Genomic DNA, 57,671 nt, shown 5'->3' with positions numbered 1-57,671 from the left:
GAGTTAAAGAACCTTTTTTTAGAATTTATACATTGCCTTCAGAAGATATAAGATGAATATAAAAATATGCTTATAAAAAAAGATGATTCTTCACATTGTACATAATTTATTAGTGAATATGTGGCCTATAAATAGAGAATAATATGTAAATAGAAAATAATCTGTACAAATATAAAAATATGTAAATAGAGAATAATCTGTACAAATATAAAAATATGTATAATGAGACTAATATGTATTATGTATTAAGTGAAAAATATATAAAAAGTAAAAATCCTGAATTCGAAACGTGAAGAGGTTCTTACTTTTTAAAGTTGGGGTGCAGGCTTATCTATAGAGGATAAAAAGCCCTGCCACATAAACCAGATATGCCCCGAGAATTACGCCTCCTTCCCATCTTTCCAGCTTTTTTCCAGTGATCCCGAAGATTATAAGGGCGAGAGATATCAGGAACATGAACGGGAAATCGTATCCTGCAAGCTGTTCCGATACAGGGAGCACGCGAATCTGGGATGATGCCCCGAGGATCATGGCAATATCCATTGTATTTGCCCCGAGAATGTTTCCTATGGAGAGGTCCTGGTGCCCTTTCTTAAGGGAGGTAATTGCAGTTGCAAGTTCGGGAAGGGATGTTCCTATAGCGACCGCCGTCAGGGCTATTATTACTTCAGGGATGCCCATCCATTCGGCTATTTTTATTCCTGAATCTACCAGGATCCTGCTTCCTATAACTACGGAAAGGGAGCCGAGAACGAAGAAAGCTATATCTTTCCGGATATCTTTGATTTTTAGTTTTTGTCTACCTGTTTCATTATCTTCAAACAACACGCGCTGGGTCTTTGAAGCATGGAAGAGGAAAGCAAAAAACACCAGCAGAAGTATAATCCCATCAAGCCGGTTCACACTTCCGTCGCGACTGATTATGATAAGGACAATTCCTGAAAGGAGCATAAGCCCACTTTTAATGGGAAACGTATCATCCTTCATAGGGATTGCTTTTACAGCTATAATCGAACCCAGTACAAGCCCGGTGTTGCATATGACCGAACCCACTGCATTTCCTATTGTTACATCTGTATGCCCGATATAAGCTGCCGTTGCAGAAACTGCAAACTCCGGAGCTGTGGTTGCAAAACTCACAATCGTAGCCCCTATAAGCATTTTTGGGATCCCGCTTTTGTTTGATATTACAATCGCAGCTTCAATGAACCAGTCCGAACCTTTGCTTATCATAGCAAGGCTGAGCAGAAAAAGAAAGATCAAAAGCAAGTCCATGGCGTCCTTTAAAGAGTACAAAGAATATAACTCATACGCTCCTGTTTTTGCAGTTTTTAGGGTTTTTGTCTAATGGTCTTTTGATTATGCAGCCTTTTAAGAATTTTTGTATCCGGACCTCAAAGTAACAGGCTTTCAAATTGAAAAGATTCCGGGAATACTTTCCTGAAATTGATTTGCAGGTGTTGTGAAAAACTGTTCTTTCTTTGGGAACTGCCTTTCTCATTTAGATATAAATGAGAGTTATCGAGAAGAAAGTGTTCAGGGGTTAACAATCAGGAGTCAAATTTATATATCACAATTGTATGATTATGTATACAGTACCAAACATTTTGTGCTTTTTTGGCAATACAACCTTGACATATCTTTCCTTTCAATTTCTCTCGGATGTTTACGAATCATTTTTAGCAAGTTAACTCATCATTACAGGGAATCTCATGCTTGATCCGATACTTCTACTTGGACTGGTAGTTGCCGTACTTATTATGTCCCTTGTCGCACAGGCCCTCAGCTGCTATTTCCGGATTCCTTTTATCGTTTTCCTGTTGATCGAAGGAATCATCGTAGGGCCTGAGGTCCTTAACCTGCTGGACCCTGCCCTCTATATCGAGGGGCTAAGTGCTATCGTGGCAATCTCGGTATCCGTGATTGTTTTTGACGGGGGGCTTCATATTGACCTGAAGCATATAAGGATGGTTCAGGAAAGTGTCCTTAAGCTGACAACAATAGGGGTCTTTGTGACCTTCCTGGGAGCCACGGTTCTGACCAGCCTCCTGATAGACATCCCTCTCGAACTCGCTGCCCTTTTCGGAGCCCTTGTCACGGCAACAGGGCCGACTGTGATAACTCCCATTGTAAGGAATATCCAGATTAGCCACAAGCTTGGCAAGATCCTGGAACTTGAGGGGGTCCTGAATGACGCTGCTAGTGTGATCCTTGCAGCCATGGTCTTCGAATGGGTCGCAGCAGAGCTTTCCGGGACTGATGCTGTGATCTTTATCCTTTACAGATTGGGGATAGGAATTGCACTGGGGTCTTTGAGCGGGTTTGCCCTCCGCTGGTTCTTCACTCGGGGAACGGTGATCAGCAATCGGACCGCAAGGCTGGTTTCCCTGACCGCCGTATTTGCTTGCTTCGTTCTTTCAGAATACCTGGGCAACGAGTCCGGGATTCTGGCGGTGGCCGTCTTCGGGATCATCCTCGGGACTTCTGAATTCCCTTACAAGGATACTATCAAGGAATTCAAGAGTGACATTGTAATTGTGATGCTTTCCCTGATTTTCATCCTGCTTGCTGCAATGCTTAAATTTGAAGATATCCAGAGAATAGGGGTAAGCGGGATAGTCCTTGTACTGCTTCTCATATTCCTCATCCGCCCTGTGGCGGTCTTCGTTTCGATGTGGAACTCGCAGATCGGCACGAATGAGAAACTTTTCATCTCCTTTGTTGGGCCCAGGGGCGTTGTGCCGACTTCAGTTGCGACCTATTTTGCAATCAAGCTCGATTCGATGGGCATTCCGGGAGGGCAGGCCCTTGTGGGGCTTGTCTTCCTTACAGTTATCATCACGGTCTTCATGAGTGGCAGCCTGTCAAAAAAAGTGGCAGAGATGCTGGAGGTAATCCCTATGGAAATTCTTATTATTGGTGGCGGAAAGGTAGGCAGGATTCTTGCCGAACGTTTTGACAAAAGAGGAGAAAATGTAGTTGTTGTGGACATTTCCGAAAGCAACTGCAAAAAATGCATGGAACTCGGGATCCGGGTTGTCCAGGGTGATGCAGGGGATGTAAATGTCCTGAAAAAGGCAGGGATAGGGAATGCCAAATATGTGGTTGCTACAACCAATCAAGATAACACAAACCTTCTCTTCTGCCAGATTGCTAAAGTTTCTTTCGGATTCAGGGGTGACCAGCTGGTGGCCAGGGTAAACGAGATCGAAAACCTTCAGGCTTTCTGGAATCTGGGCATCCGCGCCATGAGCCCGGCCACGACTACTGCAGTGGTGCTTGACAACATGATCGGAAGGCCTCATCTCTTTTCCATGTGCGAGGTAGGGGGCGAAGGGGACATGATGGAAGTCAAGGTCACGAACCCCGGGGTAGTCGGGAAAGCCATCAAGGACATCCAGTTCCCTGAAAAGAGTCTCCTGGTTATGGTTCAGCGGGGCAGTGATTCGATTATCGCGCATGGGAGCCTTGTGCTTGAATATGAAGATATCGTAACCGTTATTGGGGAAGGGGATGCAGCCAAGCGGACCGCAGGCATACTTCACAAATAATTTTAAGTACTTTGTGGGGTATACTTTTCGATAATACACTTACTGGGAATACAAAAACAGAGAAAGTAATTTTGCATCATGGATTCAGGTTTAGAAAGGAAGATGAAGCTCTCCCTTGCTGTGATAAACATACACGGAAGGGGTAGCCACTCTGATTCTCTTTTCCCGGGTTTTTCCCTGCGGGGAAGGGCGGACTGTATAATAACTGAATACTTTCACCCCGCTTCACTCAGCTTTATATTCTCTGCCGCGGTACTTTAGAGTGCCTCCCAAAATATGAAACTAACCATGAGGCTTGAGGTAGAATTAAAATGAAACAGACTGCAGAATCCATTAGAGACCGGTTTATGAAACTTGGCATCGATGTGCCTGTCGAGGACATCGAAAGCAGACTCGACGAGTTGATTACGAAGTTCAAAGTGCCTTCAAACGAGGCGCAACGCAGCGTAACAAACTATTTTTTGAAGAAATATTCCATTCCTAAAAATGAGTTTTATGTCAGGCAGGCTGAACCCCAGCTCACCAAAATTGCGGATGTTACGGAGAATGGGCAGTGGGCAAACCTTAAGGCAAAGGTTGTTCAGCTCTGGGAAAATACTCATGAATCCATATCTCAGGTTGGGCTCCTTGGAGATGAAACTGGAATCATAAAGTTTACCACCTGGAAAAATGCCGAACTTCCTCCCCTTGAGCAGGGAGAGAGCTACCTTCTCAGAAGTGTCGTTGTCGGAGAATACAACGAAAGGTTTCAGGTCCAGGTTAACAAAAACAGTTCCATAGAGAAGCTTTCCGAGCCTGTTGAAGTAGGAGGCGGCGATTTCATTCCTTCAGCAAGAGAGGCCGAACTCCAAAATATTGTTGATCTTGTGGGAAACCAGTGGGCTACCGTAAGAGGGAAAGTGGTCCAGCTCTGGGAAAACTCCCATGAGTCGATAGAACAGGCAGGGCTTATAGGAGATGAGACCGGTGTCATTAAATTCACTAACTGGGCAAGTTCCGAACTTCCTGATATGGAAGAAGGCAAAAGTTACATGCTGAAAAACGTGGTCATTAACGAGTGGAACGGCAAGGTCCAGATTCAGCTTAACAGGTCAAGCTCCATAGAAACACTCGATGAAGATATCGAAGTTGGGACTTCTGCTTTTACATATTTCGGGGCAATGATTGACATTCAGACAGGCTCAGGACTTATAAAGCGGTGTCCTGAATGCAAAAGGGCCCTGGTTAAAGGCGCCTGTGCAGAGCACGGGAAGGTCAAAGGAGAATATGACCTCCGGATAAAGGCAGTCCTTGACTCGGGGACTTCCACCCAGGACGCCCTGATTAACCGGGAGCTTACTGAAGAGATTGCCGGGATCTCTCTTGACAGCGCCATTGCAATGGCTGCAGATGCCCTTGATCCCGGAGTAGTACTGGATAAATTAAAACACGAGCTTGTCGGCAGGTATTATACTATTAGCGGACACAAGCTTGACCGCTATATCCTTGTGGATTCCTTTACTCCAACGAGTTCCCTGGACAGGGAACTCCTTGATAAATTGCTTTCTGAACTGGAGGTGGCTTAAATGGCAGGCTTCTTTAGAGAAGTATCGCGCAGGGTTTTTTCCCAGGAACTGAAAGACTCAAACCTCACATCCAGGGACGAAAGTGACCAGTATGCCCCTCAGTATCTCCTTACTCCAACAGGGGCGAAGGTGAACCGTATCTTCATTGTGGGGACTCTTATAGAAAAGGAGGATATTGGTACTGACTCCGAATACTGGAGAGGCAGGGTTTCAGACCCGACAGGTTCCTTCCTTGTCTATGCAGGACAGTACCAGCCCGAAGCCGCTCAGTTCCTTGCTGAGTGCGAACTGCCTGCTTTCGTAGCGGTCATCGGTAAAACCAGCACCTATACCACCGATGATGGAAACGTCCTGACCTCTATCCGTCCGGAATCTATCCAGCAGGTAGATGAGCTGACAAGAAATCTGTGGGTACTCGATACTGCAAAGCAGACTCTTGAGAGGATAAGGGCAGTTGAGGCACAGGAAGACCCGAACTCAAAGCTTGCAAAGGAGCACTATTCCACTGATACTGAGATTTATCGTGAAATGGTTAAAAAAGCCCTTGAGTCCCTTAAAGACAATGCCTGAGAATTGCAAAAAGTAGCCGTAATTGGTAGTCGTCAAAAGTGACGGGCATCCTACCTTAGGGGTCGTGAAATTCAGGGACATTTTACTCTGAATTCACACTTTTAAATTAGGAAGCTCTTTGCTTCTTTATTTTTTCTAAATCCTTTTTTCTCTTGCTTTTGTTTTGTTTTTTCCTATTTCTTTTCAGATAGTTCACTTCTAAATTTTAATGTGTTGAATAAGTTTTTCCTTTTTTCATGGTATTAGGGCATAAGAGGCAAAATATAGATAAATAAACGAAACATGATATAAAATGAGCAATGAGTAATTGAATAAGAGTCAACGCTAAAATAAGTTAATGAATTGGCATATGGGATGATCCTGTGAAAACCTATCTTGTGGTCTGGTTTAGTAGTGAAGGAGTTCGCCCGTCTGAGGTCAATCAGAGACTGTTGTCCCTGGGTTTTGAGCCCACGCAGGGCAGCTACGATTTTGTATATAACTGGAACAGCAATGTTGGTGTCGAGAAGATTCTCGAGTTTGGAGATAAAGTCTACCTGAGCCTTCAGGGAACAGGTGTAATGTTCAAACTGGAGACCATGTGAACTGACAGGAGTTCGCCAAATATATAGTTCCAGAGACCTCGCCTAGCGAGGCATGTGCCTGAGTTCTTACAATAAAAACCCTTAGCAGGTTCCTGCGTATTACTTTTTCAGGATTTGCTGGTCGGCTTCAGGCGCTCAGGCTTCTTTTTATTTATTATTTATGATTCTCTTCCTGTTTTTGTTTTTTCAGGTCATCCCGGAATTTGATATATTCACAGCTCTCTCCTTCAAGGGTAAGTATCCTGCCGTTAATACTTCCTTTTTCAATTATTAGTTCCACAACACCTGGATTTGACATCCGGGGTTTTGTCGGAGAACCCGGACAGACCAGCATAACATCTTTCTTTTCAATCAAGGGGCGGTGAAGGTGCCCGAAAATCAGGACATCTACTCCCATTTCTTTTGCGAGGTAACCCTGGGCAGTTGTATCCATTACTGAAAGCCCTCCTTCATGTATTACCCCTACTTTGATCCCTTCAACCTCAAATTTCAGCCTTTCGGGAAGGAGCTTCCGGAGTTCTAAGGTATCATCATTTCCATAAACGGCTTTCAGCTTGCCGCTGGCATTGAATGCCTTATATGCTTCTACAGTACTGAAATCCCCTGCATGGACAATCAGGTCACAGTCTTTGAGAATGCTTTGAAGTTGCGGGGGGATTTCTCCTTTCTTAAGGTGGGTGTCGGAAAGTGCGATCAGCTTCATGGAATACCTCCGGATTATCAGATGATTATCTAATATTAATATACTAAGATATTAAGATAAAAATGTGCAGCGTAATTAGAGAGGGTTATTACAGTTAAACCTGAAAAATTACAGTTAAACCTGAAAAACACAAAAAACCGATGCTGTTTATGGAAAAATAAAAGGTTCGAATTCCAAACCCGTGAGTCAGGAATACCTCGAACCGGAAGCTAAAACTCAGGAAAGTTATTCGATTGTCAGGTCAACAAGTTCGTACTCAAGGTTCTCGGTTTCTAACCTGTTAAGGAGTGCAGAGACCTGTTCATCCACTGAAACTACCAGGGATGAAAGTCCGTGGTATGCAGCCTCGATAACGGATTCGTTTGTCCCGAACATGACATTGGGGCTTATGCCGATCTTGCGAAGAGCGATTAACGATTCTACGCCTATTGCTGCGATATAGGGTTTTGAGTTTGCCAGCGTCTTCAGGCGCTCGAGGTCCACTTTTCTTGACCCTCCGCGCTCGACCCTGGGAACCTTGCAGATCGTGATGGTTGCGTTTTCCAGATCTATAAGGCCTTTGAGGCTGGTTACTCCCACATCATCCCCCTGGGAGGCATCAGATATGACAGTGCCTGATGCGCCTGTCTTTTCCGTGCTGCTTACATAGAGAAGCCCGTGATCCATTTTCAGGTAAACCTGCTGGCCTTCCTTGACTTCCTCTTTTGTGATGGCTGTCCAGGTTGAGACATGGCTGATTATGTCCTCCATGACAAAGCGGGCGTACCGCTTCATTTCGGCGGCGTTTTCAAGGACCCACTCTACGCCTTCTTTTGTTATCCTGTACCGGACGCGACCCTCGGTTACAATAAGCCCGTCATTTACAAGCTCTTTGATGTATTCGGAAACAGCCTGGGGGGTTATTCCTATCTTTGCGGCAATCTCCTTTTGCCTGACATTGGGCTGATGGGCGGCAATCTCGATAAGGACCTGAAATTTGGTGACTCCGCTCTTGGTCTGGAGGATTTTAATCATCAATCGTAATTCTCCTCAACATCTTCAATTATTTTTAACCTTTGCCCCATTACTGAAAGCCTTTCGGACCGGCGGGCAACGGCGCAAATATAAAATGGGTTCTTGTTAAGAGTCCGTGTAAGGTTACTCATTGAGGTGTTGCCCTCTTCTACCAGTCTTTCCAGTTCCTCCATGGCATCCTTCACCTCTTCATACGGCTTGAATGTCAGCATAATGATGTCACTGAGGTCTTCAAAGGAGCACTGAAAGTTCACCTGAACCTTTGAATAAGAACTGTGGTATTCTTTTGAGGGTTTTTGTCCCGCTTCAGGGACTCTCCACTGGCTTTCAAGGAGCCCGGCTTTTTTCAGAATATGAAGGTTTTTTGATGAATCCGAACCTATGAACTCATCGATTTCTGTTCTGGTCATCCATTTGTTAGAAAGTGCATCGAATATTTTTTTATGGGTTCTGGATCCAAAAGTCCTGAGTAATGGTACTAAATAGGAAGGATCGTTAATTATTCGAGTTCGTTTACCCATTTATGTCCTCTCCTTCTCGCCTTATGTTATCGGCTTTCAATATAATAAAGATTTGTGATGTGATTATTCGTTATAAGCGATATCAAGCCCTTCGGGCTTATCCCAGTTAAAAACAGGAGCAGCACGCTTCATATCACGTGATTTTTCATGCAGGGCATGGATAACAATTGGAAGGGCGATGGTAGCATCCACAAAAACCTGTACTTTTTTTGCCTGAGGTGCGATCTTTCCCCATGAAACTGCTTCGTCAAAAGTGCATCCTGAGAGTCCTCCCCAGTGTGGAGAATCGGAAGTATACTGGATTGCATAGTCATGCCCGCCAATATCCATTCCAAGAATCGAAGCTATTACCTCGGTCTGCTGGATGAAGTTCTTCGGGACTCCGCCTCCTACATAAACAACGCCTGTCCTTTCTGATTTTTCCACAATCTGTGTGATCTCGTCAACGTCTTTTATCTGGTCAATTTCAAGTTTCAGCCCTCTTCTCCTTGCAATGGTAAGCCCTATCCCTATGGAACTGTCCGACAGTGCAGGTACAAAAATCGGGACATTGTGCCTGTACGCGCTTACAACTATTGAGTCTTCAGCAGCTCCTTTCTTTACAAGCTCCTTTCCAAGAAGGTACATGAATTCCCTTGAGGAACAGGAAATCTCTCCAATATCCTCTGCAAAATCTGCAATCAGGTTATCTGCGGTCCTGAACTCTTCTTCCACTGCAAAGACATCATAAATCCTGTCCACACCGTGCTCAAAAAGTTTTTCATCATTAGCAAGATGTGAGCCCACATAGTGCTTCCTGCCGAGGGCTTCGTGACAGTCATGGAACAGGTTTGCCCCTGTGCTTACAAGGCAATCGATCATTCTTTCCCGGATCATATAGGAAAGAACTCTGCGCATGCCGGCAGGGACCATGGCCCCGGATAAGCCCATAAGCACTGTTGTGTTCTTCTCTTTGAGCATGTTATGCCAGGCCTGGACTGACTCTGCCAGCTTCCTGCCCTGAAAGCCGGTTTTGAGCATTCCGTCCATCAATTCACTTACAGACCTGTCTTTCACATCAATTGGAACTGTTGGGTTATTTGTAAATACATTGTGATGCATGCCATTCTCCATAATAAGCAGATCGTGATAGGTTTGCCTGTGACCCTAATATCCTGTCTGGAGGTACCCGACAATAGATGGTAAGAGACGCAAATAACGTTTAGGATTATATATTTTTTATTAAATATCAATATATGCAGACTATCTCGCCTGACGATTCCTTACAGAGACAGGCTTCTCCGAAGGAAGACTGATTTGCTGTGTATAAGAGTTATGAGTTAAGAGGGAAAGATGTGTAATAGATCGTTTATAAGACCGTTTCTAATAATGACCGGATTCAATGATGATTAGGTGCTTGATAGTTGCGGTCTGGTGAGTGGGTATTAGGGATAGTATCAGTAAACAGATGATGTAGTATCAGTAAACAGATGATGTTGTAAATAGATGTTGTAAATAGATGTTGTAAATAGATGATATCTGTAAATGAGTCTGTCTGTAAATAATACTATTATGTATATGAAGCAATAGTATTAACTGGAGTTCCTGTATGAAACTCCTCTTTTAAATAATAAAAACTGCTGCGGATATTACAGTCATCCAGTCTCCGCTTTCGTGTACGGACGATGATCTGGGGGTGCTGAAGGTTTTGAGGGGTGCTTCATTTGTCCAGGTGCTGTACATGCTTCCGGCAAGTTTTATGGCATGTTCCCCTACATCATGTGCGTTTTCTCCGTAAGCATGATACTCGGAAATATAACCGTGCTTGCTTATATCCCTGGGAAGTGCGCATCCGACGGAAGTGCTTAACGTTCTTCTTGGCTCATTGGAAGAGATTCTGGACATCACACAGAAAACTACCTCTCCAGGGCTCAGTTCTTCCAGACCTTCTTCCTTTGTCACAATTTCACATTTTGGAGGCAGAATAGAACTTACAGTTACAAGGTTAAATTTTTCAATGCCCGCATCCCGGAGTGAAACCTCAAATGATTCAAGTTGTTCGGGGTGTGTGCCAACTCCACTTGTGAAGAATACTTTTCTTGGAATTAACTTTGTGATCATCTTTGCATCCTTGAGAAGTCATCAATTTGAACTTAATTGAAATAGCAATTATCATTTTTAAGCGTTGCCCTTCAATTTTGCTGGAAAAAGTTCAATTCCCGTTTCTTCAGGCATTAGTGGACTGTATAAATTTATATCTGTACTTTTATATTTAAATGGATTTTGTCAGGAGATTTTTACATGCATTTTTTCAATATGAAGTTCTTTTACTTTTATTCAATCTGCCCTATAAATTAATTTACTCAAAATTAATATGTTACTTCTAATATTCTTTTACTTTTTCATTCTCTTACTGAGATTATCTCGCTTTTACTTTCTTTTACTGAAATTCTTCTATTTTTTCAGCCCTTTTGCAAAATCTCTCATAAGCTTTATATCATGCAGGATAATTACATCGTGTGTTACTCCTTGCAATTTTCCTGTCCACAGCCTTTTAATGATAGGAAAAATTCAGTTTTCTCCGGAAGCTTTCGGAAATGCGGACCTGATTATACGCGTTATTGTAGCAGGAGATTATGTTTTTCTGGCCTCGGGCCTGAAAACCGAACTACCATTAATTAACCCGGATGTCTATATAAAGGCAGAGAAAATGGCAGAGAAACTCAACCTTAAAGTTATGGAATTGCTTGACAGCAGGCAGCTCTCAATCAGCGGACTCTCACGGGAACTGAAAGCCGGAGGTATAGAAGAACACCGGCTGGTTCTGACCGGCTACCTCAGGGCACTCAGGGATCTTGAACTTCTGGAGGAAATCGAAGTTCCCCCTTCCAAAATCTATTCTTTGCCTGAAAACGGCAAGGAGCCTCTGCCAGAAAAGGGCAGGGAACTCAGTCCGGCAGATCCCTCTGATTCTGAAGATATTTATCTCATTTTCAGGGCACAGCTCCTTAAAATCGATCTGGATTTCCGGATTCCTGTTGGTGTTTATGTAATTTCCAGACTGTTTGAAAGGCCCTGTTTCCGCAGGGAGTTAAAACTTGTAGGAATCACCCAGAAACACCTTGACCGGTATATGGAAAAACCCGGAATGGTTTGCGAAGTCCCTGACTCATACCTGAAAAAAGCCCGGGCAGATATTACAAAAATAGAGATTCCTTTAGATGACCCTGCATACGAAATCCGGGAAAACAGGGAAGAAGTAACCAGGTTTGCAAACGATGTGCTTGCAGGGATGATTAAACACAGGATGGACCTCGAAGGGCTGGTAGCAAAAAGCAAGCAAACTACTCTGGTGTCCTGAAACACTTTTATTCCCTATCCTGAAAGCCTTTTAGCAAATCAGAATTACAATCAGGATTCAAATAGCAGACATGTTGGTCCGAATATGAAAGTTGCCTGTATCCAGATGGATGTGCTTCACTGCAGGAAGCAGGAAAACCTTGAAAAAGCCCTTTACATGGCTCTCAAAGCCGTTGAGAAAGGAGCCGAGTTAATTGTTTTTCCGGAGGTCTTTTCCACAGGTTTTTGCTATGAAAACTTCAGCCATGCAGCAGAAAGCCTTCCATCCCCTACTCTTGAGAACCTTGCGTGTTTTTCCGAAGCAAATGACTGCATTATCCTGGGTTCAATTATTCAAATGGATCGTGGAGAAGATAGTGGAGAATACGGTTTTAAGAACGGAGAAAAGGTTTCTTCCGGGAAAGATATTCCGGAAAGTAAGAATTTTGCGGAAAGTAAGAATTCTGCTCTTTACTATAACCTTGGCTTCTGTTTTGAGTCCGGAAACCTTGCCGGCACCTACCGGAAGACCCACCCCTTCAAAGCCGAAAACAGGTATTTCTCAAAAGGCAGTTCTATTGAGCCCATTTCCCTTAAAAAACAGAGTCTGAAAATCGGGTTTGAAATCTGCTATGAGCTCCGTTTTCCCGAGGTTGCAAGAAAACTTTCCCTTGCAGGCTCTGACCTGCTTGTGACCACAGCCGCCTTTCCTAACCCCCGGTCTGAGCACTGGAAAACCCTTGCAAAGGCAAGAGCAATCGAAAATCAGATTCCTCACATCGCCTGCAACAGGATAGGTTCTGCTCCCGACTGCAACTACTTTGGAAACTCAATGATAATCGACGCATGGGGTGAGGTAAAAGCCGATGCCGGCAGCAAAGAATGTGTGATTGTCTGTGACCTTGACCTTGAGGGAAAAGAAGATATTCGAAAGGCTATTCCTATTTTTGAAGACCGGAGAATGGAGCTTTATTGATAGGCTAAAGCAGAGCTGCTCTTGAAAAATGAGAGATACCCGGATGATATTCCGGGTACGGCCTGGAAAATCTGGAGATCTCCTCAGGTATCCCGCCTGCATTAAAGTAAGTAAATAAGGTTTTTCGAATTTTAGAGTTTATCGGATTTCAGCCCGGATATTTCTGTAAAACCAGGAAAACCTTAAACAGTTTACTTTATGCGAACGGATGTTTTGCTGAATCCTTTTTGGCCAGCGCCTCTTTTACTGTCGGACTGCTCTCCATTGCACGGGATATTGCAAGCTTTGTAGCTTCATAGTTATATTCGTAGACTTTATCTTTGTCTTTTGCATCCCATTCGATAAAGACAGAAACAATTATGAAAATGTCATCTGCCTGCTCTTCAGGCAGTATTCCGGCAGCTACCGAGTCCATAACCGCTTTTGCAACTGCAGCCTGTGCCGGCCCGAACATAAGGGCAGCCTGTGCCACATTCTTGATCGTTACCTTGTTTACAAGCAGGGTTGCAGGTTTTGGCTGGAGATTCGGTTCAAGGACAGCAAGGAGCGGGGTGTGGCCCTGCCTGGGCATTGCAAGGGAATTCATAAACGCTGCCTCTACAGGTCCTCCTCTTGGTCCGATGATAAGGTCGATGTGTGCAATTTCCGGGCCTGAACCAATGAGGGCTTCTCCGATCATGCTTTTTAAAACAGTTTTTATCAATTTCAACACCTCAAGTCTATTTCTACAAAGGAAAAATCGTACCTACTCCCTTTCCTGAAAGAGATATTTACTGATATTTTGATGATGTTATGATAATGGGGCAGGAGAGAGTAAGGCTGTTTCCATATGTAGAGAATAAATTAACCTTTAATACTTTTAAACATAAATAAATAATTTGTTAGTTCCCTGCCCTTGCCTATAGATATATTTTGTCCAGAATCTTTTGCTTTGAAACTTTTTCCCGGAGAAACTTTGTCCCTGTAACAGAATGGCTTTTACATAGGATCGGGAGTAGATGGAATTATTGCCCGGAGAGCCAGACTCTTCCTGCCTCATAATCGGACTATGGGGTGCATGTCTGCAAAAGAAGGGTGACATCTTGAACTTGATCGTGTGGTCAACAGCAAAAGATAAGGAATAAAAATACGATCCCGTAGGAGAGTACTCCGGGTTTCAAAAGTACTCCGGGTTTCAAAACTCATTTTGGAAACAGGAATGGAGATTTTTTCGAAAAAAGAGATTAATTTAAAACTGCTTTTCACAGGGAAATCCCTGAAAGGATCTCAAACCTTTTGTTCCAGTGGTCGAGTCCCCTTTTTGCCGCATACCAGTCGAAGAAATCACTTTCATCTCCCATGTTTCCGGCTTCGAACCTTGCTCTTAGCTCACTTGAGCTGTACCCGAACTTTGTTTCAAAATCCTCACAGATTATAGAATACCGCTTGACCTTGTATTTTGCAACATGCTTTTCATGTTCAAGAGCCGAACGGATAGCCTCACATACTTCCTGAGTTGAGAAATCAGTCTCTATATTAAGTGTGAAACTCATGTCTATCCCTATTAAGAATAGTCTCCTATTTCATATAAAGTAATTAGAAAATAAACAATTGGACAGGTTTATTACCTGAAAAATCTCTTTCTCAGACCTTCCATTTCACGAGCTTATTTTCATAACTACCTTATTTTTTTTATCGTTTTTTTATCGTTTCTTTTTATCGTTTCTTTTTCTCCGTTACAGCAATCCCTATCAGAAGTATTACCATAAACCCGACAAGAACCTTGATGGCCGTGGAAGTTCCTGACCAGTCTTTATCTTCAGCCACTGGTAAGGACCATGAAGATGTTTCAGGCATCTCCTGCCGGCTGCCTATGGAGAGCTCTAAAGGTTCCGTGGATTTTTCGGGTTCCCCTTCTTTATACTCAACAGCTTTCTTGCCTGTTATGATTGCAAACGGAGAGAAACCCGGGGTTCTGGATTCAAAATACATATAATGGTTGTCTTCTCCCGTTTTACGCGTAGGAAGGGCATTCCATTTCCCGCCTGAATACCTGTACATGAATACTGATGGGCCTTCAGTCTCGTTTTCTGTGATCTCTGCCCTGTTGACTCTGAACCCTATGACAGCGTTGGCAATGTTCTCGGGAGTTGCAAAGCCTTCATTTCCTACCCAGATGTTCAGGTACCTGTAGACAATTCCGGAGGGATCTTTTGGGGTCAGGACAGACCTGCCTTTAAGCTGTTCGATTATGGCTGTGGTCTTTCCGAAGTTTCTCTTTGAATCGAACTTCACATACATAATAGAAGTGGCATTTTTAGCGAACTCGAACCTTATGCGATCCCCATTTGTAATAAACTCCTGAGCAAGTTCCTTGACTTCAACATTACTTGCAGGTTCAGGAGAGCCGCCTCCTCCGCCTGATGATGTTCCGCTAGAGCCTCCTGATCCACTGCTGTCTGCTTCGTCCCCTACTTTAATGTAGTCAGTCCAGGTCACAGCGCTATATCCGTAAGCATTGCTGACATTGAGGGTTACGGAATAACTTCCGGATTTCGAATACTCGTGGCTCGGGTTCTGGGAGGTGGAAGCGTCGCCGTCTCCGAAGTCCCAGAGCCAGGAGGTAATGTTGCCTGTGGAAGTATCGTTAAACTGAACGGTAAGGGGGACATCCCCTGTCCGCGGTAAGGCGATAAAAGAAGCATGAAGCCCCTCTCCGACCATAATATAGTTGGATTTGGTAATATTGTCCCATGCAGTACCATTACCTGCCCGTAAAGTTACTGTATAGAACCCGTTGTCCTTAAACTTGTAAACAGGGTTTTGTTCCGTTGAATCTATGGTCCCGTCCGAGTTAAAGTCCCATTCCCAGGCCGTAGGGCCGCCGGTGGATAGGTCTTCAAACCGGACAATAAGAGGAGCTTTGCCGGAAGTTATGTTTGATTTAAAATCAGGAACTGGTGCAGAGACTGAAAATACGTTTACAGAAGAAGGGGCCTCAAGGGTGTTAGACCCAAAGGCATTTGTTACTGTTAATCTTACGGTATAAGTCCCGGAGCCGGAATAGATGTGAGTAGGGCTCTGAGATTTGGAAGTCTCGCCGTCTCCAAAGTCCCAGAGCCAGGAATTCACGTTTCCGGTAGAGGTGTCAGTAAATTGAACTGTAAGTGGGGCATTCCCTTCTTGCGGAGATGCGGTAAAAGCAGCTATCGGCGAATCTCCGACTGTAATGTAGTTGGGTTTTGCCATATTGCCCCGAGCAGTGTCGTTGACTGCATTCAGGATGACAGAATAAGTCCCCGGAGCTTTGTACACATAAACAGGGTTCTGTTCAGTTGAGTCAATTTTTCCATCACTGTTAAAGTCCCATTCCCAGGCGGTGGGATTGTTAGAACTCAGGTCCGTAAACTGAACGGCAAGAGGGGCTGCGCCTGAGGTTAAATCAGATGTGAAATCAGCTACTGGAGCGGCTATTGAATATGTGCGGATATAAGACGGAACTTCAAGAGTATGGGACCCGTAAGTATTTGTTACAGTCAGTTTCACTGTATATGTCCCTGCTGTAGTGTATGTGTGTGAAGGGGTTTTGTCTTTTGATGTGGTGCCGTCTCCGAATTCCCAGAGCCTGGAAGTAATTGACCCTGTAGAGGTGTCAGTAAACTTGACGGTAAGCGGAGCTTCTCCCTCGCGCGTAGAAGCGGTAAAACTTGCTGTCGGCCCGTTTCCGGCAGTAATGTAATTAATTTTTTTGATAGTATTCTTGACAGTGCCATTGATTGCCGTGAGGGTGACTGAATAGGTCCCGGCAGTTGCATACGAGTAAACCGGGTTCTGTACGGTTGAATCTACCTTTTCGTCCGAATTAAAGTCCCACTTCCAGGATGTCGGCCCGCCGCTTGAACTGTCCCTAAACTTGACTGTGAGAGGAGTTTTGCCTGAAGTTACGTTGGAGTTGAAACTGGCTACTACAACAGGAACTACGGTTTTTTCTTTAACAGTAATATAATTGTTCTTGACAGCACTGTTTGAGGTAGTGCCATCACCTGCTTTCAGAGTTACGGTATAGGTTCCCGGATTTTCAAATATGTAGCTCGGATTTTGTTTAGTTGAATCCGGGTTTCCGTCAGAATCAAAGTCCCATTCCCAGGCGGTCGGACTCCCGCTTGAGCGGTCTTCAAATTGTACTGTTAGTGGAGCGTCTCCTGATACCTTGGAAGCTAGAAAGTCCGCAATAATTGTTTCATTTTCACCATCGGCAGCAGAGCTCAAATCCGAACCCACAACTACCGACAATGCCGAAGATATTAAAAATAGAAATATCAATGCCGTTATTTTTTTCAATTCACACACCCTATTTACTTTTCGCGTTTCTGCTGACCGCTTTTCTACTGACATACCACTACTCCATAAGGCATATTCAGCTGGCTGTTTGGAAAAGAACTTTAAGCTAATTTTAACCGGATTTGTAACTATTTAATTTACATTACCCCGAATTTTCTATAGAGCCTCATTGGTATTTGGAACTGGTAATTTGAAGCCCTTCTGCTGTAAACTAAGTCACCCCATCACTAAATCCAGGTAGAGTTACTTTTCTTTTTTGAATTTCTTCTGGAAAAGTAAATCTCATAAACTGTTAAGCTGGCCTTAAGTCCAAAAGTCTGTAAGGTTTACTTATAAGATTGAAGTATTACTTATAAGACTGAAGTATTCTTCTCTTACAATATATTACCAAGATTATCTTATATAAATAAACTAACATTTTAAATGGAAATTACTATCCGAAATATAAGCTTTTTGATTTAAGACCATCCGGGCATCTTTTTTTCATAGCATCTAACGTCATATTTTGATAAATCCGTTTTTATATTAATAACTATGACAACGAACCGCTCTTCACCTCGGGAGTTCGCATATAATGTATTCGGTGCGCTCAGGGATGGAATATGATAGTTTCCGAGTTTTTTAAAGTAGCTTTTTACCTTTAGTACGAATTTATGGCTTAAAGAAAAGGGAAAGTGAGGGGAGGTGTCAACCGGGATTAATAAAGAGAACTGCAAAGGAAAAATTGGTGAGAAGAACCGATAAGAGAACTGATAAGAGAACTGATTAGAGAACTGATTAGAGAACCGATAAGAGAACCGATAAGAGAACCGATAAAAGAACCGATAAAAGAACCGATAAAAGAACCGATAAAAGAACCGATAAAAGAACTGATTAGAGAACCGATAAGAGAACCGATAAGAGAACTGATTAGAGAACCCTATGAAATTCAAATCTCTTTTACCTGGATTGCTTCTTTTAGCATGTGCGAGAAAAGGTCGGTACCCCACTTAAGGGCTTCAGGTTCGGAACTTATCAGGCTTTCGTGTTCAAAGAATTTCTCCCCTGGGAAAAGAGTGAGCAGAAAAAACCTATCTGTCACTGTAAGGTCTGCAATTTTAGGATCTTGCGGGAAGATAAACACCCTGACGTTTCCAAAATTCAGGAAAGTGCACAGTTCTTCCCTGTAATCCGTTTTGAACCTCTGGAACACTGGCTCTGTAAACATCAAAGAAATTTCCACTCCTTTTTTTGCAAGTTCCGGGTAGAGTGTGGTAAAAGAAGGGTGGAAATAGGAAGCAAAACCGAAAATATGCGTGGAGAGATGAAGCTTTTCTACAAATTCAGGGTTAAGTTCGAACATGTGGCTCACCTCCGGAAGGATGAGTTTGCAGTTCTTCAGTTCATAAAGTCTTTTGCGTAAAAAAGGAGGAATTCCTTCAAGGTTTCTTTTCGTCCAGTAATCAAAATTTTCTTCCAGGACTTCCAGGGTGTCCAGAAAAGGCGGCATTTTGTCCGCGATTATAATTCCCATTGGAGAAAGTTCATAGGTATGCCCCTTCTGTATAACGAGATTACATTCTTTCAATTTTTTGATCTGAGGGAGGATTGAAACAGGGCCTACGGAAAGGTTTTTCTGAATTTCAGCCATACTCCGTGGCTTATCTTTCAGAAACAAAAGAAGTTTCTTCCTTTTCTCAGAGAGAAAAACCAGCTCTATTAATTTGACTTGCTCCTTCATCAAAACACCGTAAAGAAAACACCAATGATGTTTAGATGGCAGAACAGCTATTTATACATTGTCATAAAATTTTAACCGTCTCATGGTGTGTACGAAAAAATGAAACAAGGATGGAAAATGAAAGGAGGAAGGAAAATGAAACAAGGACGGAAAATGAAACAAGGATGGAAAATGAAACAAGGATGGAAAATGAAACAAGGATGGAAAATGAAACAAGGAGAATGAAAAAAATATTCTACAGGTTCGGACAACAAAGGCTGCCGGAAAGGGTATGATTCTTGCAGCGAGTGGCATTCTGCCAGTTAGAACCTGATAGCATCAAGGACAGCCAGTTTTTGCTTCCAGTGGTCAAGCCCTCTTTTTGCGGCGTACCAGTCAAAATATTTGTCGTCGTCTATATATTCACCGGCTTCAAATTTTTGTATAAAGTCTGTGGAGATCAGGTCGTACTGGTCTTCAAATTCATCGCAGATCATGGAATAGCGATATACCTTGTATTTTGCAAGATGTTTCTCATGTTCCAGAGCTGAGCGAATAACCTCGCTTACTTCCTGTAGCGAGTAATCGGTGTCAATCTGCAATGTAAGGTCCATGTTTATCCCATAGAAGAATTGTTGATAGTTCTAAAAATGTTGCTGATACTAAAAATTGATCCTATATCTCTTTTTCTATTTATTATGAGTTGCATCCTCCGGAATCCAGGGAATATCGGAAGCATAAGGCTAAGATTCAAAAATCTAAGTATTTTATCACAATCACATAACTTGAAAATTTATCGGACAGAGTTCCTTCCGTTGTCTCAGGGTCTGTGATCTTCAGAATACGCTTTTTAGATTGGGGCAGAATTCAGGTCCACCTGCGAATTGAGACCAAAAAAGCCGGAATGAATGAGTTAGTAAAAATAAAAAGAAATAAGGGAAAATAAAAAAATAAAAAAATTCAGAACAGATAGGTGTAGAAAGTGTGGATTTGGATATTAAACCTACACCGTCATCAGTTTCGGGTTACGATACGGATTATCCCGGAGTTCTCCATGTTCTTATAAATGAATGCTGAGGAGTATGCAAGCAGCATGAACTTAAAGCCCTGGGCAAAGTCCATTTCCATGAACATTAATATCATGTACATGAAGAAGGTAAATTGTATTACACACAGGAACATTCCGGCTGCGGTGAACATTTTCTGACGACTGCTACTATCACTACTGTCTGGATCATCTGATTCTTCTGACATTTTGTTTCGGACCTCGCAAATAAAAGTGCTAAAGGTTTTTTTATATTTAGTTTGTTTTTTATTTTATTTTATTTTGGTTTGTGTTTTTTACTTGATTCTGCTTTTTACTGAAGGCAGTTTTCAACCAGCTCAAATTAAATAGTCCCCCCGGCTTTACAGCATAGCAACTAGCTTCTCTGAAGCTTTTAAAACGAGACAAAAAGCTGAAAACTTCAACAGATGCATCTGAAGGTTCAGTTACATTGATCCTCTGGTGCAACATTTATATGAAAAAACACGCTCCAATTTAGAGACTTTTATACAATCTTACTATTTGTTATGGATGGTATATATAACTTTCGAGGGGAGGGTGGGTACTGCTGAGCTTGAACCCGTTTCTCATTTTGAGGTTTTGAGATCATACGTCAATTCCCAGGATAATTTTTAGCCTTTCATCCTGGATGGCAAGGCTTCTTTTTGCCGCATACCAGTTGAAAAAGTCATCAGAATCCCCGGTTTCTCCGGGATCTAATTTGCGAAGCTGGAATCTTTTCCGGCGGCGGGAGATTTTTAGGACTTATATTTTATTTTTAGTCTCCCCCTTCAGATTCCTGCACAACCGAAGAGAAAAAGCAGAATATCACTTCCTCCGGGCGGGATTTTCAAGAAATAATTTTTATTTTTTGGCTGTGGGCGGCTGCTCAGAACTTTCCCGGAGCTGCCTTCGTTAATATTAAGCGAAAAAGCAAAACGTTGGGCGGAAATTTCATTAACTGATTTATAAAAGCAACAAAAACCCGAGATCGAAATAAAGTCCTCCGCGCAACTTCTTTACCATTTTTTCAGCAATTCAAAAAACTAAAAAACAATAAAAGCGTCTAATTATTATACGCTAAAGGCTAAATCCTATACTATAGGCGAAACCATGTCTGTTTTATCTGAAATCTTCGGGGACTGTCCCCAGGCAAAGATAATTGAAGTATTTGCAGAAACCATGACGACAAACTGTATATTGCCGATATAGTCCGGATGACGGGCGTTTCAAAAGCAACCGTCTACAAGCATCTGAATAAATTAGTTGCAGAAGGAATTGTCGAAGAGAAAGGCAGAGCAGGAAACATCCGGTTTTACCAGTTAAATCCCAGCAGCCCGAAAGCAAAAATTATCCTGATGCTCGAAAGGTTTATTGTTTCCGAAAAGCTGGACAAATTGGTGGGAGAAGGGTCAGGAGAAGAAGGCGGGAAAAACTTTAATGTGGCTGCTTACGGAGATGAAAATCCGGAGCATCCGATCTCTGGGGAGAGTGGAGGGAGCCGCGAAGAAACTGCGGCTTTTAAAGAAGAGCCGAAATATATTGATTCTTATGGTATCGAAGCGGCGTCTACAGCAGACGGTGAGACCTACCTGATTGGGAATTTTGAAAGCTTTGAAGACGCCAAAGACTTCCTCGAATGGGAGTTAAACCACTTTGAAACCACTAATGCCAGGATAATCAGACACACTGAAAGGACAAGCATGGAAGCAATATTTACAGACATCCTTGAAATGTTCTTTTACCATAAACCGTATTCTAGGGATTCTCAAATAGGAGTTACGCACTTGATAAGTAAAACCAAGCACATAAGGGCTTACCAAGAATATTGTGCTGTAGACCGTTTGGTACTTCCCAATACTGGTTTTTTGTTCATCTGCGTAAGTCCTATCAAATATAAAAGTAGAGGATGTTTGTGGAGATTCTGGCACTGTCTTGGACGTATTCAGGAAAACTGGCCACGATTTTATAAGTTGCTGCCTACGCTTCATTCATAAGAGAGAAGACTTTCAAGACTCAGTTTTTATTTTTGTCAGTATTGGGATGATACTTAAAACCGAAAAATGAATGACCTAATAGAGAGCATAAATACTCAATTCAAGCTTTCAAAAAAATCGTTATAGTCATAGATTACTTTCATCGCTTCAATTTCTTTTGAGACATTAACCTTTTCAACGAAATCAACCTTGAATAATTCTGCATCTCTTATAAGTTGACTCATTTGCTTTTCAAGTTTTGAGTATATATATGAGTACTTATCCTCCTTTTTATTAGAGCTCTTAAACACATTTCGCCTTAAATTTTGAATTGTAAGAGCAGCTGCGTATGATTTCTCCGCAATCATTGTATCAGCTGTTAAAAAAGAGGATATTTCAGATATATATTTAAAAATAATTCTCATATCTTGAGGAGTGAAGGGATGTTCTGTTCGATACAATTTATATGTTTCAGAATCAACCATAACTTCTTCATAATTTGTCCACCAACTAGAAATGTAATCAGGATTCTTTGCGGTAATTCCTGAATCTGCTAGAATCTTTGCAATTTCATCCTTTGACTTTTGGGGAGAGATACTATTCTGTTCTGCAAAAGTTTCAATTGTTCGCTCCAGAAGATCAATCCATAGAATCGAATCATTGAATAATTGTTTAAATCCCTTCCACTCAAACGGTCCTTTCTGGAATTGAAGTTTGTCTCCCCATTTCATCATGAATTTAAAAAATATAGATCTAAACGATTGATAGAAACCCAAACGATTGAGAATAACTTCCGTATTAATTAATTCTCTCTTCATCGAGGAAGTGGAAGAGTCAAGACTAAAGGATATTTCTCTGAAAGAATTTCCATCCTTAAGCATAATATCTCTATCAAGAGGAAGAAATAAACCTCTATTTTGAGAATCAATGCACAGAATAGCTGTCTCTCCACAAGTTAACTTATAATAATTATTATATTCATCTATAATATCTGAAGTTTTTCCATAAATACTCACTCCAGAATAAGGCATAGAATACTCTTCCTCGCCCAATTCAATATCATCAATATATTGTAATTTTTCATTTTCATCAAAGTTAACTTTAGACAAAAGACCTCTTAGCAGGCAAGGTGCAGGAGTGTCATCATAAATTCTGACAACAGGATAGGCGTTTATCTCAAGTAGTCTCTTGTCTATGATTTCTTTTATCCTTCCGATTGTTTTATTAGTTCCAACAAAGAAAAATTTATCAACATCAGAAGAATGCAAATTATAACTTAAAGATGGATATCCTGTAGATAGTACAAAATGTTTGAAGCCCTCTGGAACAATCCTTTCAATACTTCCTAATTTCTCCCAACTACACACAGTTAGAAAAGATGAAATTTGTTCTGGTATTGAATCCTCTTGACGAAGTAAACGTTCAGCTCCTTTGGATTCAAAGCGAGGAACAATTATCGTAATGTAACACCCATTATTTTTCTTGAATATATCCCTGACAATATCCCGCATTTTTTCTCTAAGGGGATTCCTCTGAATATATGAATCAGTATAGAAAACTTTTCTTATAGAATCATTTAAAGAAGTGAAGAGTTCTTGTTCAATTTTCTGGCTGAGATCAGTAAATAAAATATCATAAGTCAATGGGTAATTCCATTGCTTCATCACAGATAGGATTTCAGGTTTTCCGTATTCTCCGACCACATTTAAAAGTGTTGAAAAAACTCTAGAAAAATACAGCTTTACATCTTTCTTAGTTTCCTCATCGATACTCTTCAAGCATTTCCCCAATAACTCAGAAATCTCATCGTAAGAATCAATCGAAATGTATTCTGGCTTAATTTCTCTAAGCTTTTCTTTAGGCATTTGTTCCATTTTTGAAGACAAAGGATTTGGATGTCTTGAATCACTATCAGGATTCAGATCACCAAGAAAAGTGGGGGAATCCCAAGTGTGAAATAATACCCTGATAGAACCAAAAACGGTTTCATTTGCACCAATTCTATATAAGTGACGGATATCTGGATTAGTCGAAAACATCAGAACTGTGCTGATATCAGTTTTTCTCAAAAACTCCATTAACTTTTCCGTTCTAGGGCCAACGTACCTGGAATCCGAGATGATTTCATCCATATTTTCAATTATAAGAACATCAGGAGATACTATTTTTATGCTTCTAAGTACCTCCGAAATTTCAGATTCAATTGAAAAAAAGTGTAACTTGATTTTTTTATCAAGAATTTCTTCAGCAGCTTCTTCATCGTGAAAAAACGACTCAATTTCCGTTCCACAATTTTTTAATTTTGTAGAGTTAACAAGGAGTTCCCAAAGCCATATCTTCTTATAGTTAAGACTCCCTGTCCATCGAGTTTGCTTTTCAAGAGAAACATTCCATTCTCCATTTTCATTTATAACTTCAATTTTTTTTCCATCGTTTTTAGGAACAGAAATTTCTCTTAAAAAATTATCTCCAAGTTCTTTTGCTTCTCTAAGGATTGAATTTTTACACTTTCTTACAGTACCGTGACATAATTTATTTCTTGTTTCATTTTCACCAAACTTTCTATATTTAACTTCTACAACATCTTCTTTTTCGAAAATCATTTCCCTTTTAAGATTGTTGCTTTCTTGTTTTAATTTAGGTGGAAAAAAATTATCTTCACCCTCAATATAAACAGTCTTACTAAATACATCATACGAAGAATATGTAGGTACATAATATTTACTTTCATTATTTGTTGAGTAATTTCCAATGACTGCAACTTTTCTGTTAGGGAAAGTTAAAAGATATTCTGATGCGAGAAGGGGGATGAAACGAAGGTCATTCCATGGCCAAGTGACAAGGAATATTCCTTTAGGATTATCTTTTATCCAGTCAAGATAAGATTTTTCGATGTCATTTGGCACAACTTTCCATATAAGAGGCAAATGGGAAAGATAATTTTCCGATCTCTTTCCTTCCTTTTCTGTAACATACTTTACAGTTTCGGGAAATGATTCTGTGAAAATATTTACTTCAGTATAGAATAATGCATTGCAAGAAGAACATCTAAGATGTTTCTTGTCAATAAATTCAATTGGTTTCCCAGTTACGTGAGGTTCATGACAATTGGGACAAGTATAAGCAAAATGGTAATAAGTTCTCATTTCTTCTCCAACTTTTTTATTAATTTTAAAATCTGGAGCGCTATAGATGGATCCTCTACTAGAAAACCAAGCTCATAATTATTTGTCATTCCACTAAATGTAAAATTAGCCGATCCAGAAAGAACTTTTTTGCCATCAGCAACAAGAACTTTAGCATGAAGTATTTCATCTTCAACTCTGTGTATTTTTAGATAATTAAATTCTTTTTGTAGATTTAGTATATAATCTACAGCCTCGTTTCTTATCGCAAATTCATCACCGTATAAGTATATTTCAACCTTGACTCCTCTTTCTAATGCCTTTCTCAATTTATTCACAATGCTCATATCTGTGAGAACATAAGCTGTAAGAGAAAGTTCATTAGTGGAATTCGAAATCAGATCATTGATTACCGATCTAAATGATCTTATCCCGTATCCAACCCATTTTTCACCTGTAGCCACAGGAACAATTTCTTCAATCATCGTCAATCTCCAATGAGAAGATGCCTATCAAGCCAAAGGTTTCTATGTTCACATGAAGTTTCAGAAATCAAAAGACAACTATAACACGCCGCTCCATTTACACATTCTGCTGATTTAGTTACATCACAGCAAAGTGGATCATTAGAACAAAGCAAAATATTCCCAACTGCACTATTGATAATTTCGTGGAATATATCTACTGATCCTACAAGTCCCCCCATCCCTCCATCTTCTCCTGGAGATGTATTATAAATAAGAATACCCCCATTTTTTCCATCACGAGATATGTAAACTCTTTCCCTCAGTGAAACTGCTGAATAACCGGTGTGTGAGGATAAAGCTCTGATGATTGCATGAGAAAGTGTATGGAGCCAGACAAATTCGGGTTCAGCAGAAACCTCCGACCATCCTGAATCAGACTTCATACCCGACGCTGCATATTCTTTCCATAGGTTGTAAGCAGGTTTTGAGGTTAGATCAGGCACTTTTCTTTCACCAAATGTAATGAATATACCTTCACCAAATCCTTCATACCCTGGATACCAGATACTTCCATCCGAAGGCAAATACACACCTGATGAGACTAATAATTGGGGTTCACTTTCATCTGCAGTTGATACTATACGTCTGTAGCCAAGCTGAACTGTGATTGTTCTGATCTTACTAATCGGGTGAACAAGCAATTCAGGAATGAGAGGTGAGGTTGAGATTATCTTTTTTGGATGCCCCATAACAAAATTTTTGGTTGAACTTCCTGCTCCTGATAGCAGTGAATCAAATTCTTCATACATTAAACTCATGAAAGATTTGTTTTCATCGTTTAAGCGTTTATAAAGATCACAGAATTCTAATACACCTTTTTCTCTAATTTCTTTACTTATAACTTCAAGCGAATCATCAGGAATTCTTCCTTTTAAACTACTTGTAATCCAGTCTATAACAGTATTAGCATCCATCCTAAGTAAAATATCGGAAGGCATTTTCACCATTGTATCAAGAGCTATTGAAACATCATACCTTTGAAGAATTCTTGATATCTGATTATCGAATTCTGGAATTGTCAAAAGGGTCATTGTTTCAGGAACCCTGAGTGAAGTTGACTGCCTCTGCATTATTTTCATTATTTTTTCACAATTTTTTGACCTATCAGGCTTGGTATAAATGGGAAAATAATCGCTAGAAGGAGATTCTCTTTCAGGAATTCTTCCCTTACAGAAAAAATTCATTTTGTAAATTTCCTTCATATTTTTTCTAGCTCTACAAATAGGGCATTCTATGATAATATCTTCTAGAGAACTTCCGTTTGCTTTCCAGCGGAAGTAGTCTGGTTTACATGATGAGCTTTTATGGACAGCATAATTCCAGTTTACTTCATCGAGGTGACCATCTGGACATGCTGCAACAAATCTAACTGCAGAAGATTCATCGTTAGTTTCACATAGAGGACATTTAGATCCGTTATACAAAATGGGGGCATGATTTCCTCTTCTTCCATAGCAGACTTTCCACACTGGGAAAACATATGTTGAGTAAACGCGATAATTGCTTTGCTTTCCAAGTCCAGCGTTTGTAGGCAAAGCTAATATGCGAATATTCGTTTTTTCTTCCGATCTGCTTTTAATGTACTTGGAAATCCTTGTCTCTGCGATTTCAAATCTTCGAAAAGTATCCGGGTTAAAGTTCTCACCAAGTCCTTTTTCCAGAGATGGAATAATCCGAGGTCCTTTTTTAGTTTCAATTACGGAACCCGGACCATAAGTAAGAACAAACTGCGATCTGCTTATATGCTGAAATTCCCTTGTCATATTTATACCTCAAACGCAGTAGTTTCTTCTATTTCACGAAGAGATTGTGGAGCGTTTTTGTAAACAACACATAAACCAACCTTTTCATGTGCTGGATCTCCAAGTATTACATTTTTTTCAGGAGGCCTATATAGAGTATACTCATTATAAACCAAATTTTTAGTGAAACCAAGCTTTTGTGAGATTCCAAGCCATCGATCATACTGAGAACGGAAACACTGGATCGCTTTTTTGGAAACATCACGAGGTAAGCATCTACTCAAAAACCTTTCGAAGTCATTCAATGACTCCTCACTTTGAATAATATGACCTGATTCAACAAACCATCTAGAACTGGGATCAGGCATATTTCTTAGAAAAGAAACAATTGCAGGACCCGCTGCTTTCTCTAAACATCCGTCTGAAAAAGGAGAAACAGAAGCAGGTTCTACCTCGATGTTTATTCTATGATGGTACCCTGTAAATATTTCATAATGGCTAAGATCTCTTGCTCTCCCAGCTTTATAAAATGTGACAACCAGAGCTCCATGATCTCTTCCCACGCGACCAGTTGCCTGAATGTACTGAGATGTTGTTTTGGGTTGCCCGTTTACAACCATCAAGGATAAGTGAGGAATATCTACACCAGTTCCAAACATTGATGTGGTGAATATAGCATCAGGGTTTTCATTAATAGTGCGTTTCTTTCCCTGTTCCAGTTCTTCAAGTAGCTGTGGAATATCAGTAGAGTTTATCCGGCTTGAAAGTTCAACAACCTTTTCTGCATCCAAATTTCGAACTGAACCTTTGGAAATATTATTTAACCTTTCAATAATGTCTTCTCTAAAAAGTGATCTATTCCCTCCTAACTCCCTAATGGAATTAAAGTAACCTACAAGAGTCCAGAAATTTATAATGTCCTTTTCAGAGCAATTCTCTTCACCAGTCTGCAGCATCCTTGACCATATTCTTATAATTGGTGTCAACGGACCTCTTCCTGGTGCATAGATCCCCATGTAAACTCTTCCGGGTCTATTTTCATCCCATCCAGATGACCAGACAGGCATTCTTACAAAAAAACTATCTTTGAAAGTTAGACCGTATGCCGGAAACTGGAATAACGGTCTATTAAAAAGACTTTTAACTTGAATCGCTGCATCATTAACAGTTGCAGAAGATGCAATATACTTTGGAATTCCGCCTGATTCACGGATAAGACCATCAACAATACACTCATAAATACCAAACATACTACCCAAGGGCCCATCCATTAAATGAAGTTCATCCTGTACTATCATATCAGGCGGAAGGAATGGATTTACATTAGTGGAATACTTTGAAATTGCACTTTTGGTGTAATTGTTTGGTAATAATTCTTCTGAATCATCACGATAGTAACCATAAAATCCATTATATTTTTTCACGTTTCCAAATATAGAACTAGACCTGGGCTCAAAAGCCAGTCTTGCTATTTTATCTGCTGTACTTACAATAATAGTTGGACATCTATGGTATATCTGTTCATCAACTGTATATGCTGGAATAGGAATATGTGAATTTTCAGCAAATGGGGAAGAATTGTCCTTCACAAACAGACCGTCTGGTAATTTCTTTTTTGAATTTCCAGAAACATTTGAGGGCACACCTTCCTTATAATTAACATCACTGTTAAGATCACATTCAGGATTCGGGCAAAAAATTTCAAAATCAACAGGTGAGTCTTTTTTTCTTCCAACTTCATTGTATGAAGGGAAATAACCAGGTCGTGACGGTCTGAAAGAGACAACTTTAACTTTAAGCTCTTTTTCAAGTTTCGAAATAATATCATCAAACTCTTTTTCGTCAACTTTTCTGGAGCTGTCAAGTGCAATATACATTATGAAACAGTTGCTAAGGCATCTATTATCTGAAACTTGAATTTCCGTAACCAAATCAGAAACTGATATAAGCTTTGAAACGTGACTCTTCAATTCAGAGAGAGTTTTTTCATACTTAATTACGAGATATATTTTATTAACCCCAGCTGGTAAACCCGAACTGGGAACAGCAAGCCAACTGCCACATACTGGACATTTTACTATCTGAGCAGGTTCACCTTCTGACGATGAACTGTTTTGTAATGCCTTAATCGCTCCTTGTTCACCACGGAGATGGTTAGGAGATACCCCTCCTCCTACCCACATTCCCACAGAAAATCTTACCGTTCCGTATAGCCAATCTTCGGATATAGAACACTTTTGTGGCCTCCATCCAGAAAGTCCCTGCTTATTCAAAACACGTAGGTATTCTGCTGCCGTAATCATAACAAGTGTTCTTCTAAATTGTTGGACAGTTAACAGACGTAATGTATACCTGGAAATTATGGACGTTCCTGCCCCAGTTATATCTTTGTTATCTTTATCTCCATTCCGAAGTCTTGCCTGTGCATTCCTTCTTCTTAAAGCCATAACAAAGGCCATCATTGCAAGATAAGACTCTGTTTTTCCTCCTCCTGTAGGTACCCACAGTAAATCAACGTAGTCTCTGAATCCAGAGTCTTTATTGGATAGAGATTCCAGATTCATTAAGAAAAATGCAAGTTGGAATGGTCTCCAAACAAAATCAATATCACTTTCCTCCAGTTTTCCGTCCTTTTTCCAGAGATTTTGTAACCATATAACTTTATTGGCAAAGCAAAATGACAAAAGAATATCTGTATCTTTTTGAAGACATTCTATTCCTCCATTAATCCTTTTAAGGCAAATTTTTTGTTTATCTATGATTTTTTTTGCGATAATTTTATCCTTATCTGAAAAATCCTCAAGTGAAGTTTCATTCTTTTGAATCCATTTTTCATAACTTTTTAGGATAGGATTTAAATAATCTTTTATTTCTGTTTCATCCCACATTTCGGATAATTTTAAAGCTGAGAAGACTGGAGAATTCGAGATTTCAGAATTTATCCATTCAAAAAGAGGTGCTGGATTTGGATAAAGAGGAACAAACTCACTTCTTACATCACATGTTGTGAATTCATGACAATCATCAAAATGAATACCATCAGGCCATAATACTTTTATGTCAAGTTTATTTTGATAATCGACATCCTTCCATATCGAGGAACACATGTGACCTCTTGCGATAACAGGATTTTCTCTGTAAATAAAGTTAAGCTCATCATTTTCTTCGGAATCAATTGACTCTAGTTTGCAATTATTTCCAAGAATGACACGTATAGAAGGCTGATAAAGAGACGATTCAATCACTTTGTCTCCATAACAATCTCCGATCTTTAACTCATTTATAAGACTCAGAATAATATGGAGTGAATCATTGACCTTTATCCCCCGACTATTCAATACAATTTTTCCATCTATTCCCTCGTAAACAGTTATTTCTTTAGAGGATTCTCCAGACATATTGAGATTAATAATTTTACAATAAGGTTTTCGTTTCCAAAAAATTTCCGTTTCTGTAACTTTCTTTCTATCAGAATTTTCTGAAGTAAGTTCTTTTTTGAAATATCTTCCCCAAGTTACACAGACTTTCAAATAAGGATCTTTACCCTTAACTAAAAAAGATATTCCAAATGATTTGGATCTTACACGAGGATCAAGCTCAGATGGGAGGATTGAAAGCGTTTTTTCTCGTGAATCAGTGTCTTCTGCCCCCTTATCATCCCCCTCAATATTGAGAATTTCCGAATCTGGACCAAGTTCTCTTTGTTTGCAATCCTTTGGAATAATAACTCCAGTGATGTATTCTGTATAAGGATCTGCTCCAATTATTGTTTCTTCAGATCCATTTCTTGGTCCTAAAACTTCTTTTATCAACTCTTCAATATATTTTTCCCGCACATTCTCACTCCGTCCAGTCCAATAAATATTCAATCAAAATGAATTATCAAAGATCTGATCTGTTAAATATTCAAGACTATTATACTAAGTTAGTATTCTAAAATTGGTTTAAATATTTTTCGATAGAATTGTTTCTCTATATTCATATAGTCCTAAATGAATATATTACATTTATTTTTGAATAACTATATTCAAAAAAGAATTTAGATAAAAAGGAATTAAGAATCGTAATTGTAAGGGATTTACAGTTCTAAGTAATATATACAGATGTCTCTAAGACTACAAATTTCACATCTAGGTTTATCTCTAGGAATACAAACCGCATTTGAAAAATCAATTAAAGCGAAAGAAACGGTTCTGGGATCCCAGAAATTAACAAGATCATACATAATTCCATAGAAAAGTTTGCTTCTCCTTGAGGAATCTGTAATTTTCAACCCAAAAATTCTTCCTAAAACACGCACAGTATTTGTATCGAGTACTGGTTCGGGAAGGTTATATCCAAAACATAGGATGGCCGCTGAGATATAATTTCCTACTCCAGGCATTGCCATCAATTTTTTCCTTTCCAGAGGCAGTTTTCCACCATATTTTTCTACAACTTCAACGGCCATATCGTAAAGTAAATCTGCACGCCAGAAAAGTCCAAGGGATTTTAAATCATCTTTTATTGCTTCACGGCCAGCTTTAACAATTGACTCAAAATCAGGATATTTAATAATAAACTGTTCGTAAATATCTTTTACCTGATTAGCTTTCGTTCTGTGAAGCATCACTTCAGCAACGGTAATTTTATGGGGATCAGAGGTTTCTCTCCATGGAAATTTCCTGAGATTTTCCTCTCCCCATATAAGAAGTTCAGTTCTTATTATTTTTATTTTTGAGAAATATTCTTTATCTCTGGTAACTGTATTCATGAAATCTCTTCAAGCATCTTCTCTATTTCAACTGCTATCCCTTTAGCCATAAGAGGAGGCACAGCATTGCCAATCTGTGCATACTGCGCGATTCGAGGGCCTTCGAATTTATAATTATCAGGAAATGACTGTATTCTTGCCACTTCTCTAACTGTCAGAGATCTTGCCTGTTTGATATCAGGATGAATGAAATAGTGGCCATCCTTTGATATGTGAGCAAGTATGGCATGGGAGTAACCATACTGATTGACCACCTTAAATCTGTCCAGAAACGACGTTTTATTTTTATGTGTCTGGAGTTCCTGAGGTAGTTCATCATATTTCAGCCGTTTTCTTTCTTTATCCCATTTTTCAATTGCACGTCTGTATATGGTACGATCTCTGGAATTATGTATTCTTGCGTTGTGTTGAATGAGTATATCTTTCTTTTCTCTAATCTTAAATCTTTGAAGATATTCAGATGACCATGAGAATGGCTTTGTATATTTTGCAGGACTATCAGTACCTTCACCGGCTTGTAATGGGGGAAGGTCTTTCAAAAGGGATGAGACATGGAACCTGCTGAGAGGAGTTTTTAAAAAGTCCGGATATGAAAGATCATACTCATCTTTCCAGCCAATAAATATTATCCGGTTTCTTTCCTGAAGTACACTAAAATCTTTTGCATTCAGTATATGGGCTTCTGTTGTATATCCAAGTTTTTTCAATTCCTCATGCAAATTTGAGTAAATAATCCCATCTATAGCACTTTTAATTCCCGGAACGTTTTCGAATACAAAAATTTTTGGCTCAAAGCTTTTTAAGAATGAAACGTAATGCCTGTATAGATAATTACGGGGATCTTCCTTCATTTCCTTTGGCTTCCTGCCTCTCCCAGCAACAGAATAAGCCTGACATGGTGGCCCTCCTATGACTACATCAACAGAATCACTATCAATGACTTTTAAATGTTCTTGAATTTCTTTTATCATAGTAGTTTCTTTTGATTCAGCCACTTCTCCCTGTAACAATCCAGCTGGAGGGAGGTCAAGCTCTTCGAATTTTTGGATAAATTCATCTCTGTTGAGATTTCCTGAAATATAATCTCTATAAATTCCTTCATTACTGGAATCTTTCAGAGAATGGTAAATCGCTCTAGTTTCGAGAGAATTCCTTGCATGATTACTTTTCTCTATATGAGATACAAATTTAAATCCCTGCTGAAAGAAACCCTCTGAGAGTCCTCCTGCACCAGAAAACATATCAAGAACTGTGTATTTTGGTTTCATCCAGAAATTCACCGAAACTGTTTTTCTTTTTTACTTTGTTCATTCTCTAAAAAACGATTAACATCAGATGAAATTGGAATATATTAACATGTTGATGTGAATCATCTGATTTTAAAACTTTGGATTTCTCCTATCCCACTCAAACTACACCTTTAAATCCCATACCTCCCTTTCCTATTCCACAATATAACTTTCATAACTTTTACTCGGTGACATTTTTATGAAAAATAGGCTGTACAAATATTATCCTGAAGATTTCGGGGAGCTTACTGTTGACGTTTTACATATGAACCTGGTGTTTGAGGTCTATGATGACAAAACCAATGTGAAATCCCTGCTCAGGGTCAGGACAAAGGACGCTCCTATTGAGACGCTGGAATTAAACTGCAGGGACCTTGAGATCCGGGCTGTGAGCTGCATACAGTCTGAGGTTTCATACAGGTACAGGCAGGACGATGCGATTCTCGAAATCAATTTCAGGGACGTGATTCCTCCGCATACTGAGATTGCGGTTGTTACGGATACGGTTTGCAGGCCTACCAAAAATGTCCTTGAGGGGCTGTATTACGATGAAACGCCGGCAGGGGCTCCTCCGCAGCAGATCACGCAGTGCCAGCAGTGGGGGTTCCAGAGGATCGTGCCCTGCATTGACGACATGTGCGCAAAGTGCACGTACAGGACAACCATCATTGCAGATTCGAGGTACACGAACCTTATCACAAACGGGGACGTCGTTGTTGCAAGGCATACCGTAAAGCCGGGGAGGGACAAAATCGTCTATGACAACTCCGTCACTCCGATGGCGCCATATCTCTTTTTCCTCGGCGTGGGGACATATGCGACTTTTAGCAGGGAATTTGAGTACCCTGATGGAGATACTTTCATGCTGGAACTGCTTGTGCCGCCCGGCTCAAACGCAGAAGCTGCCGAAAAAGCGCTTGACATCCTGCATGATTCGGCTATGTGGGTCTATCTCTTTACAGGGGCCGAGCAGTTCGATGAAGATAAGCTGCTTATCAGGAAGGAGCTCTGGGAGCTTGTCCGCAAGCGAGAGAAAATAAAACTTGATGCAAAGTCCGAATCCCCTCTGGAAGAAGAACTCCTGAAGGTCAGGGGCGAGCTTGCAGAACTCAACGGGGCCATCACTCCGGGGTACAAATACACGGGAACTGTCTACAGGGAAATAGGGATGCAGAACTCGGACTTCGGGGGCATGGAAAACGTCGGGAACACCACGATTACCACAAACCGTATAATGCCTAGCCGGCAGATCACTGACCCGGCTTTCGAGTACATGATCAGGGTTAAGGTGCACGAATATTACCACAACCAGAACGGGTCCGAGGTTACGGGAAAAAGCCCCTTTGAGATCTGGCTGAACGAAGCTGTGACCGTGCATGTGGAAGAGCAGTACCACGCTTTCCTCTTCGGAGAGGATTACCAGAGGATCGGCAGGCTGCTTGACCTGTTTGCCCCGGCATCGGGGACTTTTGCCCTGGACTCGGGCGCTGCATCCATGCCCATCATCCCGGACGGCTTCAATGACCCAAATGACCTGATCACTGCCGTTACGTATGTAAAATCCCCCGAATACGTGCGCATGGTCGAGACTCTCATAGGCAAGGACACTTTTGTCCGGGGCCTGGACCGCTACTTCAAAAAGTTCAGTCACTCAAACGCGGCCACGCAGGACTGGATCGAAGCCATGGAAGAAGAAAGCGGGCAGCCTTTAAAGGAAATGGCCGAAACCTGGCTGAAGCAGACAAAGTTCCCTGTAGTCGAGGTCTCAGCCGAATATGACCTGCCTTCCCGGAAGTTTACTTTCTTCCTCAAACAGCAGGTCCCTGCCGGAGGAAAGCCCTGGGAGTTCCCCTTCAAGGCAGCCCTTGTGGACGAAAACGGAAATGACCTTGCCGAAGTCCTGGAAAGAATAAGTGGGGAAACTGCAGAAATTACGGTTGAAAACGTGGACATGCCTTCTTTCCTTTCCCTGAACAGAGAGTCTTCTTTCTATGGAAAACTCGTTTACAGGGCGAGCCAGGAAGAGCTCCTGCTGCAGGTCCGGAAGGACAGCGACATCACAGGCAGGTTTACCGCCTTCTATACCCTTGTGGACCGGGAAAAGCTGAGGCTCCTTAAAGTTCCGGGTGCAGCCCCCTCTGAAGACTTTATAGAACTCTACTACAGGCTCTTTAATGACCGGCAGCTTCTCGAAAGGGCTGGAGGGCAGTTCCTGGCCATTTTTGAGTCCGTAGAAGATGAGGAGTTTGCCCATCACTATCAGGCTCTTTTTGACGTAAAGAAGACACTCTTGCAAGCGGTTGCCTGGAAATACAGGAACTCCCTTATTTCTTCCTACCACTTCTTTGAGAATACTTCGGTTTCACGGGACGCTTCCCTTGAAGAATCAGCAAGGGTGATCAAGAGCAGGCAGGCTAAAAATGTCTGTCTCGGAGTACTTGCAACCCTCGATACCCCTGATATCCATGCCCTGATAAAACAGCAGTTTGAGACCGCAGCCTGTGCAACAGACAGATTGAGCGCATTTGCCGCATACCTTAACAGTTCGGCTCCGGACAAGATTGAAGTCCTGAGAGCCTTTGAAGCGGAATCAAAGCAGAACCTTGTTGCCTGGGAAACCTTCCTTGCAGTAATCGGAAATAACAGCAGTATTGATGCAGTCGAACTGGTCCGGGAAATGGAAAGGTCACCTGCCTTCAGGATCGAACAGACAAATGACCAGCGTGCCCTTTACGGAAGCTTTGCCCGCAACCGCAAGAAATCCCTCCAGACCGAAGAAGGCAGGGCTCTCTTTGCAGAAATCCTGACAAAGCTGGCTTCTGTAAACGAATTCAGCACCGTCAATATGCTCAACGCCTTTGCAAACATAGACCAGATGGAATCAAAGTATCATATCCCACTGGTAAAGATCCTGGCAGACCTCCTGGGAGAACTGGATTCCCAGAAATTCCCGAGCGTCTATAACAGGATCCGAAAACTCCTTCTCGGAGCCCCGAAAGCTGTCAAAACATACGGCATAGAGCATGGAGAAATTAAGGCTTTGAAGTCGGAAAAACCGGAAACGAAGTGAAATCTCGCAGGAGTAAACTACTCAACAAATAAGTCTGTCCGGAAGAACTGATTGCCCCGAACCTGATCCGATAATTCGGCCCGGAAGGGATCGGAAATAGCGCTATTCTTCCGGACCTTTGCTTTTTTGTACCTATTTATTGGGTTTCTGATTATTGAGCTTCAGATTTTGTTTTCCTGGAGCTCTTCTATATACTCATGTTTCTACTCATGTTTCTACTCATGTTTCATAGCTGTGCTTCCGCAAAAAAGAAGTACGAAGTTCTGCCCCACTTGAAAATATTCCCTGTAATAGAATTGAGGCCTGAAATCTTATTTGAAGGACAGATGCAGGAAGAATATTTATCCGGGGGAAAGGAAATGTTATAAACGTTATTTGGGAGCTTTTTGTCGGATTTCAATATCCGGCTTTTAAGGGGTGGTAAAAGGACATTTGAATATTTTGAAGGCTTGTTTCTGGACGCATTCTCTGCTCTGTTCAATATTGTGGGCTCTCTTCTCATTATCTACGGCGGGCTCAGGGCAATTTCAGAGATTATCCTGCTTGAAGTTTTGAAGAGACCTTATAGCTACCAGCAGGTAAGAAAAGAGCTTACAAACAAAATTGTCTTCGGGCTTGAGTTTTTCATCGCAGCAGACATCCTGGAAACCGTAAGGAACCCCTCGCAGGAAGAACTGCTTCTGCTGGGTACGGTTGTGTTGATAAGGACGGTCCTTGGCTATTTCCTCAGCAAGGAAGTTTCGGAATATCGGCTGGATTGAAACAGAGTTGAAAAACCTGATCCTGCAAGATGCCTGAACTTTCTTCATCTTTTAACACCTCTAACTTTCTCTGTCTTTTCGGTCCCGAATTCTTCCTAATAAAACAAATATAAATATAAATATAAATCTAAATATCTGTAAGTCCTTTTCAGTACCTTCCGGGGTTGATGAATTCTCGTGGGGACGAGTATGCTTTATAAGACTGCTGTTACGGAGCTATTATAAAGCCCGAATACAGTACAATTTTAAAAATAGTATAATTTAAAAGCAAGTAAAGTGTTAAGGATACAAAATATTATTAAACTCTAATATTATACTAATCCGAAATCAAGATTATGCTGACCCGAACTCCGGGTTGTATTAATAAACTAACATGAAATCGTGTAATAACATGAAATCGTGTAATAACATGAAATCGTGTAATAACATGAAATCGTGTAATAACATGAAATCGTGTAATATCATGAAATCGTGTAATATCATGAAATCGTGTAATAACATGAAATCGTGTAATAACATGAAATCATGTAATAGATACTAGCATGAAATTGGGTACTACTTGAAACCCGGTATCCGAATAATTCTAAATAATCAGACACAGGAGCAATTTAATGTATCATCTGAAATGTATCGAATGCGGTGCAGAGTATTCCAAAGATGAAGTAATCTATACCTGCAGCAAATGTAACGGGCTGCTTGATGTTATTTATGACTATTCCTCAATTAAACTTGACATGGAAAAACTGAAGACCGAATGCCCTTCGGTCTGGAAGTACGCAAAACTCCTCCCGATCGAAAGGGAGCCTGTGACCATCAGGGAAGGCGGGACTCCTTTATACAAATGCGACCGCCTGGCCGAAAAGATAGGGATTAAAGAACTCTACGTAAAACACGAGGGCATGAACCCCACCGGTTCCTTCAAGGACAGGGGTATGACTGTTGGAGTTACGAAAGCGCTTGAGCTCGGGATGAAGACCGTTGCCTGTGCATCTACAGGAAACACCTCCGCATCTCTTGCAATCTACGGGGCAAAAGCAGGAATCCCTGTTATAGTGCTGCTTCCGGCAGGGAAAGTAGCCCTTGGTAAAGTAGCCCAGGCCCTCATGCACGGAGCAAAGGTCCTCAGCATCCGTGGAAACTTTGACGATGCCCTTGCTCTTGTGCGCACGCTCTGTTCCCAGGAAAAGATCTACCTGTTAAACTCCATCAACCCGTACAGGCTTGAAGGCCAGAAAACCATCGGCTTTGAGATTGCAGACCAGCTCGGCTTCAAAGTGCCTGACAGAGTTGTCCTGCCCGTAGGAAACGCAGGAAATATTACTGCAATATATAAGGGTTTCAGGGAGTTCAAAATACTTGGAATAACCGATTCTCTCCCGAAAATGACCGGAATCCAGGCTGAAGGTTCCTGCCCCATCGTAAAAGCCATCAAAAGCGGGGCTCCTGCAATCACTCCGGAAGAGCACCCCGAGACCGTTGCAACTGCAATCAGGATTGGAAACCCTGTAAACGCTACAAAAGCCCTCAGCGCAATCCGGGAATCCCACGGGACTGCAGAGTCTGTTAATGATGACGAAATCCTTGCAGCCCAGAAGGACCTCGCAAGGCTTGAAGGCATAGGCGTCGAACCTGCAAGTGCAGCCTCTGTAGCAGGGCTTAAGAAACTTGTTGATATGGGTGTCATTGGCAGAGACGAAACCGTTGTATGCATTACTACGGGGCATCTCCTTAAAGACCCTCAGACCGTGATCGATATCTGCGAGGAGCCTACTTTAGTGGACGCAAATATCGATGCCATCCGGGAAGCAATCTTCGGAAAGGCGAAATAAAACCTGAAAACGGATCTGATTTGCGAATTTGATTCTCAGATAGTTTGATTTGCGAATTTGATTCTCAGATAGTTTGATTTGCGAATTCGATTAAAGAGAAGTCGGAAGATAAATATTTACGTGCCGGAACCGCAAACAGTTGATCTATTTATGTCGGGTGATTGACATGAGTGGATTCCGGTATCCTTTAATCAATTCAGGATTCTTGAGGCCGCAAATTGGCTTCTTGAAACTGCTTTACTGTTATTATTCATATCCTCAGGATTATTATTCATATCCCCAGGATTTCTTCAGATTCTTTTATCATACTCATCGGTGGGCGTGAACACGAATGGAGCAGGATTATAAACCTCATGAGATCGAAAATAAATGGCAGAAAAAATGGAATGAGAGCCGGATTTTCCAGCCTGAGCCAGATAAGCGGGAAAAGTATTTCATAACAATTCCTTACCCTTACCTGAACGGGAACCTGCATGCAGGGCACACTCGGACTTTTACTATAGGGGACGTCGTGGCAAGGTACAAAAGGATGCTCGGATACAATGTGCTTTACCCGATGGGCTTTCACGTAACAGGCACACCCATTGTGGGGCTTGCTGAGCTGATTGCAAGCCGTGACCCTCAGACCATGGACGTTTACGAACGCCTCCACGGGATTCCCGGAGATATCCTGCCGACCCTCGATACCCCTGAAAAAATCGTTGACTATTTCAAGCAGGAAGCCGAGAAAGCCATGCGCATGATCGGGTACTCCATTGACTGGAGGCGCAAATTCACAACAACTGACCCGACCTACAAAAAGTTCATTGAATGGCAGTATGTCCGGCTTGAAGAAAAGGGTCTGATCGGGAAAGGCTCCCACCCCGTGAAATGGTGCCCGAACGACAACAACCCTGTAGAAGACCATGATATCCTGCATGGGGAAGAAGCCACAATTGTGGAATACACCCTGATAAAATTCAGGTACAAAGACCTGGTTCTCCCCTGTGCTACCCTCCGGCCGGAAACCACCTATGGAGTGACAAACCTCTGGGTCAACCCCAAAGTGGATTACGTAAAGGCCAGAGTCGAAAAAGACGGAAACGAAGAGTTCTGGGTTGTCAGCAAGGAAGCTTTCAGAAAACTGACCTTTACGGACAGGACCGTGGAATACATCGAGGACGTGCCTGCAAAATCCGTCATAGGGATAAAACTCACAAACCCGATAACCGGAGATGAAGTAATTTCTCTTCCTGCATCCTTCGTAAGGCCTGAAAACGGAAGCGGAATAGTAATGAGCGTGCCTGCACATGCACCTTTTGACTACCTTGCCCTGCGTGACCTCTATGATGCAGACCTGAGCGAGTACGGGATTACCGAGGACCTCAAAAAAATCGAACTGATTTCCCTTATCAAGGTCCCCGAATTCGGGGAATTCCCTGCAAAAGAGATCGTAGAAAGTATGGGAATTGCAAACCAGAAAGACCCGAAAGCCGAGGAAGCCACAAAGATCGTGTACAGGAGAGAGTTCCACGGTGGAGTCCTTAAGGAGCTCACAGGGAAATATACCGGGTACCCGGTCTCCAAGGTCAAAGACATACTTACCAGGGATTTCATTGCCTCAAACGCAGGAGAATCCTTCTATGAATTCAGTGAACCCGTGGTCTGCCGCTGCGGTACTCCCTGTGTTGTGAACATGGTCAAAGGACAGTGGTTCCTTAACTATTCAGACCCCGAATGGAAAGCAAAGGTTTACAAATGCCTCAGCCAGATGCGGATTATTCCCGAAGAGTACAGGGTAGAGTTCGAAAACAAGGTCGACTGGCTCAAGGATAAGGCATGTGCCCGCAGGAAAGGCCTTGGGACCCGCCTTCCCTTTGATAAGGAATGGCTGATCGAGTCCCTCGGGGATTCGACAATCTACATGAGCTATTATATAATTGCCAGGTTCATCGAGAGAGGCGACCTTGCCCTTGAGCAGCTTACCCTTTCCTTCTTTGATTATGTCCTGCTCGGAAAAGGCGACGTTTCAGCGGTTTCAGCAGAAACAGGCCTTGCTTCCGGACTCATTGAAGAAATCCGCCGTGATTTTAACTACTGGTATCCTGTGGACCTGCGTTCTTCCGGAAAGGACCTTGTCCCTAACCACCTGCTCTTCTTCCTCTTCCATCACGTAGCCCTTTTTGAGGAAGATAAATGGCCAAGAGCTCTTGCAGTAAATGGTTTTGTCTCCCTTGAAGGGCAGAAGATGAGCAAGTCCAAAGGTCCCATCCTTACCCTGGAAAGCGCGGTCAGCGCTTACGGCGCAGACATTACAAGGATGTATATCCTCTCATCAGCCGAACAGACCCAGGACGCCGACTGGCAGAATACGGGAATAGAATCCGCCCGCAGGCAGGTGGACAGGTTCTACTCCTTTGCAAAGGATGTAATCGAGAACGGAAAACGGGCAAACCTGAGCACCGAACTAAAGCAGATCGACCGCTGGATGCTTTCAAGGATGCAGAACTATATCAGGGGAACAAACACTGCCCTTGACTCCATCCAGACGCGGGAAGCCATCCAGAATTCCTTCTTCCTGCTCCTTAACGATATCAGGTGGTATCAGAGGAGAGGCGGGGAAAATCTGCTTTACTACGTGCTGGACAACTGGGTCAAGCTTATGGCTCCTTTCACTCCTCACCTCTGTGAAGAGATCTGGGAAGCCATGGGGCACGAAGACTCAATCTCCCTTGCCCAGTACCCGCTCTACAATGAAGACCTTATAGACGAAGGAGCCGAACTTGCGGAAGAGTCTGTAAAGAGTACCCTTGACGATATTGAAGAGATCCTGAGGGTTACAAAGATAACTCCTCAAAAGGTCTACCTCTATACCTCTCCTGCCTGGAAAGCCGCAGCAATAAAGTGCGCCTGCGAACTGCAGATCGAAGCCCCTCTGGAAGTCGGTACTCTGATCAAAACCCTGATGGCAAACCCTGACCTGAAGCGTTTTGGCAAGGAGATCCCGAAGTTCGTGCAGAAATTAGTGCCCGAGTTCAAGAGCGGCGGTGCAGAACGCTACGAGACCTTTGCTTACCTCGGCCTTGATGAACAGGCCCTTCTGAAAGAATCAGCCTCCTTCCTGGAAAAAGAACTCGGCTGCCCTGTTGAAATCTACAGCGCCGATTCTCCGGAGTATGACCCGCAGAAGAAGTCCAGGTTTGCAGAACCTTTCAGGCCTGCGATTTACATTGAGGCAAAGCAGGAAGAATAAGAAGACTTTTGATTTAACTAAAAAATGGTATCCGGGCAAAATACGACAGCCCGGTACTTCTTTTTTTTATTTGTTTTTCATCCGAGTTTCGCCAGCAGAGTTTCGCTTCGGCACCCGAATTGCAACTCTCCCGAATTGCGACTTGGGATCCCGCAGTCCTTTTCGCTGCGCTCAAGAGGACTAAATTACAAAAATTTCTGACCAGTACAACAGTAATTCTCCATACCGGTTCGTTCTTGTCACGCTCGACGCAGGAGAGCGGTCTTACAATGAAAAAAGAAAAGCCCAAAAGTAAAAGTTACATAAGAAGTAGGGGGGGTTCCATGTCTATTTTTATTGTTTTTTATTGCTTTTTCAAGTCTCTATTTTCTGATTTCTTCTCTTTTGACGGACCGCCAGGCAAGCTGGCGTAAGAATCTTATAATCTGTGGATTAAATACGATTTCCGGGGTTAAGAGAGTTTATCTTACTTCTTTTTTCGGGCATGATAGTTGTCACCCTAAACCTAAATACATGGCAGGCTCATATTTTAATCAGGTGCAATCATATGACCTGGAGAGAACGTATCATTATTGATCCTGCAGTTCTTGCGGGCAAGCCTGTAATTAAAGGGACACGCCTTGCAGTCGAGTTAATAATCGATCTGCTGGCCAGAGACTGGTCAGAGTCCGAGATCCTGCGGAATTATCCGGGCCTTACCTATGAAGATATTCAGGCGTGTCTGAGCTATGCAAGTGATTTGCTCAGGGCAGAGAAGGTATATCCCTTTGAGATTTCTCAGGAAGGGGCCTGATGCGGCTGCTGACAAACGAGAATATCCCTCTTGATGCAGTGCAGGCGCTTAGAACAAGCCATCCTTTACTCTCAAGTTAAGCCAGGATTTACTCATGGATATTTTGAAATTTTAGACGGCTTTTTCCTTTTTACATGTATGTTCTTTCGTGTTCTGTTTTCCATTTTTTTAACATTTCATCTCTTACGTATTTTACTGCAAACGTCAATGCAATTAAGTATATCGTAAAGAATCTGTTGGATTCTGGGACTAATGTATACAGAATTGACAGCATGAAAACAAGAAGTCCTAATGTAAACCACTTAACTAATCTAATTATCCAGTTTGACGGATCATTGGAATAAGCGCGTTTTATTTTGTAGTATATCCACGTTCCTAGAAGAATGGACAACGCAAAGGAAAATATGGCCAGAAATAATAATGCTTTTATTAATGAACCGTCGTTAAGTAATGAACCGTCTTCATATTCGTTAAAATTGATTGTTTGGATTGCGTATACTGCGAGCCATAGTAATAAAGCAGAGAACCCGATAATTTGGATTATTCTATCTTTTATAGAACATGAAGATGGTTCGATTTTATTATAAGTCTGAATACTTTCAGTACCCAATCAATCACCTTTCTCAACACTTTACGATTAACCTTAGGCACGTCTTCCTAAATTTATCTTTTTATTTTAAACCAATTTTTACGAAGCTTTTCTGAACTCGATCATTCCATAGACCAGACTTTCCGCACGAAGCAGCCAGCAGCAAGTGAAATAATTCTTTTTCGAGTACCTATGACCTCTTCTGCCTGCATTGCGAAAACTCTCGTAAAAGTAATAGGATCGCGTGATGATTGGGAAGGGCATTTTGCTGTTGTATTAGAAGATCGGATCAGGATAAGACCATTGTAAAAAAATTTAAAGGCTTTTTTCTGCTTTTACATATCTCTTTGCTCACAGAGGGGTATGCTGGTGTAACTTTTATTTCTTTTTTGACGGACCGCCAGACGAGCTGGCGTGGGCACCTTCTACTGTTTTGAAAAAAGGTTCGGAAAAGACCCCTCCTCAGAGGGAATCCTCTCCTTTGCGAAAATTAATCTCCTTTGCAGATCCCTTAATAGGATCTTTCTTCATTTTCAAGGGACTTTAAAACCTCAAGTTTTTTCCTCGCATCCGCCATATCCGGGTAGACACGCAGGATCTCGTCAAAAGCCTTTATGGCTTCCCCGTATCTTTCCATCTTTCCGAGGATAACTCCTCTGTAGTTCATGGACTGGACGTCCTGGGGGTCTATCCTGAGCAGCTTTTCGAAGGCTTTCAGGGCTTCTTCATAATCCCCGGTTTTTGCAAGAGAGAGGCCGAGATGCCTGAGGGACTGCTCGTGCCAGGGGTTGATAACAAGGGCTTCCTTAAATGCTTTGGCTGCGGTCTCGTAGAGTTTCTGTTTGAAGCAGACCACTCCCACGTTATAAATTGCCTTGATATTATCCGGGTCTTTTCCAAGCACATCGTCAAAGGACCTCAGGGCTTCCCTGTACTTTTCAAGCATACAGAAGGCAATTCCTTTGTAGTTCATGGCATCGTAGTTTTCAGGAGAGATCTCAAGGATGCGGTCAAAGTAGCCGAGGGACTCCTGAGTCCTGTTTAACTTAATAAGGGTCGTGGCTGCGTTATAAAGGGCTTCTTCATTTTTCGGGTTGAAAAGGGCAGCTTTTTCGAAGGCTTTCAAGGCTTCTTTCGGGTTATCAAGTTCAAGGAGGCAGAGTCCCAGGTAGTTCAGGCTTTCAGGGTCGTCAGGGGACGTTTTGAGCAGCAGTTCAAAGGTCTCGGCAGCTTCTTCGTACTCTCCGAGGTTGAAGAGCACAAGAGCCATGTTAGAGCGTGCTTCCCTGTGCTCGGGCTCGCGTTCAAGGACCTGGTCAAGTGCCTGCAGGGCTTTTTCGTAGTCCTGAAGTTCGATGCTGGCAATCCCGAGCCTGTAGCAGGCTTCGGTATAGTCCGGGAAATCAGGGGCAAAGAGGAGCACCCTTTCAAGGTTTCCTGCAGCTTCTTCGAAGTTACGGAGCTTGAAACTGGCTACTGCACGGCTGTAAAGGATATCCGCGTTTTCAGGGTTCCGGACAAGGGCTGAACTGAAGGCGTTCCGGGCTTCTTCGTACCTGCACAGTGCAAGAAGTGCAAATCCTTTCTGCTCAAGGGCAGCTGTAATGTCAGGGTTGAGTTCGAGAGCTTTCTCAAAAGCTTCCACGGCTTCCTCGTTCTGGTCAAGCCCTCTCATGACAAGCCCGCTTAAGTACCACACGTCTGCAGCCATCGGCTTTTTCTCAAGGACCTTTTCAAAGGTCTCATAGGCATCCTCATATCTTTCGGTTTTGAGCTGGGAAAGCCCTATTTTGGTCCAGGCGTCTTCTGATTCCGGATCATTTATTTTCGGCCCATTTTCCTGGTTTTCAAGCACAGCCTGTTCAAAGGCTTCAAGGGCTTTTTCATAATGCTCCTGTGAAAACAGCACAAGTCCTTTCCCGTACCACGCCCTCTTAAAGTCCGGGTAAGCCTCAAGTATCTCTGAAAAGACCTCAAAGGCTTCTTCCTGCCTTCCTAGTTCCAGAAGCGTTATCCCTCTGCTGTAAAGGGCCTCTTTTGAAGCTAATCCGTCTCTTGCAAGCTTCTCAAGGGGCAGCAGGGCTTCTTCAGGTTTCCCAAGTTCTATCAGGGCGGATGCAAATTTCTCAAGGAGCTCATGATAGACCTGAGGGTTTTCTCCTGTGTCTCTGTCGTTTGTCTCTCTTCTACTTTCTCCGGTCAGGTTTTCAGCGGAAATTTCAAGAAGGGCGTTTACTGCAGATACGGCTTCTTCTGACTTTCCGAGTTCGAAAAGAGCAAGAGCCCTCTTTTGCAGGATTTCCGGGTCCCGCACTCCTGTCTTGAGGACAATATCAAAGGCTTTTACAGCTCCTGCATACTCTCCTGTTTCAAAGCAGGAAAGCCCTGTATAATAGGGAATGTCAGGTTTCCGGCACCCGAGGTCAAGGGCTTTTTCAAATTCCTGTGGGGCTTCTTTGAAGTTTCCAAGCCTGAAAATGGAAATAGCCCTTAGATATTGCAGATACGCCTTTTTCGGGCAGTACTCCAGTGCAGCTTTAAAGGCTTCAGCTGCTTCGGCATATTTTTCAAGTTCGAAAAGAGTGTATCCTCTCTGGTCGAGGGCGTATGTGCAGGCAGGCTTCAGTTTAAGGACAAGGTCAAAGGCAGCCAGAGCATCCTGTTTTTTTCCAAGGGCTTTTAAGGCAAGCCCCTTTCTGAAAAGGATAGTTTTTCTTCCCGGAGCCTGAATGAGTACCCTCTCAAAGAGATCCAGGGCTTCTTCATAATGGCCCTGCTTGAAACAGGCAGTGCTCAGGTGTGCAAGGGCTTCAGCATTTGCCGGGTCTCTGGCAAGAACTTCCTTAAAGCCCGGTTCAGCTTCTTCATATCTTCCAAGCCTGAGCAGGGAGAGGCTCTTTTTATACATAACATTCCGGACTTTGTCCGGGGTCATGTCCGAATTTTCAGGAGCTATTTTAAGGGCTGCCTCAAAAGCTGTCAGGGCATCTTCAAAGTTCCTGAGTTCAAAGCAGGAAAGGCCCAGCTGGTAGTATATATCGTGTATATCCCGGAATGCCGGGTCGATTTCAAGGACTTTTTTGAAGGCTCCGGAAGCTTCTTCATGTTTCCCAAGTTTTGAACAGGACAGCCCGATGAAGTACCAGCCTTCTGCAAACTGCGAATCCTGTTCAGTGAGCCTTGAAAAGACTTCAAGTGCCTTTTCATAAGCTTCCTGCCGGATAAACACAAGCCCTTTCCAGTAAAGTACGGAATCGTTTTTCTGAGAAATTTCTTCAAAAAGGGTAAGAGCTTCGTTGTACTGGCCGAGTTCGAAATGCTCAATCCCTAGCTTGAACTTTGCCTCTTCGAGCTTGAACTTTGCTTCTTCGAGCTTAAACTTAGTCTCTTCCCTGTCCGGGTCAAGTTCAAGCAGGTTTGAGAGGGCTTCAGCAGCTTCTTTATACCTTTTCAGTTCAAGGAAGCAAATCGCTTTGTTGTACAGGGCTGAAAGGTTTTCCGGGTCTTTTTCCAGTACAGCCTCAAAAGCTTCGAGAGCAGTTTCATACTGTCCGGTTTCAAAGAGACAGCTTGCCCTGTATTCGATGGCATCATGCAGCTCCGGATTAAGGCGGACAGCCGATTCAAAAGCCCTGGCTGCCTCTTCCTGCCTGTGCAGGCTGTAAAGGGTCAGGCCCTTATAGTACCAGGTCATGCCCGCATCAGGTCTTCTCTCAAGTGCGCTTTCAAAGGTTTCCAGGGCAGGAATGCATTTTCCGAGCTTCATCTGGGAAAAGCCCTTGAGGGTTCCGGCGTCTTCATAATCGGCGTCCCTTGTAATTACTTCGGAAAAGGCTTTTACAGCATCTTCAAAGCGTTCCAGTTTCAGCAGGGCAAGCCCTTTCCTGTACCAGGCTTCTCTTGATTCGGGTTTTTCAACCAGTACCTTTTCGAATGCCTGCAGGGCAGTTTCATGCTTCCCGAGCTCCATTGCAAGCTTTCCTTTCCTGCACTGGATTTCCATATCATCCGGGTTCTTTGCAGCAAGCTTCTCAAAGGTTTCCAGGGCTTTTTCCTGTTTTCCCAGTTCCATCAATGCAACCCCAATGCTGTAGGAAAGGTCAGGATAATCGGGACTGAGGGAAACGACTTTTTCAAGGTATTCGAGTGCCGCTTCTTTTCTTCCCAGCCTGAGCAGGGATATGCCCCTGTTGTAAAGAGAATCGATATCTTCAGGGTTTGTTTTAAGGACTTCGGCAAAGGCTTCTTCGGCTTTTTCGTACTCTTCTGAAGCAAAAAACAAGAGTCCTTTATTTTTCCAGGCATCCTCAAAGTCCGGTCTGAGTTTTATTGCTTCTTCTAAAGCTTCAAGGGCTTCTTCGGGTTTTCCTAGCTTTGCAAGCACTATTCCTTTCTTGTTCCAGCCCTTCTCAAGATAGGGGTTCAGCCGCAAGCCTTCCTTAAAGGCATCAAGAGCTTCTTCATAACGTTCCAGGGAATAGAGGACAAAGCCTTTGTTCATCCAGCAGATTTCGTCTTCAGGCTTCAGGTCTGCGGCATTTTCAAGAGCTTTCAGGGCAGGCTCGAATTTCCCGCTGTCGAGGAGAATGAGCCCTTTTTGAAGCCACATGTCATAGTTTTGTGGGTCCTTTTCAAGGCTTTTCGTAAGGGATTCCAGAGCACCGTCGAAGCGTCCGAGCCCTACAAGCACTGAGCCCCTGAACTTCTGGGCTTCGATAAAATCAGGGTCATGTTCAAGCAGGCTGTCAAGGGTTTCAAGAGCTTCTTCATATTTTCCTGCTCTGGCAAGCAGGCGCCCCTGCTGGAACCATGCATCCGTATTGGTGGGGTCAAGTTCCGTAACACGGGCAAAGGACCTGGCAGCTTCCTCAAAGTTCTGCAGTTTCAAAAGAGCAAGTGCCCTGTTGTACCAGATTTCCTTCATATCCGGATAGGCTTCAAGCACGGCATCAAAGGCTTCGAGGGCTTCTTCGTATGCCTCAAGTTTCATGAGTGCAAAGCACTTATAATTCCAGGCTTCAAAATAAGTCGGGTCCAGCCGGATGGCTTCTTCAAAAGCCTCAATGGCTTCATTAAGCCTGAGCAGTTGCACAAGAGCGAAACCTTTCCTGAACCAGGCTTCTCTGTGTCCGGGGTTGAGCTTCAATACTTTTGAAAAGGTTTTTTCTGCGTCCTCGTACCTCGAAAGTTCGTTTAAAAGGATGGCTTTATGGTAAAGGACAGCTTCACTTGCAGGAAACTTCTTTAAAAAATCCTCAAGGGACTGCAGAGCTTCTTCTTTTTTCCCGAGCTTTGCAAGGACAAGACATTTCTGTTCAAGGGCATTCGTATCTTTTGGTTTTTCCCGGATAAGGGAATCAAAACATTCGAGTGCATTTTCGTATTTTTCAAGCTTTGCAAGAATCAGGCCCTTTGCATAGCAGGCTTCTGAATTTCTGGGGTTTATTTCAAGCGCACGCCCAAAATTTCCCAGGGCTTCTTCATACCTGTCTGCTTTTCCGGCTACTGTCCCCATTGCACACCAGGCGTCTGTATACTCAGGCTTAAGTTCAAGGGCTTTTTCAAAGCAGAGGATTGAAGCTTCAGTCCTTTCTATTTCGGCAAAAGCAAGCCCCCTCATATACCAGGTTTCCGGGGTATCCGGAGAAATTTCAAGTGCACTTTCATAGGCTTCAAGCGCTTCTTCAAATCTCTCGAGAATAGCAAGAGAGGTTCCTTTTCTGTAGAGGGCTTCGGAGTTTCCAGGTTCAAGCTGCAGGACTTCATTAAATGAGTTGAGGGCTTCCTGAGTTTTTTCAGTTTCAAGGAGAGCAAGCCCTCTGTTGAAAAGGGCTCCCTTATGGCTTGGGTTTTTGTCCAGAATTTTATTGAATGTGTTAATGGCTTTCTCGTACCTTTTGCGTTTAACCAGGTCAAGGCCTCTCTGAAAGGCTTCATCGTGAATGATAACTATTCCTCCTGTCCCTCTTTTCTCGGTATAATCCTGCAGGTTCATCTGAGTATTACTTAAGTCAATCTTTTCTTTTAGCGCGGATCTTTTCTTTTCCGGCTGTGTTTGTATATCTATAAATTTTGCCCGTGAATGTATGTCGATAAATTTTCATTGATTAAATTTGCATTGATAAATGTACGCTGATAAGTGTTGAAATACTGATAAATTTCAATACTGATATACTTTGAATACTGATTTAGTTAAAATACTGATTTAATTTTAATACTGATTTAGTTAAAATACTGATTTAATTTTAATACTGATTTAATTTTAATACTGATTTAATTTTAATACTGATTTAATTTTAATACTGATTTAATTTTAATACTGACAAATTTGCATTACATTTAATATTTTTATATTTTATCTGTCTTTTTAAGCCCGGCTTTCTTTGTTCAGACGGGCTGTTATTGGATATCCGGAATTTTCTGTCATTCTAATTTTTATTTCAAACCTATTTTTCTAACATACTATATAAACAATCTCCCATAAGTGAGAGTGGGAGAAAACTTTCAAAATCTGCTTTTTGTAAATTGTTTATTAAGCGTTTAAGTTGTCTCTTCGAAGAAGGTTTACATTATAAAAGAAGATATTATAAGAAGATATAAAAAGAATTCTAAATCTAAATTATATTTTAAAGATTCCCATCAAGGGCTTTTTTGATGCTTTCGCAGGTTTCTTCATTATGGCAGACAAGCAAAACTATGTCAGGCAGCTCATTTTTCTGAAGAAACTTCCTTACCTGGGAAACTGCAATCCCAGCTGCTCTTTCGGAGGGAAAGCTGTATGCTCCTGTACTTATGGCTGGAAATGCAATCGTTTTTATTTTATGCTCTCTTGCAAGCTCAAGACTCTTCCTGTAGCAGGAAGCAAGAAGTTCATCTTCTCCTCCTCTGCCACCCTGCCATACGGGGCCAACAGTATGTATAACATATTTTGCAGGCAGAAGGTGTCCTGATGTAATTTTTGCTTCTCCTGTGGGGCAGCCGTTAAGGGTTCTACACTCTTCCAGTAGCGCGGGACCTGCAGCCCTGTGGATAGCCCCATCTACTCCACCGCCTCCGAGAAGTGTATTGTTTGCAGCATTGACAATGGCATCAACTTTCATTTTCACGATATCCCCTTCGAATATCCTTATTCTATCCGGATTTAGTTTCATACTCGGTTCCTGACTCGATTCTTTTCTTTTTATTCTTCTTTACAGAGCTTTCCCGGTATTTTGCTCGGGATTTATCTAGCTTATTTTTCTGGCTTATTTGACTGGTTTATTTGACTGGTTTATTTGACTGGTTTATTTATCTGGCTTATTTTTCTGGCTTATTTGACTGGTTTATTTATCTGGCTTATTTTTCTGGCTTATTTTTCTGGCTTATCCTGCTCGCCCTTTTTCCATGATAAATTTATTACATATAGGATGGTTTTTTTTTCTTAAAGGTCAAAGTTTTTTGATTCGTAAGCTCCCAAACAATGATATAGCATAAAACATAGATTATATTAGTCAACCGAAAAAGGGGATTTCGGTAGCATGCAGGCTTAATTGCCCGCTTAAATAACTCTAAAACTCTTATGTGCCTCTGGGGGTAACCGAGGCAATCCTGTTAAAAATTTAATCTAAAGATCCTACAATCTGAAAGATCAAATGTATAAATAGCTAAAATAAACCAGTGACTAAAATAAACCGAGCCAGAAAATTTCTTAGACATATTTCTTAACTCTGGCTAATTTCTTAACCCTTGCTAATTTTTAACCCTGGTTATATACAGCAAGTGGTGTAAATCTCTGAATAATTTTCAATGGGGAGATAAACCATGAGTAACATGACACTTAAGGAGAGACTTTTAAACACATTAGAAGGAAAGCAAGTTGACAAAGTACCTGTTTGTTCCGTAACCCAGACAGGGATTGTGGAATTAATGGATGAAGTGGGAGCTCCCTGGCCGGAATCTCACTCTGACCCCGAGCTTATGGCAAAGCTGGCACTCGCCAACCACGAGCTCAGCGGGCTTGAAGCTGTAAGGGTTCCCTACTGCCTTACTGTCCTGGTCGAAGCCATGGGCTGTGAGATCAATATGGGTACCAAGAACAGGCAGCCCTCCGTTACCGGTCACCCCTACCCCAAAGACCTCGAAGGCGCAGCAATCCCTGCAGACCTCCTTCAGAAAGGCAGAATTCCAGCAGTACTTGAAGCAATCAAGATCATCAGGGAAAAAGTAGGCCCTGACGTGCCAATCGTTGGCGGTATGGAAGGTCCTATCACAATCGCTTCCGACCTTGTAAGTGTAAAATCCTTCATGAAATGGTCCATCAAAAAAATTGAACTCTTCGAACAGACTCTGGACCTCTCAACCGAAGCCGCAATCATCTATGCAAATGCAATGGTAGAAGCTGGTGCAGACATTATTGCCATTGCAGACCCTGTCGCATCCCCTGACCTCATGAGCCCCGACTCCTTCAAGCAGTATCTCCAGCCAAGGCTGCAGAAGTTCTCCGCCAGCGTGAACTCGGTTACAGTCCTGCATATCTGCGGCAATGTGAACTCTATTCTGGACTATATGGCAGACTGCGGCTTCGAGGGGCTGAGCGTTGAAGAAAAGATTGGCAGCGTAAAGAAGGCAAAGGAAATCATCGGAACCAGAGCAAGGCTCGTAGGAAACATTTCAAGCCCGTTCACTTTGCTTCCTGGCCCGGTTGACAAAATAAAAACCGAATCCAAACAGGCTCTTGCAGACGGCGTTGATGTGCTTGCCCCTGGTTGCGGAATTGCACCCATGACCCCTCTCGAGAACATAAAAGCCATGGTCGCAGCAAGAGACGAATATTACGCTTGAAGAAAAGTACGCTTGAAGAAAAGTACGCTTGAAGAAAATGCTGAAAAATGGAAATCTTTTCTTCCAATTTTTAAACAAGTTTCTGCTTTTCACTTTTTTAATTTTAATTATTGAGATACTGTTTTTTTCTGACCTCGTTTTTTAAAGTTCTCAAGTCTCGGCTCGGGTCTTTAGCTTCCGTCAGGCTATAAATCTTGAGACTAAGGAAAAGGAAAAGGAAAAAGTCCTCAATTAGAAGCTGTAGTTTTTCGGCAGGACGGCCTTGAATTATGGGCAAGTTTTGTCCTGGAGGATGCTTACAGTGGGCATTGTTATTATGTGCCATTTGGAAGCACACAAAGAAATATGGATATGTTGCAGATAAATCTCGAAAATGTGGTATACTTTATGAAAAAACGAAAAACACTTAAAAAATTATTATGAGGTTTTGAAATAACCGGGGTGCCGGAAATTCCCGGGCATCCATCTGGATGTGCTGGTTTATCAGGCATCCCGGTCGTTCAAATAAAAATCTCTAATTTTACTCCTGAATTTTTTGAGGTGCAACTTCACAGGTTCTCTGCTGACCAGTCACCTGCAGCTTTTACCCAGGTCTTGAGCCTGTCAGATGTGCTGAGAGGTGGAGTTCCACATCCGAGCTTACTTGCTTTTGCTCCGCTGTCCAGGGCCTTCCTGACTTCCGCAATGATCTGTTCTTCCGTGCCATCGACCATCAGGAGAGGGGTCACGTTTCCAACCACAGGGACGTCACGTGCAAGCTTTGTAGCTTCACTCATATCGACTGTTTGATCGATACTGAGGCTGTCTGCTCCGGTGGCGGTCATACCTTCAATAATCGAGGTTGTATTCCCACAGATGTGCAGTTCCCAGGGGCATCCATTCTCGTGGATGAAATCTCCAAGCTCCTTTTCTGATGGGCCTGCTACTTTGTAGTAGAACTCCGGCATCAGGAGGTTCGGGGATGCTGATGCATCGGAACAATAGAAAATGTCAGCTCCAGCTTGAGCACAGGCTTCAGCATAAATTTTGCTGATCTCAAGAGACACTGAAAGCCAGTCCTGCATTTTCTCCATGAATTTTTCTTTCTGAAGGCACCTGTAACTAAGCATGGCAAGATTTTCGGCACCCATCAAGTCTCCGAGAAGGGTAATCGGAGCTTCGATGAGAGCATAGGTAGCAACATCAGGGTATCTTTCCTTTGCAAGTTTAATTGCATCTATTGTGGTCCTGACAAACTTGTTTTCAAGGAAGTTATCATATTTCACATCTTCCGGTTTTTTAAACATGCCTCTCACTGAAGGGTGAATGTCAACTCTTCCCATCTTCACATCAAGCCCGGTAGCAGCAGATTCAACAAACATGCCAAAGGCTACGACGAGGTTATCGATACCTGTCTCCATAGGGGCACAGCTTGCGATGTTGACCATCATCTCTGCGTTGGAGTGGTAGTCAGGCCAAACTGCCCCAGTCTTTTCAATGTACTCCTTAAGCATTGCAACGCCGGAGATTACCGGGATCCTATCAACAGGTTTCCTGTCGAGCATTGCAAGGACCCTTTCCTTTGATGTCATCTCATTGACCATTTCTTTTCAACTCCGTTATTTCTATGATCTAACAACGATTACGTGAAATATTCAGTTAATAATTCCCCGAAATAGTCAGTCCCATCTTTCTTTTTTGCATACCTCAAATTGATTCAATTGATTGGCTTGCAAATGTGAAAAATAGGAATATGGAAAAATAGAGACGTGAAAATTAGGGGAGAATCCGGATCTTCACCTTTTCACAATTAAAGATTTACACTAAAGATAAATATAATAACCGACACCAAAAAAACTAACAGTATTGATCTTATCAATCTCGCTCTTTTTATATACGTGATTGTTAAAAAAGCACTGTTGTATTTTATATTATGGCATTTACAAAATAAATGCATGGGCTAAAATCAATGAATTATATATAATCAACATGTGTATTCCAGTGTAACTCCGTTTACGGAATCAATGTAGTTGATTTTGTGTAAACTTCATAACTATGTTAACGAATATTTGCCTGCGAAAGGGAGTAATCAATTACAATGTCTGGTATAAATTTATATCGCTCTTAAGTTTTTATTCAGTTTTCTGCCCATCCCTTCGTATAGTTCTTTGATGCTGTAAATCCAAAAATCTTTTAAAAATAAAAATTGGAAGAACTGCCTCGTTTAAAGGCCGTAGTTCTCCGGCAGGAAGACTTTGACTTCCGTCTTGTATTTGTCCAGGCAGTCGCTCATGAACTTGTCCTTGTCATCTGTGAGGGCCTCAAAGGCTACCTTTGCATCTGCAAGGGCCTTGGCTTCGAACCTTGAGAGGGTAAGTTTTCCCTTTGCTCCTTCTTCGACGAGTTTGATGGATTCGAGAGCGGCATTCTTGGAGCGGAGGTATATGTCGTTTCCGTCCTTTGCAATTGCCTGCCCGACTTTATAGGCGTTGTCATAGGCAAGCACATAGCCCTGCGGGTCTCTGTACTTGTCAGAGGCGACAAACAAGTCTCTCAGGACCTTTTCGTTTCCAGACTGGAGGGCGACGTTCATGAGGGAACAGTCGTATGCAAGAGTCTCGGACCAGCACTGAACTGTGGTACCGCCGAATTCGCCGTGGTATTCAACGGATTCGTTGGACCAGAGGTCACAGCACTGCATGGTCAGGTTCCCCATCAGGTCGGAGTGGGCACAGGTTGAGGTCTTACCTTCCTGAGCTATCGGGACACCTGAAACGGACTTTACGATAGTGTTTTCGTAACCGCAGTCCTTTCCAGGGCCAACTGCGCCTGCTTCATAGGCCACGAGGGACCTGGCTGCAGAAATCGACCTGGCGATGATTGCAATTGTGTGGGCCAGGTTCTTGTCCAGCAGCCCGCCCGCAATGAACATTGCAGTGTTTGCCTGGGCGCAGTCCGTGTCTCCGGCTGCGACAGTTCCTGTCTTCTTTGCAATTGCTGCAATGTCTTGCCAGATCATCTCCATGTCCATGCTGCCGAGAACGCCTATGCCGTAAAGTATGCCTGCCATGTCGTTCCTGAGAATAGCATAGTCGAAAACTTCCTTACCGCCCATTGACTCAACGGCAAGCAGATCAGCACCGGACTTGGCACACTGTTCAAAAGCCTCGAGGAAGACTGGGTACTTGTCTCCTCTGAGCTTGAGGTAGTCACGGTCTTCACGGATGTCACCGATGGTGTGGCGGAGAGCACACTTTATGCCATATTCATCATGGTAGTCTTCCATGATGGTTTTCTGGGCATGGGCAACAGCTGCTCCCCATTCAGGGTTGTTGGACATCTGCTGGACGTGTTCGGTTTCAAGTACCACGGCGGGAGCTCCTATCTGGACCATCCTTGCCATGATGTCAGTGGTAATCCTCTCATATTCCTTTACGAGCTTTTCCTTGGATGCACCTGCTTCCGGTCTGGGGGCATAGTTCACTTCAGGGGTTGTGTAGCCGGCGCCGATTTCAAGTCCCAGTCCTGCTTTGACGGGCTTGACAGCTTTTCCGAAGACCATATCATCTGCTTTTGCATAAGCCATTTTAGTGAATCTTGTTACTGCCATCTACTCCACCTCCTCAGTGTTTATGGAATTTCTCCCTCAGCTTTACGATATTGTCCCCATGTGCCTTGATGAAATCGGCCATTTTAGGGGCATCAGATGCTTCTTCACCGTACACCCCGAGTTCATACTGCGACACGAAGTCCTGGTTCACGGCCCCGCCTCCGCATGCAAAGGGAATCCTGTAACCTTTCTCCATGAGCTTGTCATTGATCTCCTTAAAGGCATACATGGTTGTGGTCATGAGGGCTGTACCTGTCAGCATCAGGGGGCTCTCCTTTTCCACGGCGTCCAGGACTTCATCAACAGGGACATCTCTTCCAAGGTCCACTACATCGTATCCGTTTGCTCTTAGCAGTGCAACCACAATGTTCTTTCCGATGTCGTGAACGTCACCTTCTGCGACGTGGCAGATGATTTTTCCTTTGACTTCGGGGGCTTTGCCAACCTTTTGCTTAAGGAATTCGATGCCCTCAAGCATGGCGTCAGCGGACATCATAACGTTTGGAAGGAAAATGACTCCTTCATCGTAGAGTCTGGAGACAACTCCCATTCCTGGCATTAAGGCTCCATTGATGAGGCCCATCGGGTCCTTTCCGGCGGCAATGGCCTTTTTCAGTCCCTCTACAACGTCATCTTCTTCCCCTTCGAAGATAGCTTTTGCAATCGGGTAAATCGTTGAATCTTTTGGATAGAGCTCTTCTGCGGCATCTTCCGGTGTCATTTCCTTTTCAAGTTGTACGTTGTAACGAACCAGAATACCACTGGGATCTATATCTATCAAATGTCTAACCTCCATTTTAGCATTTGAGGAGCAACCAATCCCTTGTTGTTTACAGGACGAAAGCCGGGTTAAAACTAAATAGTTCCTAAAAAGATCTTATATATGTTCAAGTGTTTATTAATTCCTCCATTTTCAATAAAAACAGCCAAACGTGGTCTAAATAGGTATAAATCCCTAATTTCTCCTTAATTTATTAAAAGGACTTCTAACTCCCCTTTATTTAATTGTGGTTCTATATATATAATATTCACTGAGCAAGTTTAAAGTTCTAAGACTGAAAACAGGTATTTCCCATTCCTTTGTACTCTGTTTTTCCGTTTATGGGGTTGGATTTCTCTCTAGAAAATACTAATTTGTGCACTTAATGCGTACACAGTAGTACCCGCATCTTAAGAGATGATGCGGAGCAGATACATTTCTTGTATGCTGTATTGTATGCTATTTCATTTTCTGTTTTTTTCAGGGTCCGTTTGAATCCTCTTAACTGATTATTTGATAATTTAACCAAAAAGTATTTATCCACGTACTGCGTTTAGGAATTTCCCTGATCAGGAGAGATCAGGCGGCAATGAACTTGTAGATTTATGGCAAAATTACTTTTGCAATAAAATCTGTATGCAAGTGGATTGCTGGACAAAAAGCTTTATATACAAGTAACGTCTTGTATGAATTCCTCACACAGCAATTGTGCGAGACTCATCCGCTACCGATCTTTGGTGATTGGAGCTGCAGAATCTTTGTAGGTTCAAGCAAAATTTCGTTTTGCGTCGGATCTGCTTTGAAAAATGCGAGGTGGGGAAAAGCTTTATATACAAGGAATGCCTTGTATGTATCCCTCACACAGCTCAAATGTGTGGGTTGAAATTCAAAATCTCTTTCATCTTTTAATGGAGACAGGAGTTATTTTTTCTGTCTGACGAGGATTTGTC

General features: G+C 42.3%; 39 protein-coding genes. 14 read left to right on the top strand and 25 right to left on the bottom strand.

All coding sequences use genetic code 11. The annotated features are described in order from the left end of the window. Positions 1-327: 327 nt before the first annotated feature. Positions 328-1,296 carry a calcium/sodium antiporter gene (locus tag EO98_RS13545; protein WP_311135539.1) on the bottom strand — a complete coding sequence of 323 codons (969 nt, stop codon included), beginning with the start codon at positions 1,294-1,296 and terminating at the stop codon, positions 328-330. Positions 1,297-1,712: 416 nt separating this feature from the next. Here EO98_RS13545 and EO98_RS13540 point away from each other — a divergent pair, with 416 nt between their 5' ends. The 4 genes from EO98_RS13540 (at position 1,713) to EO98_RS13520 (ending at position 6,270) form a co-directional block, all read left to right on the top strand. Next, entirely contained in the window at positions 1,713-3,551 is a 1,839-nt protein-coding gene (locus tag EO98_RS13540) for a cation:proton antiporter (protein WP_048131665.1), read from the top strand. A gap of 311 nt (positions 3,552-3,862) precedes the next feature. Beyond that, positions 3,863-5,116, top strand: a complete 1,254-nt coding sequence (locus tag EO98_RS13530) for a replication protein A (protein WP_048140463.1) — start codon at positions 3,863-3,865, stop codon at positions 5,114-5,116. Beyond that, positions 5,117-5,686 carry an RPA family protein gene (locus EO98_RS13525; RefSeq protein WP_048131659.1) on the top strand — a complete coding sequence of 190 codons (570 nt, stop codon included), beginning with the start codon at positions 5,117-5,119 and terminating at the stop codon, positions 5,684-5,686. A gap of 362 nt (positions 5,687-6,048) precedes the next feature. Further along, positions 6,049-6,270: a hypothetical protein gene (locus EO98_RS13520; RefSeq protein ID WP_048140461.1), complete on the top strand. Its 222-nt coding sequence runs from the start codon at positions 6,049-6,051 to the stop codon at positions 6,268-6,270. Positions 6,271-6,424: 154 nt separating this feature from the next. On the opposite strand, the gene EO98_RS13515 is transcribed toward EO98_RS13520, so the two are convergent. The 5 genes from EO98_RS13515 to EO98_RS13495 form a co-directional block, all read right to left on the bottom strand. After that, positions 6,425-6,973: a metallophosphoesterase gene (locus EO98_RS13515; RefSeq protein WP_048140459.1), complete on the bottom strand. Its 549-nt coding sequence runs from the start codon at positions 6,971-6,973 to the stop codon at positions 6,425-6,427. Positions 6,974-7,198: 225 nt separating this feature from the next. Then, positions 7,199-7,987, bottom strand: a complete 789-nt coding sequence (locus EO98_RS13510) for a MarR family transcriptional regulator (RefSeq protein ID WP_200895212.1) — start codon at positions 7,985-7,987, stop codon at positions 7,199-7,201. Then, a complete protein-coding gene (locus tag EO98_RS13505) occupies positions 7,987-8,508 on the bottom strand; it encodes an ArsR family transcriptional regulator (RefSeq protein ID WP_048140455.1) in 522 nt (173 codons plus the stop codon). The genes EO98_RS13510 and EO98_RS13505 overlap by 1 nt, the downstream gene beginning before the upstream one ends. Positions 8,509-8,571: 63 nt before the next feature. Next, entirely contained in the window at positions 8,572-9,609 is a 1,038-nt protein-coding gene (locus EO98_RS13500) for a deoxyhypusine synthase (RefSeq protein WP_048140445.1), read from the bottom strand. Between the two features lie 501 nt (positions 9,610-10,110). Next, the gene (locus EO98_RS13495) at positions 10,111-10,608 is read right to left on the bottom strand and encodes a pyruvoyl-dependent arginine decarboxylase (RefSeq protein ID WP_048140443.1); all 498 of its coding nucleotides are present in this window, start codon (positions 10,606-10,608) and stop codon (positions 10,111-10,113) included. Positions 10,609-11,044: 436 nt separating this feature from the next. Here EO98_RS13495 and EO98_RS13490 point away from each other — a divergent pair, with 436 nt between their 5' ends. Both EO98_RS13490 and EO98_RS13485 read left to right on the top strand, forming a co-directional pair. Next, positions 11,045-11,848, top strand: a complete 804-nt coding sequence (locus EO98_RS13490) for a hypothetical protein (RefSeq protein ID WP_235283605.1) — start codon at positions 11,045-11,047, stop codon at positions 11,846-11,848. Positions 11,849-11,932: 84 nt separating this feature from the next. Further along, entirely contained in the window at positions 11,933-12,802 is an 870-nt protein-coding gene (locus EO98_RS13485; protein WP_048140441.1) for a nitrilase-related carbon-nitrogen hydrolase, read from the top strand. Between the two features lie 196 nt (positions 12,803-12,998). Here the strand turns inward: EO98_RS13485 and fae are convergent, their stop codons facing one another. From fae to EO98_RS13465, 5 genes are all read right to left on the bottom strand, one after another. Then, the gene (gene fae / locus EO98_RS13480) at positions 12,999-13,502 is read right to left on the bottom strand and encodes a formaldehyde-activating enzyme (protein WP_369799052.1); all 504 of its coding nucleotides are present in this window, start codon (positions 13,500-13,502) and stop codon (positions 12,999-13,001) included. 541 nt (positions 13,503-14,043) lie between these two features. Next, positions 14,044-14,334: a hypothetical protein gene (locus tag EO98_RS13475; RefSeq protein ID WP_048140439.1), complete on the bottom strand. Its 291-nt coding sequence runs from the start codon at positions 14,332-14,334 to the stop codon at positions 14,044-14,046. 163 nt (positions 14,335-14,497) lie between these two features. Next, complete coding sequence (locus EO98_RS13470) at positions 14,498-17,131, bottom strand: PKD domain-containing protein (RefSeq protein ID WP_304413516.1); 2,634 nt, start codon at positions 17,129-17,131, stop codon at positions 14,498-14,500. 688 nt (positions 17,132-17,819) lie between these two features. Then, positions 17,820-18,020, bottom strand: coding sequence for a glycine zipper domain-containing protein (locus EO98_RS19630; RefSeq protein ID WP_394297401.1), 201 nt, complete (start codon positions 18,018-18,020; stop codon positions 17,820-17,822). Positions 18,021-18,050: 30 nt separating this feature from the next. After that, entirely contained in the window at positions 18,051-18,752 is a 702-nt protein-coding gene (locus tag EO98_RS13465; RefSeq protein WP_235283603.1) for a winged helix-turn-helix domain-containing protein, read from the bottom strand. A 200-nt stretch (positions 18,753-18,952) separates the two neighbouring features. On the opposite strand from EO98_RS13465, the gene EO98_RS18535 reads away from it, so the two are divergent. Further along, the gene (locus tag EO98_RS18535; protein WP_156161138.1) at positions 18,953-19,117 is read left to right on the top strand and encodes a hypothetical protein; all 165 of its coding nucleotides are present in this window, start codon (positions 18,953-18,955) and stop codon (positions 19,115-19,117) included. 27 nt (positions 19,118-19,144) lie between these two features. Here the strand turns inward: EO98_RS18535 and EO98_RS13460 are convergent, their stop codons facing one another. Continuing rightward, positions 19,145-19,435, bottom strand: a complete 291-nt coding sequence (locus EO98_RS13460) for a hypothetical protein (RefSeq protein ID WP_048140436.1) — start codon at positions 19,433-19,435, stop codon at positions 19,145-19,147. A 400-nt stretch (positions 19,436-19,835) separates the two neighbouring features. Beyond that, on the bottom strand, positions 19,836-20,075 hold the full coding sequence (locus tag EO98_RS13455; protein ID WP_048140433.1) for a hypothetical protein: 240 nt from the start codon (positions 20,073-20,075) through the stop codon (positions 19,836-19,838). Positions 20,076-21,035: 960 nt separating this feature from the next. Between EO98_RS13455 and EO98_RS13440 the strand changes: the two genes are divergently transcribed. Further along, a complete protein-coding gene (locus tag EO98_RS13440; protein ID WP_156161137.1) occupies positions 21,036-21,863 on the top strand; it encodes a helix-turn-helix domain-containing protein in 828 nt (275 codons plus the stop codon). Between the two features lie 95 nt (positions 21,864-21,958). Here the strand turns inward: EO98_RS13440 and EO98_RS13435 are convergent, their stop codons facing one another. From EO98_RS13435 to EO98_RS13410, 6 genes are all read right to left on the bottom strand, one after another. Continuing rightward, complete coding sequence (locus tag EO98_RS13435; protein ID WP_048140424.1) at positions 21,959-24,988, bottom strand: hypothetical protein; 3,030 nt, start codon at positions 24,986-24,988, stop codon at positions 21,959-21,961. After that, the gene (locus tag EO98_RS13430; RefSeq protein ID WP_048140422.1) at positions 24,985-25,452 is read right to left on the bottom strand and encodes a phospholipase D-like domain-containing protein; all 468 of its coding nucleotides are present in this window, start codon (positions 25,450-25,452) and stop codon (positions 24,985-24,987) included. Before EO98_RS13430 ends, EO98_RS13435 begins: the two co-directional genes overlap by 4 nt. A gap of 2 nt (positions 25,453-25,454) precedes the next feature. Next, positions 25,455-27,257, bottom strand: a complete 1,803-nt coding sequence (gene drmB, locus EO98_RS13425; RefSeq protein WP_048140420.1) for a DUF1998 domain-containing protein — start codon at positions 27,255-27,257, stop codon at positions 25,455-25,457. Between the two features lie 2 nt (positions 27,258-27,259). Continuing rightward, a complete protein-coding gene (drmA, locus tag EO98_RS13420; RefSeq protein WP_048140418.1) occupies positions 27,260-31,072 on the bottom strand; it encodes a DISARM system helicase DrmA in 3,813 nt (1,270 codons plus the stop codon). A gap of 242 nt (positions 31,073-31,314) precedes the next feature. Continuing rightward, a complete protein-coding gene (locus EO98_RS13415) occupies positions 31,315-31,989 on the bottom strand; it encodes a DNA glycosylase (protein WP_048140415.1) in 675 nt (224 codons plus the stop codon). Next, positions 31,986-33,257 (bottom strand): DNA cytosine methyltransferase, encoded by a 1,272-nt coding sequence (locus tag EO98_RS13410; RefSeq protein ID WP_048140413.1) that lies wholly within the window; start codon positions 33,255-33,257, stop codon positions 31,986-31,988. The genes EO98_RS13415 and EO98_RS13410 overlap by 4 nt, the downstream gene beginning before the upstream one ends. Before the next feature lie 220 nt (positions 33,258-33,477). Between EO98_RS13410 and EO98_RS13405 the strand changes: the two genes are divergently transcribed. The 5 genes from EO98_RS13405 (at position 33,478) to EO98_RS13385 (ending at position 42,963) form a co-directional block, all read left to right on the top strand. After that, positions 33,478-36,348: a M1 family metallopeptidase gene (locus EO98_RS13405; protein WP_048140411.1), complete on the top strand. Its 2,871-nt coding sequence runs from the start codon at positions 33,478-33,480 to the stop codon at positions 36,346-36,348. 449 nt (positions 36,349-36,797) lie between these two features. Next, positions 36,798-37,109 carry a DUF1622 domain-containing protein gene (locus EO98_RS13400; RefSeq protein WP_048133197.1) on the top strand — a complete coding sequence of 104 codons (312 nt, stop codon included), beginning with the start codon at positions 36,798-36,800 and terminating at the stop codon, positions 37,107-37,109. 611 nt (positions 37,110-37,720) lie between these two features. Beyond that, positions 37,721-38,938: a threonine synthase gene (gene thrC / locus EO98_RS13395; protein ID WP_048140409.1), complete on the top strand. Its 1,218-nt coding sequence runs from the start codon at positions 37,721-37,723 to the stop codon at positions 38,936-38,938. A gap of 331 nt (positions 38,939-39,269) precedes the next feature. Continuing rightward, positions 39,270-42,170 carry a leucine--tRNA ligase gene (leuS, locus tag EO98_RS13390; RefSeq protein ID WP_048140407.1) on the top strand — a complete coding sequence of 967 codons (2,901 nt, stop codon included), beginning with the start codon at positions 39,270-39,272 and terminating at the stop codon, positions 42,168-42,170. A gap of 547 nt (positions 42,171-42,717) precedes the next feature. Beyond that, positions 42,718-42,963, top strand: coding sequence for a DUF433 domain-containing protein (locus tag EO98_RS13385; protein ID WP_048140405.1), 246 nt, complete (start codon positions 42,718-42,720; stop codon positions 42,961-42,963). Between the two features lie 130 nt (positions 42,964-43,093). On the opposite strand, the gene EO98_RS13380 is transcribed toward EO98_RS13385, so the two are convergent. From EO98_RS13380 to EO98_RS13370, 3 genes are all read right to left on the bottom strand, one after another. After that, on the bottom strand, positions 43,094-43,573 hold the full coding sequence (locus EO98_RS13380) for a hypothetical protein (RefSeq protein ID WP_048140403.1): 480 nt from the start codon (positions 43,571-43,573) through the stop codon (positions 43,094-43,096). Between the two features lie 490 nt (positions 43,574-44,063). Next, positions 44,064-49,547 carry a tetratricopeptide repeat protein gene (locus EO98_RS13375; RefSeq protein WP_235283602.1) on the bottom strand — a complete coding sequence of 1,828 codons (5,484 nt, stop codon included), beginning with the start codon at positions 49,545-49,547 and terminating at the stop codon, positions 44,064-44,066. Positions 49,548-50,178: 631 nt separating this feature from the next. Beyond that, positions 50,179-50,703 (bottom strand): O-acetyl-ADP-ribose deacetylase, encoded by a 525-nt coding sequence (locus EO98_RS13370; protein WP_048140400.1) that lies wholly within the window; start codon positions 50,701-50,703, stop codon positions 50,179-50,181. A 649-nt stretch (positions 50,704-51,352) separates the two neighbouring features. On the opposite strand from EO98_RS13370, the gene mtaA reads away from it, so the two are divergent. Then, positions 51,353-52,372 carry a methylcobamide:CoM methyltransferase MtaA gene (gene mtaA / locus EO98_RS13365; RefSeq protein ID WP_048140397.1) on the top strand — a complete coding sequence of 340 codons (1,020 nt, stop codon included), beginning with the start codon at positions 51,353-51,355 and terminating at the stop codon, positions 52,370-52,372. Positions 52,373-52,920: 548 nt separating this feature from the next. Here the strand turns inward: mtaA and EO98_RS13355 are convergent. The 3 genes from EO98_RS13355 to mtaC form a co-directional block, all read right to left on the bottom strand. Continuing rightward, positions 52,921-53,955: a uroporphyrinogen decarboxylase family protein gene (locus EO98_RS13355; RefSeq protein ID WP_048140395.1), complete on the bottom strand. Its 1,035-nt coding sequence runs from the start codon at positions 53,953-53,955 to the stop codon at positions 52,921-52,923. Between the two features lie 620 nt (positions 53,956-54,575). Then, entirely contained in the window at positions 54,576-55,961 is a 1,386-nt protein-coding gene (gene mtaB / locus EO98_RS13350; RefSeq protein WP_048140393.1) for a methanol--corrinoid protein co-methyltransferase MtaB, read from the bottom strand. A gap of 13 nt (positions 55,962-55,974) precedes the next feature. Further along, entirely contained in the window at positions 55,975-56,757 is a 783-nt protein-coding gene (mtaC, locus tag EO98_RS13345) for a methanol--corrinoid protein MtaC (protein WP_048140391.1), read from the bottom strand. Positions 56,758-57,671: the final 914 nt, after the last annotated feature.

The sequence above is a fragment of the Methanosarcina sp. 2.H.T.1A.6 genome, from assembly GCF_000979455.1.
In the GTDB taxonomy this organism is placed as follows: Archaea; Halobacteriota; Methanosarcinia; order Methanosarcinales; family Methanosarcinaceae; genus Methanosarcina.
This window is presented reverse-complemented; position numbering and strand designations above follow the sequence as displayed.

Coding starts and splice junctions, on each gene's coding strand:
- EO98_RS13540 (WP_048131665.1), top strand. CDS start 1,713: ATGCTTGATCCGATACTTCTACTTGGACTGGTAGTTGCCGTACTTATT.
- EO98_RS13530 (WP_048140463.1), top strand. CDS start 3,863: ATGAAACAGACTGCAGAATCCATTAGAGACCGGTTTATGAAACTTGGC.
- EO98_RS13525 (WP_048131659.1), top strand. CDS start 5,117: ATGGCAGGCTTCTTTAGAGAAGTATCGCGCAGGGTTTTTTCCCAGGAA.
- EO98_RS13515 (WP_048140459.1), bottom strand. CDS start 6,973: ATGAAGCTGATCGCACTTTCCGACACCCACCTTAAGAAAGGAGAAATC.
- EO98_RS13510 (WP_200895212.1), bottom strand. CDS start 7,987: ATGATTAAAATCCTCCAGACCAAGAGCGGAGTCACCAAATTTCAGGTC.
- EO98_RS13505 (WP_048140455.1), bottom strand. CDS start 8,508: ATGGGTAAACGAACTCGAATAATTAACGATCCTTCCTATTTAGTACCA.
- EO98_RS13500 (WP_048140445.1), bottom strand. CDS start 9,609: ATGCATCACAATGTATTTACAAATAACCCAACAGTTCCAATTGATGTG.
- EO98_RS13495 (WP_048140443.1), bottom strand. CDS start 10,608: ATGATCACAAAGTTAATTCCAAGAAAAGTATTCTTCACAAGTGGAGTT.
- EO98_RS13490 (WP_235283605.1), top strand. CDS start 11,045: ATGATAGGAAAAATTCAGTTTTCTCCGGAAGCTTTCGGAAATGCGGAC.
- EO98_RS13485 (WP_048140441.1), top strand. CDS start 11,933: ATGAAAGTTGCCTGTATCCAGATGGATGTGCTTCACTGCAGGAAGCAG.
- EO98_RS13475 (WP_048140439.1), bottom strand. CDS start 14,334: ATGAGTTTCACACTTAATATAGAGACTGATTTCTCAACTCAGGAAGTA.
- EO98_RS13465 (WP_235283603.1), bottom strand. CDS start 18,752: ATGGCTGAAATTCAGAAAAACCTTTCCGTAGGCCCTGTTTCAATCCTC.
- EO98_RS18535 (WP_156161138.1), top strand. CDS start 18,953: ATGGAAAATGAAAGGAGGAAGGAAAATGAAACAAGGACGGAAAATGAA.
- EO98_RS13460 (WP_048140436.1), bottom strand. CDS start 19,435: ATGGACCTTACATTGCAGATTGACACCGATTACTCGCTACAGGAAGTA.
- EO98_RS13455 (WP_048140433.1), bottom strand. CDS start 20,075: ATGTCAGAAGAATCAGATGATCCAGACAGTAGTGATAGTAGCAGTCGT.
- EO98_RS13435 (WP_048140424.1), bottom strand. CDS start 24,988: ATGAGAACTTATTACCATTTTGCTTATACTTGTCCCAATTGTCATGAA.
- EO98_RS13430 (WP_048140422.1), bottom strand. CDS start 25,452: ATGATTGAAGAAATTGTTCCTGTGGCTACAGGTGAAAAATGGGTTGGA.
- drmB (WP_048140420.1), bottom strand. CDS start 27,257: ATGACAAGGGAATTTCAGCATATAAGCAGATCGCAGTTTGTTCTTACT.
- EO98_RS13415 (WP_048140415.1), bottom strand. CDS start 31,989: ATGAATACAGTTACCAGAGATAAAGAATATTTCTCAAAAATAAAAATA.
- EO98_RS13410 (WP_048140413.1), bottom strand. CDS start 33,257: ATGAAACCAAAATACACAGTTCTTGATATGTTTTCTGGTGCAGGAGGA.
- EO98_RS13405 (WP_048140411.1), top strand. CDS start 33,478: ATGAAAAATAGGCTGTACAAATATTATCCTGAAGATTTCGGGGAGCTT.
- thrC (WP_048140409.1), top strand. CDS start 37,721: ATGTATCATCTGAAATGTATCGAATGCGGTGCAGAGTATTCCAAAGAT.
- leuS (WP_048140407.1), top strand. CDS start 39,270: ATGGAGCAGGATTATAAACCTCATGAGATCGAAAATAAATGGCAGAAA.
- EO98_RS13385 (WP_048140405.1), top strand. CDS start 42,718: ATGACCTGGAGAGAACGTATCATTATTGATCCTGCAGTTCTTGCGGGC.
- EO98_RS13375 (WP_235283602.1), bottom strand. CDS start 49,547: ATGAACCTGCAGGATTATACCGAGAAAAGAGGGACAGGAGGAATAGTT.
- EO98_RS13370 (WP_048140400.1), bottom strand. CDS start 50,703: ATGAAACTAAATCCGGATAGAATAAGGATATTCGAAGGGGATATCGTG.
- mtaA (WP_048140397.1), top strand. CDS start 51,353: ATGAGTAACATGACACTTAAGGAGAGACTTTTAAACACATTAGAAGGA.
- EO98_RS13355 (WP_048140395.1), bottom strand. CDS start 53,955: ATGGTCAATGAGATGACATCAAAGGAAAGGGTCCTTGCAATGCTCGAC.
- mtaB (WP_048140393.1), bottom strand. CDS start 55,961: ATGGCAGTAACAAGATTCACTAAAATGGCTTATGCAAAAGCAGATGAT.
- mtaC (WP_048140391.1), bottom strand. CDS start 56,757: ATGGAGGTTAGACATTTGATAGATATAGATCCCAGTGGTATTCTGGTT.